This is a genomic window from Acidobacteriota bacterium, from assembly GCA_020853395.1.
GTDB lineage: Bacteria > Acidobacteriota > Vicinamibacteria > Vicinamibacterales > SCN-69-37 > JADYYY01.
In genome coordinates this window covers 1-57,671 of sequence record JADYYY010000008.1, presented here as the reverse complement: position 1 = coordinate 57,671, position 57,671 = coordinate 1, and the positions used below count along the sequence as shown (strand labels likewise).

Below are 57,671 nucleotides of genomic sequence, written 5' to 3'. Positions count from 1 at the left end.
CTGCGGCGCCGGTCGAGGCGCCGAAAGAGATCAAGCCCGAGCCGCCGCCCAGGATCGTGTCGCAGGTCGGCGGTATTCCGAGCAACCTGCCGGCGCCCACCGCCGCGGTCTCGGTCGCACCACCGCCGCCCCCGGCGGCGCCCGTTCGCGTCGGTGGCGACATCAAGCCACCCTCGAAGATCAAAGATGTCAAGCCGATCTATCCGGCCATTGCGCGCGCGGCGCGCTTGTCGGGCATCGTCTTCCTCGAGGCCGTCATCGCCAAGGACGGCAGCGTGAAGGACCTGAGGGTGACCCGCTCGGGGGGAGTCCTCGACCAAGCCGCGATCGACGCCGTGAGCCAGTGGAAGTACAGCCCGACGCTGCTGAACGGCGAGCCCGTGGAGGTCATCATGACCGTCACGGTGAACTTCACGTTCAACTGAGAACGGGCGGAAGACACAGCAAGCTCGGACGCATACGTCCTGCGCCGCGCGCGTGACGGCGCAGGACTTCTGGTAGGGAACGCAGGCTAAAACTCAGAAAGGCTTCGGAGGCAGGAAATGGACTTGATGCATATGTGGGCCCAGATGGGATGGGTCGCCAAAGTGGTGGCCTTCATTCTGGTGTTCATGTCGATGTGGTCGTTTGGCGTGGCAATCGAGCGGTTCTACACCTTTTCCCAGGCACGGAAGCAGTCGAAGCTTTACGCGCCTCAAGTGGCCAAGCACCTCAAGGAGGGCCGGCTGAAGGACGCGCTCACCGTCTCCCAGGCCAAGACCTACCAGTACAGCCATCTCGCGAAGGTGGTGCTCGCCGGCCTCCAGGAATACCAGTTCCAGCACGACGCTGGTGGAGCGATGAGCCGCGACGACATGGTCGACACCGTCCGCCGTGCGATTCAGCGTGCGACGGCTCTCACGGCCAATGACCTGAAGAAGGGCATCCCGGCGCTCGCCACCATCGGCGCGACGGCGCCGTTCGTCGGGCTGCTCGGCACGGTCGTCGGCATCATCTCCGCGTTCCAGGGCATCGCCGCCGCCGGCTCCGGTGGTCTCGGCGCCGTGTCGGCCGGTATCTCCGAAGCGCTCATCGAGACGGCGCTCGGGCTCGTCGTGGCGATCCCGGCGGTCTGGATGTACAACTACTTCACGGGCCGGCTCGAGTACTTCAACGTCGAGATGGACAACTCGTCGTCCGAGCTGGTGGATTACTTCATCAAGAAGGCCGCCTAAGGCGGACTGATCGGGCATCAGGCTCCGGGAGTCTGCGGGCGATGTCCGCCGCAGAGTCCCGGACGCCCGCCCCAATCACGCAAGGAGTTCGATCATGGCCATGGATGTCGGCGGCGCCAAAGGCGGCGTCAAATCCGATATCAACGTGACGCCGCTCGTCGACGTCATGCTGGTGCTCCTGATCATCATGATGATCGTGGCGCCGCTGCTGCAGAAGGGCGTCGAGCTGACGTTGCCTCAGGCCAAGAACACGGCCGAGAAGCCCGACACGTCCGACCAGACGGTCGTCTACATCGACGGGCAGAGCAAGCTCTACATCAACGCCATTCAGCTCTCGGAGGTCGAGCTCATCAACCGCTTGACGAGCAGCCTCGAGAACAAGGCGGAGAAGACGGTGTACCTCAAGGGCGACAAGGACGCGCCATATGGCGCGATCATGAAGATGATGGACGCCTTGCGCGGCGCCAAGATCGACTCGGTCGCGTTGATCACCGAGCTGAAGAAAGACTAGGGGAGAACGCGAATGAGCCACGCTCACATGCACCACGGCGCCGAGACGGTCAAGAAGGCCGAAGCCCCGCAGGCCTCGGCCGACATGAACGTCACGCCGCTCATCGACGTGCTGCTCGTGCTGCTGATCATCTTCATGGCGGCCCTGCCGCTGACCCAGCGCGGCGTCGACATCAACCTGCCGCTCGAGACGAACGCGAACGCCAAGGCCGCCGACGTGCTCGGCCAGGTCGTCGCCGAGTTCACGTCCGATCGCCGGCTGACCATCAACAAGCAGGAAGTCTCGCTGTTGGCCGCCGAGCAGAAGTTCCGGGAGCTCTACGAGACCCGCAAGGACAAGACGCTGTTTCTCATCGGCGCACCCAACGTGCGCTACGGCGAGATCATGCAGGTCATCGACGCCGCCATGGGCGCGGGCGTCGAGAAGGTCGGCGTCGTCACCGAAGGCATGAAGCGTGAAGCGGCCGGCGGCGGCTCGGCCGCACGCTAGACGCCACGTCGCTTTGCCCGTTCGACGGCCTGGGTGGTCAGTCCACCCAGGCCGTTTCTTTTTCCGCCGAGCGCCGTCGCCGCCCACGGGCGCCACTCCACTACCTTCACCCGTCCGTCGTGGAAGGCGAGCACCCGAGAGGCCGGCCCCGAGTCCGTTGCTGGGGACGTGAGCTCGCGGGCTTCCGGGGCGAGGCGAAAAGAAAGGGGCGGGTCGGCTTTCGCGCGACCCGCCCCGGACCTGCCCGAGAGAGCGTTACTTCTTGCCGGCTGCAGTCGACGCCGCGGCGGCGTCCTGCTTCTTCCGGATCTCGATCGCCTTGTCGTAGTAGCTCTTGGCCTCGCCGAGCAGGCGCTTCTTCGTCTCCGGGTTGCTTTCCTTGTTCGCCTGCAGGCTCAGGAGCATGTTCTTGTACGAGATGGCCTCGTAGTACTCCTTGTTGAGCCCGAGCGCCTTGTCCTCGGCCGCAAGGCCGGCGGCCAGGTATTTCTTGGCCGTATCGAGCGAGAGCCTCGTGTCGCGAAGCACCTTCTCGTAGTAGAACGTGCCCATCGTGTGCCAGGCCTCGGGGTTGTTCGGCTCGATGGCGGCCCGCTTCTCGAACGCCGCGAGGGTCTTGTCGAACTCGCCCTGCTGGTTGTAGAAATTCGCCAGCAGTTGATAGCCAACCGGGTCGTTCGACTTGACCTCGGCTCCCTTGATGAACATGGCCTCCGCTTCTTCGTTCCGGCCCTGTTCCTGGTAGAGGCGGGCCAGCGCCTGGTAGTTGCCTGGCTCGTCGGGGGTCGTGGCGATGAGCTCCTTGGCAGCCTCTTCGGCCTTGCCGAAGTCGTTCAACCGGTCCGAGCCGTAGGCGGCGATCAGATACTGGTAGGACAGGTTCAGGAACTGGGCGGCCTGAGGTTCGGTCGAGGTCTTCAGGTGCTCGATCGACTGGCGGTAGTTCTCCACCGCCTTCGTCAAGTAGGTATCGTTCTCGGGCTCCCCCTTGCGGGAGGGCCGATACATCTTGTCGTAGCTGTTGCCCAGGAAGAAATACGAGAACCCGAAATCCGGATTCAGCCGCACGGCTTCTTCGAAGTTCTTGGCTGCGCTCGTGAAGTTGCCGCCCGTATAGTCGCCGAGACCGTCCTGGAACGCTTTGGCGGACCGGATGCTGCCGATCGAATACCGACCGCAACCGGCCGCTGCGAGCGACAGCCCGGCAACGAGCACGACGGTGCGGGTGAATCTCAACTGCATGTAATTCCCCTTTCGAGATGCCGAGGGCGGTCCTGGGCAGTCTGGCGGAATGGCTAGAACCGCGTCAGTATATGGACCCGAAAAAACGTCGTCAAGCGCGGCAGGCCGGCGCCGGCTGACGATCGGCCCGACCCGGTTTCTCCCGGGTTTCCAGTATCATGAGTCGGCGGCCTCCCGGGTCCGCCGTCCTCCCAGGACTGCTACCACTTAGACACCGGAAGCCGATGATTCGGTTCGACGATCTCATCGACAGGGTACGCGCCTACGCGCCCGACGCCGACATCGACCTGTTGCGGCGGGCCTACGAGTTCTCGGCCAGAGAGCACAAAGGGCAGGTGCGCCGGTCCGGCGAGCCGTACCTCGTCCACCCGCTCGGCGTGGCCGAGATCCTCGTCGAGCTGAAGATGGACGTCGTCGCGATTGCCGCGGGCCTGCTTCACGACGTCGTCGAGGACACCCCCACGTCGATCGAGCGTGTCCGAGAGCTGTTCGGAGAGCCGGTCGCCCATGTCGTCGCGGGCGTGACGAAGCTGTCCGGGCTCCAGTTCGCCTCGAGCGAAGAGCGGCAGGCCGAGAGCTTCCGCAAGATGCTGATGGCCATGGTGGACGACATCCGGGTCATCCTCGTGAAGCTGGCGGATCGGCTCCACAACATGCGGACGCTGCACCATCTGCCCGAGCAGCGTCGCACGCGGATCGCGCAGGAGACACGCGACATCTACGCGCCGATCGCCAACCGGCTGGGCATGAGCAAGCTCAAGAACGAGCTCGAGGACCTGGCGTTCCAGCATCTGGAGCCGGCCGCCTACGACGCCCTCCGCCGGGACGTGGAAGCGACGCGCCCGGCGACCCAGGGGCTCATCGAGAGCCTGATCAAGCAGCTCAGGGCGCGGCTCGAGGACTCGCAGATCGAGGTCGTCGCCATCGACGGGCGCATCAAGCGCCTCTGGTCCATCCACCAGAAGCTGCACCGGCAGAAGATCCCGCTCGATCAGGTCTACGACTTCATCGCCCTGCGCGTGATCACCAGGACGGTCAAGGACTGCTACGGCGTGCTGGGCATCATCCACCAGATGTGGTCGCCGGTCGCCGGCCGATTCAAGGACTTCATCGCGATGCCGCGGCCGAACGGCTATCAGGCGCTGCACACGTCGGTCGTCAGCGAGCGCGGGATGCCCTTCGAGGTGCAGATCCGGACCGAGGAGATGCACCGCGTGGCCGAAGAGGGCATCGCCGCGCACTGGAAGTACAAGGAGGGCCGGGTCGGTGCGCAGCGTGACGAGCAGTACTTCAACTGGCTCCGCCGCTTGCTGGAGCTCCAGCAGGAGGTGCACGACCCGCAGGAGTTCATGCAGAACCTCCGGATCGAGCTGTATCCGGAGGACGTCTATGTCTTCACCCCGAAAGGGGAAGTGAAAGCCCTGCCGCGCGGTGCGACGCCGGTCGATTTCGCCTACATGATTCACTCGGACGTCGGCCATCAGTGCGTCGGCGCTCGCGTGAACGGCCGGATGGTGCCGCTGCGCACGCGGCTGTCGAACGGCGACATCGTTCAGATCATCACGCAGGCCGGCCACACGCCGAGCCGCGACTGGCTGAACTTCGCCACGACCTCGCGGGCCCGCACCAAGATCAAGCACTTCATCCACGCCCAGGAGAAGGCGCGAAGCGTGGACCTCGGTCGCCGGCTGTTCGAGAAGGAGCTGCGGCAGCACGCCATCGATCGCGCGCTCCTGACCGACGAGGCCCTGGCCAAGCTTCTTCCCGAGTTCAACCTTCCTCGCGTGGACGATCTCTATGCCGCCATCGGCTACGGAAAGCTCACCGCCCGCGCGCTGCTGTCGCGCGCCGTCGGTCAGGAGCGCCTGAAGGAACGTACCGAAGCGGCTCCACCGGTGCCGGCGCTGAAACGGAGCGCGGCTGCCGGCGCTGGGGGAGACGACCACAAGATCAAGGTCCGCGGCGTCGACGATCTCCTGGTTTTTCGGGCCCGTTGCTGTAACCCGATTCGGGGCGAGAGCATCGTCGGCTACATCACGAGAGGCAAGGGCGTGTCGGTGCACGCCGCCTCCTGCCCGAACGTCGTCAACCTGCTCTACGACCCGGAGCGCCGGATTGACGTCGAGTGGGACACGGGCCAGGACGTGCTGTCCTATACGGTCAGGCTGAAGATCAGCGTCGAGGACCGCCGCGGCATCCTCGCGGACGTCAGCTCACGGATCGCCGACATCGACACGAACATCAAGGACGTCGAAGCCGCGGTCGGCACGGACCATCGCGGCTCGATCCGGATGACGGTCGAGATCAGCGACCTCAAGCACCTCGAACGGGTGATGAAGTCGATTCAGAATGTCGAAGGGGTGCTGGCCGTCGAACGGGCCAGCCGCTGAGCTCACGCTGTGACGGTCGTCGCCCGACTGACGTCGCCAGCCTGGCGGCTACGCCGCTTTGGTGACCCGATTGGAGCGCAGGCAGCGCGTGCAGACGCGAAGGCGCCGGATGCCGCCGTTGACCACCGCCCTCACCCGCTGAAGATTCGGCTCGAACCGCCGCGCGCGGACGTTGTGCGCATGGCTGACCACTCGGCCCATGACGGGCCCCTTGCCGCAGACTTCACACTGTTTCGCCATCGTCGTCCCCTGGCGACTCCCCGCCGCCCTTAGAAACATCTAAGTATAGCCGAGCCTCTGTGCCCTGGTGCATCGTCGCGCCAGCGAACCGAATGATGGGGTTCGAACGTCTAAGACGAAACAGACTTCACGGCCGCCGCCCGCGACGGCCGCCAGCATCGTGACGGCGTCGCGGAATCGGCGTCATCCCTCGATGAAACATTGACAGTCTGTTGGACAGTCTGAGTGCTTGGCGGACGGGCGCCGTTGGATCTCGATAGGCGTCGATGTGGTACCTGAATTGCTTGGCTGGTATCAAAACGCTGGGGAAGAGCACCAGACGGCACCCGGAACGGAGGTTGAGCAGATGAGCCCACGGATGAACCGCACGGAGATGGCGACGGCGCGTTATGCGGAGCTGAAGCGCATTTTGGAAGAGCGCCGCCGAGAGATCCTGAATGAAGTGCAGGAGAAGATGCGCGACGTCAGGGCCGTCGGCGCCTCCAGCGAGGGCGTGCTCGACGCCGCCGAGTCGTCCGAAGCCGATATCCAGGACGACATCGAGCTGGCGCTGATTCAGATGAAGTCCGAGACGCTTCACAAGATCGAGGAAGCGCTGGCCCGGCTCGACGAGCAGACCTACGGTTACTGCTTCGAGTGCGGCGACGAGATTTCCGAACGCCGGCTGCGGGCCCTGCCGTTCGCCGTCCGCTGCAAGGACTGCGAGGAGGCCCGAGAGATCGCCGAGCAGCGCGAACGGCAGCACTCTCAGCGTCGTTCGGCTGGCTTCCTGATCGATTTGAACTAGCTCGGCGACCTCTGCACCTCACGTCGTGCGGGTCGCCGAATGGCGGACCTGCGCGACGCTCGCTCAGTCCCGCCTTCGTCTACGATCGTCAGTACCGTACACGGCTGGCACGGCAGTGCGCGTGGCCAGCCTGCCGGGAAGCGTGAGCTTCCCGAAGGAGTGGTCATGAGCGACCAGATCCCCCGCATCGGTGAGCCGGGCGCCGGCGAACGTTCGTACAGCGTGCCGGGAGAGCTGCCCGTGTTGCCGTTGCGCGACACCGTGCTGTTCCCCAGTTCCTTCATGCCGCTCGCCGTGGCGCGCGAGTCGTCCGTCAAGCTCATCGACGAGGCGATTGCGGGCGCCAAGGTGATCGGCGTGTTCACCCAGAAAGATCCTGCCCAGGAGGATCCGGGGGAAGCCGATCTCCATCCGATCGGCACCCTGACCCACATCCACAAGATGTTCAAGCTGCCGGACGGCAGCTTGCGGCTCATCGTCCAGGGCCTCGCGAGAATCGAGCTCAAGCAGGTGATCGGCACCCGTCCGTACCTCAGGGCCGAAGTGTCGGCGTTGAACGACGTCCTGCGGGAAACCGATGCGCTGGAGATCGACGCCCTCGAACGCAACATCCGCGCGAACTTCACGCAGGTCGTGCAGCTCTCGCCGGTGCTGTCCGAGGATCTGACCGCCCTCGCGGCGAACATCACGGACGTGGCCAGGCTCGCCGACTTCATCGCCTCGAGCCTGAGCACGATCGGCACGGTGGCGAAGCAGGAGCTGCTCGCCACGGCGGACGTCCGGAGCCGCATGGATCAGCTCAACCGGATCCTGACCAAGGAGCTCGAGGTTCTCGAGCTCGGGTCGAAGATCCAGTCGCAGGTGCAGTCCGAGGTCGGCAAGGGCCAGCGCGAGTACTTCCTCCGCGAGCAGATGAAGGCGATCCAGAAGGAGCTCGGCGAAGGCGACGATCAGGCGCGAGAGACCGAAGAACTCCGCCAGAAGATCGAAGCAGCCGGCATGCCCGACGAGGTGAAGCGCGAGGCGCTTCGGGAGCTCGATCGGCTGTCGAAGATGCCGGCGGCCGCCGCGGAGTACACCGTGGCGCGCACCTACATCGATTGGCTCGTCGCGCTGCCCTGGAACAAGCGCACCGAGGAGGTCATCGACCTCGCGCGCACGAAGGCCGTCCTCAACGCCGATCACTCCGGTCTCGACAAGCTGAAGGACCGGATCCTCGAATACCTGGCGGTCCGCAAGCTGAAGCCTGATGTGAAGGGCCCGATCCTGTGTTTCGTCGGCCCTCCAGGCGTCGGCAAGACGTCGCTCGCCAAGTCGATCGCCAACTCGCTCGACCGGAAGTTCGTGCGCGTCTCGCTGGGAGGCATGCGCGATGAGGCCGAGATTCGGGGGCATCGGCGCACGTACATCGGCGCGCTGCCCGGCCAGATCATCCAGGGACTTCGCCGCGCCGAATCGAAGAACCCGGTGTTCATCCTGGACGAAATCGACAAGCTGGGGTCCGACTTCCGGGGCGATCCGGCGTCGGCGCTGCTCGAGGTGCTCGATCCCGAGCAGAACAACGCGTTTCGTGACCACTACCTCGACGTGCCGTTCGATCTGTCGGAGGTGCTCTTCATCACGACGGCCAACGTGCTCGATACGATTCCGCCCCCGCTCCGCGACCGCATGGAGGTTTTGGAGCTGTCGGGCTACATCGAGGACGAGAAGCTGCGGATCGCGCAAGATCACCTGGTGGCCCGGCAGATCGCCAACCACGGGCTGCAGCCCGGCCAGGTGACCTTCACCGACGCCGCCGTGTCGGCGATCATCCGCGGGTACACGCGCGAAGCGGGCGTGCGCAATCTGGAACGCGAGATCGGCGCCATCTGCCGCAAGATCGCCCGGCGTCAGGCCGAGGGCGACCTCAGCGCGGTGGTCGTGACGCCCGAACTCGTGACGGAGTTTCTCGGCGCCCCTCGTCACCTCGACGAGGAGATGAAAGATCGCACGAAGGAGCCCGGCGTCTCGGTCGGGCTCGCCTGGACTCCGGTCGGTGGAGACGTGCTCTTCGTCGAAGCTTCCCGGATGGCCGGCAGCAGCCACCTGACGATCACCGGCCAGCTCGGTGACGTCATGAAGGAGTCGGCGCGCATCGCCGTCTCGTGGTTCCGGGCGAACGCAGCCCGGTACGGCGTGGATCCGGCGTTCTATCGCGACGCGGAGCTCCACATCCACGTGCCCGCCGGCGCGATTCCGAAGGACGGGCCGTCGGCCGGCGTGACGATGGTGACGGCACTCGCATCCGCGCTGTCGGGCCGCCCGGTCCGCGCCGGCCTGGCGATGACCGGCGAGATCACCCTCTCCGGGCGCGTGCTGCCGGTGGGCGGCATCAAGGAGAAGGTCCTGGCCGCACGGCGGATGGGAATCACGGAAGTCATTCTGCCGGCGCAGAACGAGAAGAACATCCGCGAGGATCTGACGGAAGATCAGCGCCGCGATCTCACCGTCCACTACGTGACGACGATGGACGAGGTGCTGAAGCTGGCGTTGTCGGCGCCTGTGCGCAAGCCGGACGCCCCGGCCAAACCCGAAGAGCTCCCGCGGCCGAGATTCTCTCTCGCGTGACGAGCCAATGAGTTGTGAGGTGGCACCATCACCTCACGACTCATCGGTCCTCTCGCTACCCCACGTGCGATCGGCCGTTCGTCGGCAGAGCCGCGAGCCGCGGCCGTACCGAGACAGCCGCGCGCCGACCGGCCAGCAGGTCGGCCAACGCTTCCATGTACAGGTAGAAGACCGGCGTGATGAACAGGGTGAGCGTCTGTGAGACCACGAGGCCGCCGACGACCGCCAAGCCGAGCGGCTGCCGCGCCTCGGCGCCGGCTCCGACGCCCAGGGCGATTGGCAGCGTGCCGACGAGCGCTGCCATCGTCGTCATCATGATCGGCCGGAACCGCACGAGACACGCTTCGTACATCGCTTCGGCGGGCGACTTGCCCTGCGTCCGCTGCGCCTCGATGGCGAAGTCGATCATCATGATGCCGTTCTTCTTGACCAGGCCGACGAGCATGATGACGCCGACGAACGCGTACAGATTGAGATCCACGCCGAAGACGAGCAGCGTCAGCAGCGCGCCGAGACCCGCCGCCGGCAGGCCCGAGAGGATGGTCAGCGGGTGGATGAAGCTCTCGTACAGGATGCCGAGGACGACGTAGATCACGAAGATCGCCATCAGCAGGATGATGCCGAGCCCGCGGGTGGACTCCTGAAACGCCTGCGCGGTGCCCTGGAACGACGTCGCCACGGTAGACGGCAGCTCTTCCAAGGCGGCCTGCTGCACCTGCGCGACCGCCTCGCCGAGCGAGATGCTCGGGCGGATATTGAACGACAGCGTCACCGACGGGAGCTGGCTCGTGTGGTTCACCGAGAGCGGACCGACGGCCGTCTCGACCCTCGTCAGGCTCGAGAGCGGGACGCGGTCACCCTGGCCCGTCCTCACGAACAGCAGGTCGAGCGCCGACGCGTCGCGCTGGAACTCCGGCGCGACCCGGAGCAGCACCTGATAGGCGTTGTTCGGGGCGTAGATCTGGCCGATCTGCCGCGAGCCGAACGCGCTGTACATCGCGCCCTCGACCTGGTCGGCGCTGACGCCGAGCGCGGCCATGCGATCGCGGTCGAGCGCGACGTTCACCTGCGGGTTCGTGAGCAGCAGGTCGCTCGAGACGTCCTGGAGCGCCTGCATCTCCCGCATCCTCGCCTCGAGCTTCGTGCCCGCTTCGTACAGCGCCGCCGTGTCGGTGCCGGTCAGCGTGAACTGGTACGGCGCGCGCGTCGCGCGGCCGCCGATGTTGATCACCGGCGGGTTCGTGAGAAAGACCCGCACACCCGGAATGCCGGCGAGCTTCGGGCGCAGCGCCTCGATGATCTGGTCGGCGGTGAGGAGGCGCTCGTGGCGCGGCTTCAGCTCGATCTGCAGGCGGCCGCCGTTGGCCGACTGCGCCAGGCCGCCCGTGCTCCCGATCGACGAGGTCACGGACTTCACGTTCGGATCGGACTGGATGACCCGCATGACCTGGAGCTGGTGCTCCACCATCGCCGGAAAACCGAGCCCCTGGGCCATCTCGGTCTGCGCGTTGATCTGGCCGATGTCCTGGCTGGGGATGAAGCCCATCGGGATGATGCGGAAGCAGTACACCGTGGCGACCAGCAGCAGGGCCGAGATGCCCATCGTGACGCCATGGTGCGTCATCGCACGCTGGAGCAGCCACGCATAGCCGCTGCGCGTCGCCTCGAACAGGCGCTCGATGCCCATGTACAGCTTGCCGTGGCGCTGCTCGGCCGGCGGCCGCAGGAAGCGCGCGCCGAGCATCGGCGTGAGGCTCAGCGACACGAAGCCCGAGATCAGGATGGCGACCCCCATCGTGACCGCGAACTCGTGCAGCAGCCGGCCCACGATCCCTCCCATGAACAGCACCGGGATGAAGACCGCGGCCAGCGAGACGGTCATCGAGATGATCGTGAAGCCGATCTCCTTGGAGCCGCGCAGCGCGGCCGTCATCGCGTTCTCGCCGTGCTCCATGTGGCGCACGATGTTCTCGAGCATGACGATCGCGTCGTCCACGACGAAGCCCACCGAGAGGGTCAGCGCCATGAGCGACAGGTTGTTCATGCTGTAGCCGAGCAGCGACATGGCGGCGAACGTGCCGATGATCGACGCGGGCAGCGCCAGGCTGGGGATGATCGTCGCGGACAGATTCCGCAGGAAGAGGAAGATCACCAGCACGACGAGCACGACGGTGAGCGCGAGGGTCAGCTTGATGTCGTGGATCGACTCGCGGATCGACTCGGACCGATCCTGGCGGATGGCCAGCGAGACGGACGCCGGCAGTTGGCTCTGGATCTGCGGCAGCAGCGCGCGGATGGCGTCGACGATTTCCACCGTGTTCGTGCCGGGCTGCCGGTTGATCGACAGATAGATCGTCCGGTCGCCGTTGAACCAGCTCGCCACTTTGTCGTTCTCGACGCCGTCGTACACGTTCGCGACCTCGTCGAGCCTGACGGGCCGGCCGTCGCGGTAGCTGACGATGAGCCGCCGGAACATCAGCGCGTTCATCATCTGGCCGTCGGTCTTCACGGCGAACGTGCGCTCGTCCCCGTAGAGCGTGCCGGTCGGCCGGTTCACGCTGTTCCGGCTCACGGCGCTGGCGATCTGCTCGATGTCGAGGTCGCGCGCGGCGAGCTGCCGCGGGTCGACGTCGATCTGCACGGCGAACTTCTGCGCGCCGAAGATGTTGACCTGCGCGACGCCCCGCAGCATCGAAATGCGCTGCGCGACGTTGATCTCCGCGTACTCGTTGATCTGCGAGAGCGGCAGGGTGCTCGAGCTGAGCGTGAGGAACATGATCGGGAAGTCCGCCGGGTTCACCTTCTGGAACGACGGCGGCTGCGGCATGTCGGGCGGCAGGTTGCGCGTGCGCGAGATCGCGAGCTGCACGTCCTGCGCGGCGGCGTCGATGTCGCGGTCCAGATCGAACTGCAGCGTGATCGAGGTGCTCCCGGTCGAATTGGTCGAGCTGATCGACGAGATGCCCTGGATCGCGGAGAACTGCTTCTCGAGCGGCGTCGCGATGGCCGACGCCATCGTCTCCGGATTGGCGCCCGGCAGGTTGGCCGAGACCGCGATCGTCGGGAAGTCCACGGCCGGCAGGTCGCTCACCGGCAGCGAGCGGTAGCCGATGATGCCGAACAGGACGATCGACAGTTGCAGCAGCGTGGTGGTGACCGGACGCTTGATGAACAGTTCCGAGAGATTCATGGCGCTGATCCTGCTATTCGCCAGCCGGCTTGACGCTGACCTTGGCTCCGGGCGTCAGGCGAAGCTGACCGTCGGTGACGACGGTATCGCCCGCGTTCACGCCCTCCTCGATGACGCTGACTTCGCCTTCCACCCGTGCCACCGTGACGGGACGGATCTCGACCGTGGCGTCGGGCTTCACGAGATACACGTACTGTCCCTGTTGACCTGCCTGAACCGCGGCATTCGGCACGACGCGCGCGCGGGGGTCGATCGAGAGCTGGAGCGTCACGTCCACGAAGGCCCCGGCCCACAGCCGGCGATCGCGGTTCGGGAACATGGCCTTGAGGCGCACGGTGTCGGTCGTCTGGTCCACCGTGTTGTCCACGAACGTCACCGCTCCGCTCGACGGCGTCGCCTTCGTGCCGGCAGGCGCCGCGTCGACCTTGAGCCCGGCGTTGGGACGCAGTTGCGGCAGCAGGCGCGCCGGCACGGCGAACGTGACGTACGCCGGCGTGATCTGGTTGATCACGACGAGCGGCGACGCGTCAGTCGGCCGGACGAGCGACCCTGGATGCACCAGCAGGGCGCCCGTGCGCCCGGAGACGGGCGCCGTGATCGTCGTGTACTCGAGCTGCAGCTTCGCGTCGTCCACGCGCGCGGCGTCGGAGGCGGCCGTGGCCTGGAGCATGGCGTATTGCGTGGCGAGCGCTTCACGATCGGCGCGCGACGCCAGCCCCTGCTTGAAGAGCTCCTCCGAGCGCGCGACCTGGATGCTCATGCCCTTCGCCTGCGCGGCGCTGCGCGCAAGCGCCGCCTCGGCCTGCTTGAGCGCCAGCTCGAAGGCCTGAGGTTCGATCTTGAACAGCACCTGCCCGGCGGTGACGTCGTCGCCCTCCTTGAAGCCGACGCTGACGAGCTGCCCGGTGACGCGCGGCCGGATCTCCACCGAGGACGACGCCTCGACGTTCCCGACCGTGCGGACGTTGACTGCCATCGGGCGCTCGACGACCTGGCCCGTCGTGACGGGCACCGGAGCAGATCCGCCAGCGCGGCCGCCCCGTCCCGCGCCGCCGGCGCGCCCTGACTCGGTGGCCGCCGCCCCTTCGCCTGCCGCGCCTCCGGTACAGCCGGTCCCGAGAAGCCATGAGGTGATGAGCAGAAAAGCCAGGACGCGAGTGTGGTTCATAACGTCAGCCGGGGCTTGTAGATGTTACGCCACGGCGGGGGCAACGTGTATTACAACCGATCGAGGAGCGTGAGGCCGACGATGGTCTTCATGTCGGCGATTTCCCCGCGTTCGACGAGCGTCCACGCCTCCCGCACTGACAGTGTCCTGGGCTCGATCTGCTCGTCCGGATCCTTCGGCAGCGGCCGGGCGGGCGTGACCAGGCCCGAACACAGGTAGAAGATCATCCGCTCGTCGCAGAAACCGGGCGAGGGATAGAAGGTGCCAAGGCGTCGCAGCCGGGTGGGCCGCAGACCGATTTCCTCCTGGCATTCGCGGCGAGCCGCCCGGGCAGGCGGTTCGCCTTCCTCCAGCGACCCTGCCGGCAGTTCCCAGAGCCACCGGCCCACGACGTAGCGGAACTGGCGGATCAGCACGATCTCGCCGCGTGCCGGCTGCGCAATCAGCACGACCGACCCCCGGTGCCTGACGGCTTCCATCGTGAGCGTCCGTCCGTTGGCCAAAGGCACGCGATCGCGTTCGATCCGGAAGATGCGTCCTTGGTAGATCACTTCATGCCCGGTCGCCCGGGCGCGTCGTCGATTCGTCATGGTGTCGGTCCCGCGCCGCCGGCCCGCCCGATCGCGCGGCGGAGCACGGTCAGCACCTCGCTCAGATCGTCCGGCAGCGGCGCTTCGAAAGAAAGGGGCGTCTGCGAGATCGGGTGCGCGAAGGCCAGACGCGATGCATGCAGGAAGGGACGACGGAGACGGGTCGTCGCCGCCGCACCGGCCACCATCCTTCGGCGCACGCCTCCGTAGAGCGGGTCGCCGACCACTGGACGGCCGGCCTCGCTGAGGTGTACGCGAATCTGGTGCGTGCGGCCGGTGCCGATCCGCACGCGCACGAGCGTCACGTCGCCGAGCGGCTCGGCGTCGACCACGGTGGTCGACGCGGATCGGCCTCGCGCCGTACGGCTCGACATCCTCAGCCGCTGTCGGGAATCGCGGCCAATGGCCGACTCGATCGTCCGTCCCGGCGCGAGGTGACCCCAGACGAGCGCCACGTACTCCTTGGTGACGAGGCGATCGTGGAACTGTCGCGCGAGCGCGCGATGGGCGGCGTCGTGCTTCGCCACGACCATCACGCCCGACGTGCCGCGATCGAGGCGATGGACGATCCCGGGACGTTGCTCACCGCCGATCCCGCTCAGGCCGCGCACGTGATGGAGCAGCGCGTTGACCAGCGTGCCGCTGGAATGGCCCGGGGCCGGATGGACCACGAGCCCGGCGGGCTTGTCGACGACGACGATGTCGGCATCCTCGTAGAGGATGGTGAGGGGAATCGGCTCGGCCGCCGGCGTCGAGGGTGCGGGCGGAGGCACGGTGACGAGCACTTCGGCGCCGGCCGGCACGGGCGAGCTCGGCTTGGCCGGCTGCCCGGCCAGGGTCACGTGCCCGGCGTCGATCAACCGCCGGACTTGCGAGCGGGACAGCGCAGGCACGTGACGCGCCACGAACACGTCCAGCCGGCAGCCGGCATCTGGCGGAGCCGCCACGAGCTGCGCATGCCGGCTGGACGCAGGCGCATCAGGCACGGGCGCGCGCCCGCAGGCGCTGCAGCATGACCAGCGCCAGCGGCACCATGATCAGCGACACGATCTGCGACGTCGAGACGCCGTAGAACATGCCCCGATCGTCTCCGCGAAAGAACTCGATGACGAATCGCGAGACGCCGTAGAGCAGCACGTAGAGCCAGAACGTGCGGCCGGCGAAGACGCGCCCTCGGCGTTCCGTGGCGAGGAGCGCGACGAGAACGATCAGCTCGGCCGCGGCCTCGTAGATCTGCGTCGGGTGCAGCGGGATGCCGAGCGGCGTCCCGACGTTCGCGAGCGCGAGCGGGTTCGTGAAGGTGATGGCCCACGGGACGGTGGTCGGTTTGCCGTAGCAGCAGCCGGCCAAGAGGCAGCCCAGACGGCCGATGACGTGTCCGAGCGCGATGCCCGGCGCGAACATGTCCGCCGTGGTCCAGAGGGGCAGCCGGTAGCGGCGGGTCAGCACGATCGCCGTCACGAGCGCCGCCAGCAGGCCGCCGTAGAACACGCCGCCCGCGCGCACGAGCGTCAGGAGCTCGCGCGGCTGGGCGACGAAGTACCGGAAATCGACGACCACCAGCATCAGCTTCGCGCCGACGAGCGCGGCGATGATGAGGTAGATGCCCACGTCCATGATGCGCGCCCCGTCGAGACCTCGTCGGCGGGCGCGAACGACGGCGAGCTGCAGCGCGACGAGATAGGCGACGGCGAGCAGCACGCCGTAGGCGTAGACGGGCCAGCCGCCGACCTCAAACAGAATCGGGTGCATGTCGATTCACGAAGAGGATGTCGACGCACACGAGGATCGCGCCGATCGTGATCGCGGCGTCCGCCACGTTGAACGCCCAGAAATGCCAGCTCCGGAAGTACACGTCGACGAAATCCACGACGTAGCCGTGGCGGAGCCGGTCGATCAGATTGCCGATCGCTCCGCCCAGGATGAGCGACAGGCCAAGACGCGCGAGCCGCTCGTGCGCCTGCACGTAGCGCGAGTAGAACACGATGCTCGCGAGCGCGACGAAGGCGAGCCCGCTCGTGAACAACCCGCGCTGCGGATGGTCGAGCGTGTTCATCAGCCCGAACGCGACGCCGGCGTTGCGGACGTGGACGAGGTCGAGCAGCCGCGGGACGATCGTCTTCGCGGAGTACAGTGGAATCCACGTGACGATCAGCGCCTTGATCGTCTGGTCCGCGATGACCGTGGCCGCAATCACCCACCAGACGAGCCCGCCGCGTGCGTCGGCGGGCCGATCCACCGTGGCGGTCGCCGGCGGTGCCGGGGCATCGAGTGGCGGCGTCGGCGTCGGCTCGCTCAAGCCGACACTCCGACGGCTTCGGCGCAGCGCTCGCACAGGCCCGCGAGCTCGCCGTCTTCGACCTGCACGCCGACGATGCGCCAGCATCGGGGACACTTGTCGCCAGCCGCTCGCGAGACCTCGACGGCCAGCGCCCCCGAGTCCTGACGAATGAGATCCACGGCCGAGGTGATGCACAGCATCGGCAGATCGTCGCGGCTCTGCTCGAGCAGGTCGGCGTCGGTGCCGCTGGCGCGAATCGTCACGTGGGCGGCGAGCGAGCTGCCGATTTCCTTGCGCTGCCGGGCCCCCTCGAGCGCCGCGTTCACCTGGCGGCGGATCTCGAGCAGCCGCTCCCAGCGCGCCTCGAGTGCGGCGTCTCGCCAGCGCTCGAGGTCGGGCGCGAAGTCGGCGAGGTGCACCGAGGCTTCCCGCGGGCCGGGCAGGTGCCGCCACACCTCGTCGGCGGTCATCGACAGGATTGGCGCGAGCAGGCGGCACAGGCCGTCGGCGATGACGTACTGCGCCGTCTGCGCCGACCGGCGCGCAGCGGAGTCCGCGCGCAGCGTGTACAGACGGTCTTTCGAGACGTCGAGGTAGAACGCGCTCAGGTCCACCGTGACGAACTCGTTCAGGATCTGGAAGATGGCCTGGAAGTCATAGGCGTCGTAGTGCCGCTGCACGTCCGCGGCCACGTGCGCCATGCGCGCAAGCATGTAGCGGTCGACCTCGAGCAGCCGATCCGCTGCGCTCACGCGGTCGCGCGCCGGATCGAAGTCGTAGAGATTGCCCAGCAGGTACCGCAGCGTGTTGCGAACCTTTCGATACGCCTCGACGACCCGCGACAGGATCTCCTGGCTGATCCGGATTTCGTCGCGGTAATCGCTCATCGCCACCCACAGCCGCAGGATGTCGGCGCCGTTCTGGTCGATCACGGTGTGCGGCGCGATCGACGTGCCGAGCGACTTCGACATCTTCCGTCCCTCGAGGTCGATGAGGAACCCGTGGGTCAGCACCTGGCGGTACGGCGCGCGCCCACGTGTGCCGAGCCCGACGAGGAGCGAGCTCTGGAACCATCCGCGATGCTGGTCGCTGCCCTCGAGGTACAGATCGGCCGGCCATGTGAGCTCCGGGCGAACGGACAGGACGGCTTCGTGGCTCGATCCGGAGTCGAACCACACGTCGAGGATGTTCATCTCCTTCTCGAAGTCCTGCGCGCCGCATGCCGGGCACGCGAGGCCGTCTGGCACGAACGCCGCCGTCGCATGGCTGTACCACGCGTCGGCGCCGTGGGCTTCGAAGACTCGCGCGGCCTGCTCGACGATGGCGGCCGACGTCAGCGCCTCGCCGCAGCGGGTGCAGTCGAGCGCCGGAATCGGCACGCCCCAGACCCGCTGCCGCGAGACGCACCAGTCGGGGCGATGCGCGACCATGTTGAAGATGCGGTCGTGCCCCCACGACGGAATCCACTGCACGTCGCGATCGATGGCGTCGGTGGCCGCGCGCCGAAGCGTCCGATCCGACGCGCCGGCCGATGCGTCGCCGAGCGGCGCGTCCATCCTGATGAACCACTGCGACGTCGCGAGGAAGATCACCGGATGGTGGCAGCGCCAGCAGTGCGGGTACTGATGCGAGAAGAGCTCGCGATGCCACAGCCGGGCGCGCTCGTGGAGTGCCTGTTCGACGCTGGTGTTGGCGTCGAAGACGCGCTGGCCGGCGAAGATGTCGACCGAGTCGAGGAAGTGGCCGCCCGGGCCGACCGGCGCGTAGATGTCGAGGCCGTACTTCATGCCCGTGGCGAAGTCGTCGGCGCCGTGGCCGGGCGCCGTGTGGACCGCGCCCGTGCCGGCGTCGAGCGTCACGTACTCCGCGAGCACGCCGACCGAGTCGCGCGCGTACAGCGGGTGCTGAAAGCGCACCCCCTCCAGCGCGGTGCCTTTGAACGTCGCGATCGGAGGGCCGAAACGGCGTCCGACGGCGGCGCCCACCCGATCGGCCAGCGCCTCGGCGACGATGACGAGCCGCCCGTCCACGTCGTACGCCCCGTAATCGAACTCCGGATGGAACGCGACCGCGAGGTTCGACGGGATGGTCCACGGGGTCGTCGTCCAGATCAACACCGCGACGTCGCGGTTGGCCAGAGCAGGGACGCGCGCGGCCAGGTCGGCGGCGCCCGCCGGCGATGCCGGGAACTCGACGTAGATCGACGGCGACGTGTGCTCCTCGTACTCGACCTCGGCCTCGGCGAGCGCGGTGCGGCAGTGGATGCACCAGTGGACCGGCTTCTTGCCTTTGTAGACCAGGCCGCGCTCGACGAAGCGGCCGAAGGCGCGCGCGATCGCCGCCTGATACTTGAAGTTCATCGTCAGGTACGGCGCGTCCCACGTGCCGAGCACGCCGAGCCGCTGGAACTGCGCGGTCATCGTGTCGATGAAGCGCTCGGCGTACGCGCGGCACGCCTGGCAGAACTCGGCGACGGCCATGTCCCGCTTCTTCGCGCCGAGCTCTCGATCGACCTTCAGCTCGATCGGCAGGCCATGACAGTCGTATCCGACGACGAACGGCGCATCGAAGCCGGCCATCGAGCGCGACTTCACGACCATGTCCTTGAGGATCTTGTTCAGCGCCGTGCCGAGATGGATGTTGCCGTTCGCGTACGGAGGACCGTCGTGCAGCACGAACTTCGGGCGGCCCTGTCGCCGCGCCCGAATCTGTCCGTAGAGGTCCATGTCCTGCCAGCGGGCGAGCGTCTCCGGCTCGGTGGCGGGCAGGTTCGCCTTCATCGGGAAACCGGTTCGCGGAAGGTTGAGCGTCTCTTTCCAGTCGCGCATGAGGGGTCGAAACTGACATTCTATAATCGGACCCGGTGGCTCGCACCGCGGCCGTCTTCTTCGACGTCGACTTCACCCTGATCCATCCCGGCCCGCGATTCGACGGCTCCGGCTATCAGGCGAGCTGCGCCCGGCGGGGCATCGTGGTCGATCCGGCGCGGTTCGAGACGGCCGTCGCCGGCGCAGCGTCAGCCCTCGAGTCGGCCGACGGCCTCTACGACCATCGAATCTTCGTCAACTACGCGCGGCGCGTGATCGAGCTGATGGGCGGCGATGCGCCGGGCGTCGACGACGTGGCGCGCGAGCTGTTCGAGGAGTGGGCCGAACATCGCCATTTCTCGCTCTACGACGACGTGGTCGAGACGCTGCAGGTGCTGCGCGATCGAGGCATCCGCGTAGGGCTGATTTCGAACTCGCACCGGTGCCTCGCGTCGTTCCAGGCGCACTTCGCGCTCGACGACCTGGTGAGCGTGGCGGTCTCGTCGGCCGAGCTCGGCTACATGAAGCCGCATCCGAACATCTTCCGCGCGGCCCTGGATCTCATGGGCGTGCGGTCCACAGAGGCCGCGATGGTGGGTGACAGCCTGCAACACGACGTGAACGGCGCGCGGAGCGTGGGCATGCAGGGCGTCCTGCTCGCTCGTGGCGGCGTGCCGGCCGTGAGCCAGGACGTCACCGTGATCCGCTCGCTCATCGAGCTGCCGGCGAGACTCTAGTCCAAGTCGATCATCCCGGCGGCCAACTGAAATGCCTGCCGCCGAGCACGTGCAGATGGATGTGGAACACGGTCTGGCCGGCCGCGGCGTTGCAGTTGAACACCGTGCGGTATCCCAGGCTGTCGTAGCCGCGCTCGGCGGCGATCGCGGCGGCGCGGCGCACCATCGATCCGATCAGCTCGTCCTGAGACGCGCTGAGATCGTTCAACGTCTCGATGTGCTGGCGGGGCACGATGAGCACGTGCATCGGGGCTTGCGGGTTCACGTCGTTGAACGCCACCAGCACGTCGTCTTCGAACACCGTGGACGCCGGGATCTCACCGGCGACGATTCGGCAGAAGAGGCAGCTCATCGGCCGATTATACGGAGCCGCGGCGAGGGCGGCGCGCCTCGTCGGGCCACCAGCACGCGGGGATGGCACGCGAGATCCGGCTCGATGCCGATCGGCGAGAGACTCGTCGCCTCGGCGGCCAGCCGGCGGACGCGCTCGTCCTGATCGCTGCCGATCTCGACGACCAGCCAGCCGCCTGGATCCAGCGCGCGTTCGGCCCGAGGCAGCAGCGATCGGAGCACCTCGAGCCCATCCGGTCCACCAAACAGGGCGATCGGCGGCTCGTAGTCGCGGACGTCCGGCATCAATTCCTGACGGCTCTGCTCAGCCACGTAGGGCGGGTTCGAGACCACGAGGTCATAGGCGCCGATCGCGCCACCGACGAGCGGCTCTTCGACGAACCGGACGTCAGCGACACCGAGATCGGCGGCGTTGCGGCGCGCGACCGCGAGCGCCGCGGGCGAGACGTCCGTCGCGACCACCTCGATGCCCGGCCGCTCGAGCGCGAGCGTGACGGCGATGCACCCGCTGCCGGTGCCCACGTCGACGACGCGCACGCGCGCGACGTGCGGTCGGCGCTCGTCGATCGCCCGCAGGGCCTCGTCGACGACGCGCTCGGTTTCGGGACGAGGGATCAGCACGTCCGGCGTGACCCGAAAGGGACGTCCGTAGAACTCCCGGATGCCCGTGATGTACGCCACGGGCTCTCGGCGGGCGCGGCGGGCGACGGCTGCGTCGAAGGCCTCTGTGAACCCGGCGGGCGGCCGCTCGTGCATGTGCGTGAGCCAACCGGCGCGGTCCCAACCGAGAAGATGCCGTGCGAGCACCTCGGCGTCCATGCGGCTCGAGTCCGCGGGCCGGCCCGCCGCACCGAGCGCGCGGGCCGCGCGGTCGACGAGGGCGGCGACGGTCGGCGCCGCGCCGGACGGAGGGCGCCCCCGCACGTCAGCCGGCCGACCGCGTTTCAGCCGGACCGACCGCCGTCGCTTCGCGGAGCCGCTCGGCCATCTCGCGGGCATCGAGCGCCCCCATCAACTCGTCGAGATCGCCGTCGAGGGCATCGGCGAGCTGATGGATCGTGAAGTTAATCCGATGATCGGTGATCCGGTTCTCCTTGAAGTTGTACGTCCGGATCTTCTCCGATCGTTCGCCCGTGCCCACCTGGCCCCGCCGCTCCTTCGCAATCGCTTCCTGCTGTCGCCGCATCTCGATCTCGTACAGGCGCGCGCGCAGGACCTTCAGGGCTTTCTGGCGGTTCTTGATCTGCGACTTCTCGTCCTGCTGAGAGACGACGAGCCCCGTCGGCAGGTGGGTGACCCGCACTGCCGAGTACGTCGTGTTGACGCTCTGGCCGCCGGGTCCGCTCGAGCAGAAGGTGTCGATCCGGAGATCCTTCGGGTCGATCTGGATGTCCACTTCCTCCGCCTCGGGCAGCACCGCGACGGTCGCGGTGGAGGTGTGGATGCGGCCGCTCGCTTCGGTGACCGGGACGCGCTGCACGCGGTGGACGCCGCTCTCGTGCTTCATGAAGCGGTAGGCGCCGCGCCCCTCGATGCTCGCGATGACCTCTTTGATGCCCCCGACGCCGGTGGCATGGCTCGAGATGACGTCGACTTTCCAGTGATGCCGTTCGGCGAAGCGTGTGTACATGCGGAAGAGGTCGGCGGCGAACAACGCGGCCTCGTCTCCGCCGGTGCCGGCCCGGATCTCGAGCATGACGTTGCGGTCGTCGTTCGGGTCCTTCGGGATGAGCAGCCGCTCGATCTCCGCTTCGAGCGCGGTCAGCTTCGCCTGGAGCGGCGTCACTTCCTCGGCCGCGAGCTCGCGCAGATCGGCATCGCCGGAAGCGGCGAGGTCGCGCGCCTCGACGAGAGCGCGCTCGTGATGGCGGTACTCGCGATAGCGGTCGACGATCTCCTGCAGATCGGCGAGCGACTTGGAGTGCGTCCGGTACGTCGACGGATCCGCCTGTATCGAGGCGTCGCTGAGCAGGCGCGTCAGCTCGTCGTAGCGCGCTTCGACCGACTGGAGTTTCTCAAGAACCTGCGGCGTCATCCTGCGTCCGTTCACCCTGACCGCCCGACACGGGCGGCAGAAAAGCCACGTCATCGCCGTCGCGGAGGCGCGTGTCCATTCGCGCGAACTCTTCGTTCACGGCCGGCGAGACGGCGCCGCTGAAGCTCTCGAGGCCGGCGTGCGCGCGCACGAGGGCGCGCCACGCGTCGGCCGCCGACGCGCCCGGTGGAAGATCGCAGGCCCACTCGCTCGTGCCCGCCCGCTCACGCAGCATCGCGAACAGCCGCACCGTCACCCGCACGATCGCTCCAGCGCCTGGCGGCGCGCCGCATCGTCGGTCGGGTCGGCCAGCGCGCCCTCGACCCAGGCGTCGCCGCCCTCGAAGAACTCGTGTTTCCACACCGGGGCGATCTGTTTGACTCGTTCGATCGCATAGCGGCACGCCGCGAAGGCGGCCGCGCGGTGCGCCGACGCCGCGACGATGACGATGCTCGCCTCGCCGATCTCGAGCCGTCCGACCCGGTGCACCAGGCCGAGCACGGTCCTGGGCCATTCCACGTCCGCTTCCGCGACGATCTGGCGGAAGACCTTCTCGGCGAGCGGCGCGAAGGCTTCGTACTCGAGATGTCGCACCCGGCGCCCGCCGTGCACCGCGCGCACGACGCCGACGAAGCTCGCGATCGCGCCGTATCCGTCCGCCAGCCATTCCGCCCGGGCCGACACGTCGGCCGTCAGCCGATCGAGCGACAGCGGCTCGCGCACGATGCCGACGAGCGGCGCCGCGGACATCGGTGCAGTGTACAACGGCGGCCAGGCACGGGACGTGCGGCGCGGCCCGTCGTGCGCGCCGCGCCGTTCCACTCTCGCGCGGCGCACTCGAGAAGCCGGCGCGCGTCCGGCCGTTGCGTCAGGTGTGGGTGCCGGACGCGGCCGACGGCGCGCCGCGGGTGAGCTCACGCGCGAGCGTCTCGCGGTCGAGCTCGCCTTCCCAGCGCGAGACGACGATCGTGGCCACGCCGTTGCCGACGAAGTTCGTGAGCGCCCGCGCTTCCGACATGAAGCGGTCGATTCCGAGAATCAGCGCCAGGCCGGCGATCGGGATCGATGGCACCACGGCCAGCGTCGCCGCCAACGTGACGAAGCCGGCGCCGGTCACGCCCGAGGCGCCCTTCGACGTCAGCATCGCCACGGCGAGCAGCGTGAGCTGTTCGGTGATCGTCAGGTCGATGTTCAGGGCCTGCGCGACGAACATCGCCGCCATCGTGATGTAGATGTTCGTGCCATCGAGATTGAACGAGTAGCCAGACGGCACGACGAGACCGACAACGGACTTGGAACACCCGAGGCGTTCGAGCTTGTGCATCAGCGGGAGCAGCCCCGCCTCGGACGATGACGTCCCGAGCACGATGAGCAGCTCGTCGCGGATGTAGCTGACGAAGCGCACGATGCTGAACCCGGTGAACGCCGCGATGGCACCGAGCCCGAGAAGGACGAACAGCAGGCACGTCAGATAGAACGCGCCCATCAGCTTGACCAGCGGGCCCAGCGCGGCCACGCCGTAGCGTCCGATCGTGAAGGCCATGGCGCCCGCGGCGCCGAGCGGCGCCAGGCGCATGATGACGTTCATCATCCCGAAGAAGATGCGGGAGGCGGCCTCGATCACATGGAGGATCGGCTCGGCGGCATCGCCCAGGCGCAGCATCGCGTAGCCGAAGAGCACCGCGAGCAGCAGGACCTGCAGCAGGTTGCCCGATCCGGTGAAGGCGTCGATGAACGTCACCGGGATCATGTGCAGCAGGAACTCCGCCGTGCTCTGTTCGCTGGCGGCCTTGGCGTACGTCGCCACGGCCGACGCATCCAGCGTCGCGGGGTCGACGTTGAAGCCGGCACCCGGCCGGAGGACGTTGACGACGATGAGGCCGATCACGAGCGCGATGGTGGACACGACCTCGAAGTACAGGATGGCCTTGCCGCCGACGCGGCCGACCTTCTTCATCTCGCCCGCCCCGGCAATCCCCAGCACGACCGTGCAGAAGATCACCGGGCTGATCAGCATCTTGACCAGCGCGATGAAGCCGTCGCCGAGCGGCTTCAGCGCGACGGCGGTGGCGGGATCGTAGTGGCCCAGCAAACCGCCGAGAACGATGGCGACGAGCACCTGGGCGTAGAGCAGCCGGCTGAGCCGGCGGAGGCGCGACGATAGCGATGCGGTCACTGTGGGAAATGGGCGAGCGGGCCGTGACCGCTGCCGAGATGGGGCGCCTGTGCGAGCGCACGCGTCACGTAAGCCTTGGCAGCCTGGATCGCCGGCGCCAGCGGATGACCGAGGGCCAGGCGCGCCGCGATGGCCGCCGCGAACGTGCAGCCTGTCCCGTGCGTGTGCCGCGTCGCGATCCGCTCGCCGGCGAACTCGGTGAACGTCCGCCCGTCGTACAGCACGTCGACAGGCGGCCCGTCGAGATGACCGCCCTTGACGATCGCGGCTCGTGCACCGAGATCGTGGAGACGGCTGGCGGCCGTCCGGGCCGTGGGCACGTCCACGACGATGATGCCGGTCAACACGTGCGCCTCCCGGGTGTTCATCGTCACGACCTCCGCCAGCGGCATCAGTTCGTCCTGCAGTACGCGCACGCCGCCTTCCTCCAGCAACGGGACGCCGGTGCTCGACGCGAGCACCGTGTCGAGGACGACGTGCGGCAGACGCCAGCGGCGCAGCGCTTCCGCTACCGCCGACGCGTTCCCGGTAGAGCCGAGCATGCCGATCTTCACCGCGTCGGCGCCGAAGTCCTCGACGACCATCCGGATCTGCGCCGCGACGATGTCAGGAGGCACGAGGAACACGCTGCCGACGGCGCGCGTGTTCTGGGCGGTCACCGCCGTGACGGCCGACGTGCCGTAGACCCCGTGCGCGGCAAACGTCTTGAGGTCCGCCTGGATGCCGGCACCGCCTCCCGAATCGCTTCCGGCGATTGTCAGTGCCGTGCGCATTGACTAGAATCCTCTCGTGTCTGCTCCTGTCACGTCGCGTGCTCTGATCGCATCGTCCATCGCGGGCTCGGCGCTCGTCACGCCGCTCCGCATCGCGGTGGTCGCGCTCGCGGCCGCCTTCACGGCGGCGGCGGCCCAGTTTACGACGACCGTTCCGTTTACGGCCGTCCCGTTCACGTTGACGCCCATCGCGGTGCTGCTCACCGGGGCCGCGCTGGGCTCACGGCTCGGTGCGATGTCGCAAGTCGTCTACGTGGTCAGCGGGGTCGCGGGGCTCGCCGTGTTCGCGCCTTCAGCGACGCTGCCGCCCGGAGTGCTCCGTGTCCTCGGGCCGACGGGCGGGTATCTCATGGCCTACCCGGTCGCGGCGTTCGTCACGGGCTGGCTGGCCGAGCAGGGATGGGATCGGCGCTACGTCAGCGCGTTTCTCGCGATGCTCGCCGGCTTGGGCGTGATCTACGCAGGGGGCGTGAGCTGGCTGGCGCTCGCGCACGTTGGCGCCGTTGGTTCCGCGCTGACGATCGGTCTCGCCCCGTTCGTGCTGCTCGACGTGCTCAAGCTCGCCGCCGCGGCGATGCTTCTGCCGAAAACCTGGCGGCTAGCGGGCCGCCGGCTTGGGTGATCGGCTCGTCGCCGGACCTTTTCCGAAGACCAGAAGGTACTGGTAGCGAAGAAACGTCTCGTGGGACTTGAAGACGAGTCCCGCGGCCGCCGCATCCCGCCGCACGACGTCTGGATCGACGCGCTCCTCGGGCGCCGGTCCCGGACCACCCGCGCCGTCGTTCTTGAAGTCCACGACACCGAGCAGGCCGTTCGGCGCCAGCGCCTCGTTGATGTGTTCCAGCAGATTGACGGCGTTGCGCAACTGCGAGTACGTGTCCACCATCAGCACGGCGTCGAGCCCCGTCGGCAGCCGCGGATCGTCCATCGTGCCCAGGACCGTGGTCACGTTGCGCAGGCCTTCGCCCTCCGAGACGCGCCGCTGAATCGAATCGATCATCTGCGGCTGTACGTCCTCGGCGTACACCCGGCCATTCGGACCGACGCGACGGGCCAGGCGGATCGTGAACCATCCGCCGCCCGCGCCGATGTCCGCCACGTGGAAGCCGTCGGCGATCCGAAGGGCGTCCATGATCCGTTCGGGCTGCTGCCAGGCTTCCCGGTCGGGGCTTTCGAGGATGACGAGGTCCTCCGGCGGGAAGAGCCGGCCGTGCGGCGGCGTCTGCGCGGCCGGGAGAACCGTCAGCAAGCTGCAGGCTGCGGCGGCGACGAACGGCCGAGGCAAGGTCACGTGAGATCCGAGACGACCCGTTCGAACACGCGGGGGAGATCGGCAGTTGAATCGTCAAGGTGATAGTGCACGACGTGCCGTCCTGCGGCGACGAGAGCCTCGAAGTCGCCGAGCGCCTGCGCCTGCTTGAGGACGCTGAACGTGTAGCCGGCGCCTGGCACGGCCGTCGCCGTGCGGTCCGCCCCCGTCAACAGCACGAAGGTGCCGGTGTTCGGCCCTCCCTTGTGGTACTGCCCTGTCGAATGAAGGTATCTCGGCCCGACGCCGTAGGTCGTGGCCGCACCCGTGCGGTGCCGGATCGTCTCGCGGATTCTGGCGACGGCGCCGCCACGCGCTGCGTCCTGCGGCAGATAGTCGAGCAGCGCCACGTAGCGCCCGGCGTGGGTGGACGGGATGTCGCCGTGCTGACGCCTCGCGATGCCTGATCCGACGGGCACGAGCGGCGGATCGAGCGTGAACGCGCCGCTCTTCGCACGGACGTCGAGCTGCTGCTGCGTCCGGACCTTCGCATCGCGCACGTTCGGTTCGTCGAACGGATTGACGCCCAGCACATGGCCGGCGACGGCCGTGGCGAACTCCCAGCGGTAGAACTCGGCGCCCAGATCGGCAGGCTCGGTCTCGATGATGAACACCGGGTGGCCGGCGGCCTCGAGCGCGTGGGCGCGCTCGCGCGTCTCGCGATCCTCGCGCGTGACGATGGCCACGAACGCGCGATCGGATCCGTACTTCGCCGGCGGGGCCGGCGGCTCGTCGGCGATGGGCAGGATGCCCGTGCCGAGCTTGCCGGTGCTCTCGGCGACGAGCTGCTCGATCCAGGCGGCGATCGGCGCGAGCGGCGGCGCCGCGATCAGGGTGAGCTTGTCTCTGCCGGCCGCCGCCTGGTTGCCCATGAATGCCCCGAGCGCGAGGCCCGGATTCGCCACGTCGTCGTGCGCGCAGTGCGTGGCGAGACGTGCCGCCGACGCGAGCAGGCCCTCGATGTCGATGCCGAGCAGGGCCGCCGGCACCAGGCCGAAGAGCGACAGGGCAGAGTACCGTCCGCCGATGTCGGACGGGTTGACGAACGTGTGTCGGTAGCGTTCGGCTCGGGCCTGCGCGACGAGCGACGTTCCGGGATCGGTGATGGCGACGAAGTGCGCGCCCGTCCGCTCGCCCGTCGTCGCGTGCATCACGGTCCAGAAGTGCCGTTCGAGCGACGTCACCTCGATCGTCGAGCCGCTCTTGCTCGCGACGAGGAACAGCGATCGATCGGGCACGAGCGAACGCGTGACGTCCGACACGGCGCGCTCGTCCGTCGTATCGAGGACCGCCAGGCGGGCCGAGGCCCGCCGCGGGCCGGGCACGTCGCGCAGCACCTCCGCGCAGAGGCTGCTGCCGCCCATGCCGAGCAGGTACACGTCCGTCAGGCCGTCGCTGGCCGCGGCTCTGACGACCCGAGCGACTTCTTCGACGCGCGCCGTCATGGCGCGCGGAGCGTCGAGCCATCCCAGGCGGTTCCGCACGCTGGCATGGACGTCGGCCACCTCGGGCGGCGCGTAGATCAGCGAATCACGGGCGACGAGGCGCGTGGCGATGCGACGCGCGACGAGATCCTGGAGGGACGCACGGTCGGTCATGGGGTCCACAGCATAGCGAATGCGGAGACGACGTTCGTGCCGGTCACCGGTCCTGGTTGATGACGAGCAGCCGCAGGTCCGTCATCTCCTCGATCGCGAATCGCGGACCTTCGCGTCCGATGCCGGAGTCCTTGACGCCGCCGTACGGCATCTGGTCCATGCGATACGACGGCGTATCGTTGAGAATGACGCCGCCGACTTCCAGCTCGTCGAAGGCGAGCAGCGCGTGCTGCAAGGTGTTCGTGAAGACGCCGGCCTGCAGGCCGTAGCGGGAACGGTTGATCTCCTCGATCACCGATCGGAATGCCGAGAAACGGTAGAGCCCCACGAGCGGGGCGAACGCCTCTTCGGCGCAGACCTTGGACGTCGCGGGCACGTCGCTCAGCACCGTGGGCGCGAAGCCGGCGCGGCCGAGCCGGCGGCCGCCCGTCAGGATGCGCGCGCCGGCCGCGACCGCGTCGTCCACCCAGGCCTGCACGCGCGCGGCCTCGCGTTCGTCGATGAGCGAGCTCAGATCGCTCGTCGGATCGAGGGGAGGGCCGACGCTGAGCCGTTCGACGGCGGCGACGAGACGGCTCGCGAACTGGTCGTAGATCGCGTCGTGCACGTAGATGCGCTGCACGGACACGCAGCTCTGGCCTGCATAGGCGAATCCGCCGGCGACCATCTTGGCCACGGCGGCATCGAGGTCGGCGTCGCGATCGACGATGACGCCAGCGTTTCCGCCGAGCTCGAGGACGACGCGCTTGCGCCCGGCCCTGGCCTTCATCTGCCAGCCGACGTCGGCCGAGCCGGTGAAGCTCAGCAGCGCGAAACGCGCGTCGGTCACGAGCTGGTCGCCGACTTCGCGTGCCATCGGCATCACGCTCAACGCACCCTTCGGGACGCCGGCTTCGTCGAGCAGCCGCGCAAGCGCAAGCGCGGAGAGGGGCGTGCGCGTCGCCGGCTTCAGCACGATGGGGTTGCCTGCCGCGATCGCCGGCGCCAGCTTGTGCGCGACGAGGTTCATCGGGAAGTTGAACGGCGAGATGCCGGCGATCGGGCCGACCGGTACCCGGCGCGTGATCGCCAGGCGGCGGCGGCCGCGCGACACGACGTCGAGCGGCATCAGCTCGCCGCCGATCCGCTGCGCTTCCTCGGCCGAGACCCGAAAGGTCAGCACGGCGCGATCGACTTCCCCCAGGGCGTCTCGAATCGGTTTGCCCGCCTCGGCGGCGAGCGTTGCGGCGACAGCCTCGCGCTCCCGGCCGAGCACGCCGGCGACCCGCAGCAGGATCTCGGCGCGCTCGTAGGCTGGCAGCGCAGCCATGGCCCGGCGGGTGCGCACCGCAGCGTCGGCGGCCGTCTCGAACTCCGCCTCGCCCGCGAGGAAGGTGGATCCGACCAGGCTGTCGTCGTAGGGATTGCGCACCGGGAGCGCGTGGGCTGTCGTGGTCCATGCGCCGGCGACCAGGATGGGCGACTCCATGTGTCAGCGGGCTCCTTGCTATAATCAAACCATGATCCACGTGACCGAAACCGCGGCGGAGAAGATCAACGAGCTGCTCGTCGAGGAGAACAAGGTCGGGTCCGGGCTGCGCGTGTTCGTGCAAGGCGGCGGCTGCTCCGGATTTCAGTACGGCCTGATGATCGACGAGGCCGGCGGGGACACGGACTCGGACCAGATCTTCGAAGTCAACGGTGTCCGGCTCGTCGTCGATCCGATCAGTCTGCGGTATCTGAAGAACGCCGAAGTGGATTTCGTGGACAACCAAATGGGCGGCGGCTTCACGATCAAGAATCCGAACGCCAAGTCCACCTGCGGCTGCGGATCCTCGTTCAGCGCCTAGCCGCCGGACCGTCTCTGCCATCGGCGAGGAGGCCGACCATGGCGCGGCTGCGGGTCTTCGCTCGGCGCTCGACGTCCGAGCGCGAATGTGGTGAGTCCCGACCCGCCGCCGTTCCGACGCTCCATGCTGTCTCCCGCTGAATTCGTCGAGCGGCATCGTCCTTCCGGCGGCCGGCGTTCCGGCAAACGGGACGTCATCGTCTCGGTGTTCCTCGAGCAGCAGGGGCATCTCAGCGCCGAACAGCTCGCCGATCTCGTCCGCGCGCGCGACCCGCGCATCAGCCGGGCGACGATCTACCGCACGCTGCAGTGGATGATCGACGCCGGCATCGCGCGGCGCGTGGACTTCGGCGGCGGCAACTTCCGGTTCGAACACGCCTACCGGCATCCCCGGCACTTCCATCTGATTTGCAAGCAGTGCCGGCAGTCGATCGAGTTCCTGAGCTCCGACATCGAGGCGCTCATCGAGGAGGTTGCCGTCGTCCGGCGGTTCCGGCCCGACGAGAGCGTGATTCAGATCTACGGCACGTGCGAGCACTGCGCAGCCGGGCGGCCCGCCGAGCCTCCCGCCGTGCCGCTCGACGCCGTGTTCGCGCGCGATGCGCTCCGCGTGGCGATTGCGACCGAGCGCAGCGGCCTGACGTTCTATGCCCGGGCTGCGAGGCTCGCGCGAGACTCGCGCGGGCGTGACGTGTTTCGTCGGCTGGCGGACGAGGAGAAGGAGCATCTCGCCAAGCTCGAGGCGCGCTACCGCGAACTGATCGCCCAGGATCCCAGGCTCGAGTCGCAGCCGGCCTTTCTCTTCTTCAAGGGCGCGTCCGAAGGGTTGTTCGCGGCCGGGGCCGAGGAGCTGACCCGCAAGGGCGTCACGGACCGCGAGGCGCTGCTCATCGGGATTCGCTGCGAACGCGCGTCGCACCGGTTCTTCCAGCGCTACGGGGAGCGGTTCGAGGAGTCCGAGGGCAAGCGGGTGTTTCTCGAGTTCGCGGCGGAGGAGCGCGAGCACCGCGACCTGCTCGTTCGTGAGTACCGGGATCTCATGGCTCGCCAGCGTCAACGTGCGCCCCGCGGCCGGCGCCCGGCGGACCGGGCCCGTTCCGGACCGCGCGGAAAACGTCCCGCGTGATCGATCTCCACCTCCACACCACCGCGTCCGACGGACGGTCGTCTCCAGAGGAGCTCGCCCGCGAAGCGCACGCGGTGGGCATCACGATCATGGCCGTCACCGATCACGACACGACGGCCGCGATCCGACGGACACAGGCTGCCGCGGCAGACGCCGGCATGGTGTGCATTGCCGGCATCGAAGTCACGGCGGTGTACCGGTCGAAGGACGTCCACATCCTGGGTTACTTCATCGATCCCGAAGCGACGGCGCTGCTCGACTTCCTGTCCGTGCAGCAGCAGCAGCGCCGGCGTCGCCTGCTCGAGATGCTCGAGCGGCTCGAAGGGCTCGGGGTCGCGATCGACGCCGGCCCGCTCGTCGCCGCGACGGCACAGGACGGGCGAAGCGTCGGCCGGCCGCTCGTGGCCGCCGCCCTCGTCGCCGCCGGTCATGCCGCCGACATCGGCGACGCCTTCGAACGTTTCCTCGCCGATGGGCGTCCGGCGTTCGTCGCGCGCCGCGGCAGTCCGCCCGAGGAGGTCGTGGCTCGCATCCACGAGGCGGGCGGCCTCGTGTCGCTGGCGCATCCCGGCAAGATGGGGCTCGACGCGATGATCCCGGGGCTCATCGACCACGGGCTCGATGGCATCGAGGCGTTCCATCCCGACCACACCGCCGACGATCAGGCGCGGTACATCGCCTTGGCCGATGCGCACGGCCTGTGTGTGACGGGCGGGTCGGACTACCACGGGCACGGCAGCGGGCGGGTCGAGGGATTCGGTCGTGTGGCGCTTCCCCGGGAGCGGTACGACGATCTCGTGGCCCGCCGCGGGCGGCTCTGAATGCCGAACGGAACCGGCGCGCCTGCGCTCGTCGAGATCGATCGCGTGGCCAAGTTCTATGGCGCGCCGGCGCCGCTGCGCCTCAGGCGGCTCCACGTGCGCGAGGGCGAGACGCTCGTGTTGCGCGGGCTCGACGCCGCCGCGGCGGAGATCTTCGTCAACCTCGTGACCGGTGCCTCCGTGCCAGACGAAGGGCATGTCCGGATCGCCGGCCGCGACACGCGCGAGATCGCGACGGACACCGAGTGGCTCGCCTCGCTCGATCGGTTCGGCCTCGTGACGCTGCGGGCCGTGCTGATCGGGGCGCTGCCGATCGCGCAGAACCTGGCGCTGCCGATGACGCTCGCTATCGATCCGATGGCCGACGAGGTGCGCGCCGCAGTGGAGCGGCTCGCCGACGAGGTCGAGCTGCCCCGGGCGCGGCTGAGCGCCCCGGCGGGGACGCTGTCGGCTACCGAGCTCGTTCGCGTGCACCTCGCCCGCGCGCTCGCCGTGCAGCCGGCGCTCCTGTTGCTCGAGCATCCCACGGTTGCGCTCGACGACCCGGGCGAGCGCGAGACGTTTGGCGCCATTGTCGCGTCCGCGGCGCGCGCGCGATCGATCGGATGGCTCGCGCTGAGCGACGACGAGGCGTTCGTTCTCGGAACGGGGGCGGAGGCGGCCACCGTCGCGCCTGACAGCGGCGAGCTGCGGCGCGACGGCTGGTGGCGCCGGTTCCTGGGAAAGCGACGGTCGTCGTGACGTCCTGGCTGGTGCTGTTCGACATCGACGGCACGCTCGTCCAGACGCTCGGCGCCGGCGTCCGTGCCATGGCGGACGCCTTCGGCGCGCTGCATGGCCGGCCGGATGCGCTGCACGGCATTCGGGTCGCCGGCCGGACGGACCAGTCGATCGTGATCGACGCGTTCACGCGGATCGGCGTCGAGCCGAGCGATCCGCGCGTGCGGGCGCTGTCGGCCGCCTACTTCGCGCGCCTGCCCGCCGAGCTCCACCGCGCCGAGGGCGCCGGCTTCGGCGTCCTGCCCGGTGTGCGCGGCCTCTTGGATGCGATGACGGCCCGCCGCGACGTGGGCGTCGGCCTGCTCACCGGGAACTTCGAGGCCGGGGCCGCCATCAAGCTCAGGCACTTCGATCTCTGGGATCGGTTCGCCTTCGGCGCGTTTGGCGATCGGCACCTCGACCGGCGGGACCTCGTGCCGGTTGCGCTCGAGCGCGCCCGGCGGGCCGGCATCGACGTGCCGATCTCACGCGTCGTGGTGATTGGCGATACGCCGCTGGACGTGGACTGTGCCCGCGCGCATGGGGCCGTAGCGGTCGGCGTGGCGACGGGGACTTACACGCGGGACGATCTCGGGCAGGCAGGCGCCGATGTCGTGCTGGGCAGTCTGGAGGAGTGCGACCCGGCGGGTGCCTGGCTGGCCGGCCTCGGGTGAGCGCCGGCTGTGCGGTCGAGCCGCCGTCAGCTGTCGAGCAGCCGGACGTCGGCCGCGCGAGGGCCCTTGGGGGAATCCTCGTTGGCGAACTCGACGCGCTGGCCTTCCCGAAGCAGCTCGAACACCGCGCCGCGGACCGCAGACCGGTGGAAGAAGTGCTCGACGCCGCTTTCGTCCCGGATGAAGCCAAAACCCTTATCGATCAACAGACGTGCAATCGTGCCGCTGGGCATGATTGTTCCTTTGCCAGTGGAGGCGCGGCCTCCATTGTCTGAGTGAATAGTTCCGGGCCCAGTCTAGGCATGGAGCGTACGGCAAGTCAAGGCGAGGGCCTTTTGGCGCCGCAAGCCGCCTGCGTTCGTTTTGCATGTCGAGCGGCCGGCCGCTATAATCGGGAGTTCGAAGTCTCCGTGGGCCAGTGGCGCAGCTGGGAGCGCGCATGAATGGCATTCATGAGGTCACCGGTTCGATCCCGGTCTGGTCCACCAAATTTTCATTTCCCGTCCCAACTCCCCGCAAGTAGCTGAAAGCCGTGACGGTTGTGGCGATTCAAACGAGTGCCGAACCGTCGAACGCGATTCCCTCGGGAAGAAACAACCGTTGGAACCGCTGTCGCTGGTCGAGTGACGACTGCACCCAGGGGTCGGCCGCGCGCGGCAGGATGCGCTGCGCGAAGGCCAGGACGCCCTCCACGTCGAGATCCTCGACCTCGGAGGCATGACGGTCCATGCGCAGCAGCGTGAGCTCCTCGCGCGGCGACTCGGCGTGACGGTCGTAGACGTCGATGTCGTTCGTTCGAACGCCTCGTCCAGCCGGTCGAGCTTCTTCTGAATGGCCTGAGCGCGGCGCTCGGCGTCGGCCAGTTCGGTCGCGATGGCTTCCTTGCGCGCCTTCCAGAGCTGCAGGACTTCCTCCTTGAGCGCGCGCATGTAGACGGCGGTCGGCCGGAGCCGTGCGAGTTCTTCGGTGAACGCGGTCTCCAGCCTCGCCTTCGTCACGTTCACGCCGCGGCAGCCGGGCCGACAGTGGTAGTAGGCGTAGTAGGCGCTGCGCCCCTTCGACCAGCTTCCGGTAAGCCCGCGATTGCAGGACGCGCAGCGGACGAAGTTGCGGAGTGGAAAGTCTGGATGTGCCTGGAGCCGCGGCGCGCTGCTCGGGATGCGACCCGACAGCACCGCCTGGGCGCGCTGGAACAGGTCTTCGGTGATGATCGGCTCGAAGTCGCCACGCTTGCGGCGCACGCCGTACTCGGGCGCGTCGATGATGCCGGCGTAGAGCTGATTGCGCAGCAGCATGCCGATGGCCTGCGAGCTGAGCCGCTGGTTCCGTCGATTCAGTAGGCCGTCGGCCGTTACGCGTTCGAGCATTCGCTGCTTGTTGAAGCGCCCCGTAGAGTAGTCCTCGAACGCCTTGCGGATGATCGGCGCGCGCTCCGCGTCTTGGCAGCAAGCTCCGGCCGGCCGAGCGCGGCGCGTTCGTGTAGCCAATCGGTGCCAGGAACACCCATCGGCCGAGTTCGAGCGCGGCCTTCATACCGGCGCGCGTGCGGTCCGAACGCACGTCGTTGTCGAACTGCGCGAACGCGGCGAGGACACCTTCCATCAACTTGCCGGTGGAGGTGTCGTCGATCGGCTCGGTCGCCGAGCGCAGCGAGATGCCAAGCGGCTGCAAGTGTGAGCGCAGCGCAAAGTGGTCGTACTTGTCACGCGCGAAGCGCGTCAGGTTGAACACGACGACGAAGTGCACGCGGCCCTTGTTCAACCGGCAGAAGGTGAGGAGATTCTGGGCGATGCTCAGCGGCGACGCGTTCAACCACGATTGCCGTTCGGTGTCGGTCTGGCCCTGAATCGACCGGCGCACGAACCCGTTGATCAGGGCCGGCGCCGCCGTCTTCAGGCGCAAGCAGAGCTACTTCACCTCGCCCCAGATCGCCAGGCCATACTTGGGATCAATTCGCGGAGGCCTCGGCGGGGCCGCCCAGACGACGAATCCTTTGTCGAACGTCTGCAGTTTGGCGGTGCCGACGCGCTGGGCCGATTCCACCTTGGTGCCGACTTCCTTGATGCCTTCGCTGTCGAAGGTGACATACACGCCGTCTTTCACGGTGCCAGTCGTCGCCCCCACGTTACCGGTGAGCTTTGGCCCACTGAAGATCGTGATGTCGCCACCGCGGTTCTGCGACGCTTCGGCGAATCCGCCAGCGGCAATGCGGGCGACGCCGTCAAGCCCGACGCCAACGGTGCCGTCCATTTCGACGGCGATCTTGTCGCAATTCGCTTCCACGCTGATGCCGATCTCCGGCCGCGTGATTGGAAGAGATCGAATGGGCACCTTCACGAGATCCACTTCGATCGAGCCCTTTTGAGTCGTTGGATTGCAGAGCGCCATCTGCGAAGCGTTCGGATCGGGAAGTAACTGACCGGAATCCGCTGCATCTTCAGTGACAACGGGCAGGTAGGATCCGTAATTGTGCACGAGTCCGACGTAGAGGCCCATCCACTCGGCTTTGGCGCGGCCGTCGATGGTTTCCTTGGCATACTCCTGCCATTCGGGATCTGTCATGAGCGCGGCGATTCCCGTCGAGTACTTGTGCCAGGACTTGAATCGGATGCGCACGGCCGTTTCCCATCTCTGAATCGCCCCTCGCCGGAACATGATGCCGTCGTTCGCGATCTGGCGAGATGCCGCTCGCGATGCCGGGATTAGACGAATTGCGGCACTCTCCAGAATGCGCGGTGCCGCCAGTTCGGCGCTCCGCTGAATGGTTTGGGTCAGTTCCTCTGTCACGGTGTCCACCTGTGCCTTCATGCGGTGCAGCGGCTTCAGGCAGACATTGGCTTCATCGATGCGATCCATGAGCTCTTCGTCGGTCAGATCCGTCGGCTTCGGGTTCGGACCGGTCAGCCGGGCGAGCAGCTTCTTGTGAAGAGCATCTGCCCGCTTGACGTGAGCCTGGAATTCGTCGTCGATCTTCTTTCGATTCCTTTCGACCTCCAGCACCATCACCGCAAGCTGGTCGTTGTTCGCCGGATGCGGCAGCTGCGGCAGCACGCCATCGGTCCCCTTCGACAGGTCGAAGATCTCGTCTGTGGGGGGGGCCACGTTCTGGTCTTCCTCCGTTGTCAGCGGATCTTTCTCGTATTCCTCGGCGCCGCAATACATGAAGGGGCGGCCGCCATACGCCATCAGAAAGCCTTCGATGAACGCCTTGCGAGGGTCCCCGCCCAGCGCCTCCTGGGCCACGGCGAGCGCGTAGCTCGCGTCGGCGATCGAACGGTCGGCATTGAACGATCGCTGGAGCAACGACTGCGCCACCTGCAGCTCACCGCGCAAAAGCGCCGTATAGCCGCGCATGTAGTCCAGCATAGCGGGTGGCGAGTAGCCAAACGCTGCTTCCGGCGTGCTCTTACTGGCGCCCAGCCGATCCAGCATGGCAACCGCTTCGTTGACGAGACCTCGCTGCGTCAGAAGGCTGGCCAGATTGAAGAGGATCGTCGGGTCCTGCGGAGACGCCTGGTGACGGGCGAGCGTGATCGCGAGCATCGTGTCGACGCGTCCCGGCATCCCTGCCGCCACGCTATAGTTCTCCAGGTGGTTCGACCCGATGACCGACATCGATTCAGCCTTGAGTTGCTCGATCATCTCGAGACCAGGGCCTGGGATCAGCCCATTGATGTTGAACAAGGCCTGCTGGTACGTGAGGTCCTGGCGCCTGACGCTGCCGGGAAGATGCGCGGTGGCGGCCCGAAACTCATCGAGCAGAATGTCGACCGGGAACGGATCGAAGATCAGGGGCGAGTTCGGCACGACGTCCGGGCCGTTCCAGTCGATATCGGCATAACCATCGTAGAGGGCTCCGCCGCCCCCGCCTCCACCGCCGCCGGCTGGGCCGCCTGTTCCCCCTCCCGCGCCACCTCCGGCACTACTACCTCCCCCTCCGCTGCCCCCAGTGGTGACGACGGGTGGCGGCGGCTGCTGCGGGCTCTGTTGATCGTCTGCAAGCAGCGACGGTGCAAGACAGACCGCCACGAGCGCGGTGCTTGTCCAGCGAACCACGTACTTGATCAAGGGTTCACCATCTTCTTGAGCGCGGCCAAGTCGAACTGCTTATAGAGCTGTTCCTGCTGGGGCCGCAGCTCCTGTAGCCGCCCGGCATCGACACGAGGATGGCGCGTGCTCCGACCGGAGAACCTCTGGCTCGATAGAACGCAGGGTTCTTACGCCCGTACGTATAAGCGTCCGGGGTGCCCTGCGGCACGAGGTCGTCGCCCACCAGAAAAGCTTGAGAGGCACGTTCCTGAGGCCTCATCGCCGAAAGCTGCGCACGGTATCCGTCGCCAACGGCCTTATACCCGGCCAGGTCTTTCGCCTGCTTCTCCCGATCGAAGGCGTCTGATCTCTTGAGCTTCTCTGCTTGAGCCTGTTCGAGCTTCTCCATCTGGGCCCGCGTCTTCGCGGCCTGCTCGGTGCTGGTCCTGGCAATGAGGGCAAAGAGCTCTTCGTTGCGTTTCTTGCGCTCGGGAGCGTCTTCGACCCCGCCCTCGTACGGAGTCTTCGAGAAGTCCGCTGTGAGAAGGCGGAGGTGTTCGTGTTCGCCTCAAGGGAAGCCACCGAACGTCGCGGTCGCGCCGAGGATTGCCATCGACAACCGGCCGATCGCCGAGCTCCAGGCGACCGTTTGATGAACTCGACGCGGCGGTTCTTGGCCTTATCGGCCGGCGTGTCGTTCCCGATCGTCCATGCGGGCCTCTGCAATCGTCCATGAGCGATCGGCCTTCGAGGCGGCGCAGCAGGCCGCGCACGCGGTGGTGCTGAAAGTCACGAGACGGCGCCAGTTAAGCACAGCGGTACAGTACCGTCAATGGACGGGCGCAGTGTTGGAATGGCCCACATGGCTCACCAGTCTGGACACCTTTCAACCCTGCTGACCCCACGGGGCTGATCCGCGATTGTGCCCGTCCTACCGGCACTGTACGGCACGCCGTAGGCCATCGACGACGTTCAGCCAGCTCGCGAATAGGTTCCAACTGGCGATGCTCAGGTCCACCACACCTTCATTTTCGGTCTCGATTTCCCGCAAGTAGCCGAACGCCAGGACGCCGAACGCTCCGTGGCTCGTGGCGCGGCCTTCCGCTTCCGGTTGGCGGTCCGCTGGCGCGCGAGGCGCGCCTTCTCCTCGAACCGGACGAAGTCATCGGGGAACCCAGAGGACACCGACAGCCACGGCGGAGACGGCCAGTCCAACAAGCGTGACCAGCGCCACGCCTCGGCGAACATCTGCGGACGTGGACAACGGCGGATCGCTGGCGTCGCCGACCCACTCGATGTCGCCGAAGTTGTAGGCGACGCTCACGCGGTTGTTGCCATCGATGGAGTAGCCCGCGTCGACGTTGACGTTGGTGTTGTGGTCGACGCCCGTGTGGTACCACCGCCGTCCGCCAGAGGCCGTGATGTCACTTCGTTCGTAGTTGCCCACGCCGAGCGCCAGATCGAGGCCCTTCGCCGCGCCGCTGAAGGCGAACGGCTCGCGGGTGAGGCTGTCGCTGCCGCCGCCGAACTCGAACGACGCACTCGGCGTCGTGGTGCCGCGCTTCGTGATGATGTTGATGACGCCGCCCATGGCACGTGGTTCTGTCGGGTAGTGGGCCTCCGGGCAGAAGCCAGAACGGTGAGCGTGTGATCACGGCAGCCAAGCGAACGATTCGACGAGCTCCCGGCGGAACGTGTGTCGACCACTGGCCTCTGGAGCGCCGAGAAGGTGCGGACGGCCGAATCGAACGCGAGGCCGTTGGCGCGGCGAATGCCGGCGACGTCGTGCGGCAGTTCGGGCCTGATGCTGGGCACGAAGTCAGGAGCTCTTCCTCGTCCCCCCCACGCGCGCGAGCCATCCCATGAGCTGTCGCGCGGCATCATCCGGTGTCTGGCCATAGAACGGCATCAGCGCCGTCGTCGCTCCGCGGCGCGCCAGACACGCGCGCCAGCGATCGCGGCCGACCGGATGGACCTCGATCTTGTAGGTGCGCCCGTTGATGGTTTCGTTGAAGAGGACTGCGTTCACGAGTGCGCGCCAGCGGCCAAGGGAAGCCGTCGACGCGAAGCACGATTCTAGCGAGCGATTCGCCGCGCGCAAGCGAAGCCGGGTGCGAAGCTGCACCAGGTGCGGGCGATCGCCGCGATTTGCTGAGGGCGCGCCCGAAAAAGATGTCCCGCGCAACAGGTTTCGCACAGCCGATCCGCGCATCGTCCACAGCTTTTCCACAGACGGCTTCGATGTCGCACAATGCGAGGGTGCGGCGACGCTGGTTGCTCGGGATCCTGGCGATGTTGTGGGCCTCCGGCGGCGCCGCAGCCCAATCCCCGCTGTCGCCGACGGCGTTCCATCGCGTCTTTCTCACGACAGGCGAGGCGCTGCCGACCTACGGCGGGGCGGCGACCGTCGGCGACCGTCTGATCTTCACCCTCGCCATCGTCCACGCAGACGGCACGTTCGCGCTGCAGCTCATGAGCCTGCCGGTGTCTCGCGTCGATCTCGGACGTACGACGCGCTACGCGCGGGCGTTGCGTGAGCGCGCCTATGCCGTGACGCGCGGGGACGCGGAGTACGCCGCGTTCGTCGCCGACGTCGGGCAGGAGCTGTCCGCGATGGCGGCCCTCGACGATCGCGCCCTGCAGGTCGCGCGAGCGCTCATCGTGCGGCAGCGGCTGCTCGCGTGGCCGCGGGACCACTTCAACTACCGCGCGAGCGACGTGGCGCAGCTCGTCGCGCGGCTGGATGCGGTGCTTCGCGAGCAGCCGTCGTCGGACGGGCCCGCGTCGATCGCGTTCGAGCTGACGTCCGACGCCGGCATGGCGGTGCTGCCGCCTCCTGCGGCGAGCGACTCGATCGATGCGGCGGCGGTTGCCGCGGATGCGGCCGACATCGGCGAAGAGCGGGTGGCGATTCTTCGGGCGGCGCTGGCAGCCGCGTCCGACGAGAGCGTGAGGCGGCGGCTGGCGTTGCGACTGGAACGGGAGCTCGAGGCCGAGCTTCGATATGCGGCGCTCGTCGGGGATCTCCGCGCCCGGGCCGCGGCCGCGCGTCGGTCCGGTGACGCCGGCGCGGTCGAGACGCTTCGAGACGAACTCCCCGCACGCGATGCGGCGCTCGGGCATCGGCGCCCGCAGATCGTCGAGCGGCTGGCCGTCGAGCTCGGCCTTGCGGCCGACGCCGCGAGGGCGCGGCGAGCCGCGCTCGACCGGTATCGCGCCACGATCGGCGCGCTCGTGGAGTACGAACGCCGGATCCGGCCGGCGTTCAGCGGTCTCAGCGGTCTCGAGACGCTCCTGGCGCGGCTGCGTGACGTCGAGCGCGTGCCGTACGAGCGGACGCTCGCCGCGGAGCGGCGCGTGCAGCGATGGCGAGACCTGGTGGATGCCGTCGCGCCTCCGGCCGATCTCGCCGGCGTGCACGCGACGCTCGCGAGCGCGCTGCGCATGGCGCAGGAGGCGTGCGTGCGGCGCCGGCTGGCGGACGTGACCGCCCGCGACGCGCCAGCGCGCGAGGCGGCCAGCGCGGCCGCGGGCGCGCTGCTGCTCGGCGATCGTGCGCGCGGCGATCTGGTCGCCGCCCTGTTGCCGCCGCGCGACTGATGACCGAGACTGAAGCATCGATGCAGCGGCGGGTTCTCGTTCGCGTCAAGGGGCTCGCGGCGTTCCGCCGCGCGCTCGTCGATCTCGCCCTCGCCGGTACGCCGATCGATGCGCGGCGCCGCGTCGTGATCGTGCCGACACGCGCGGCGGGCGAGCTGCTGCGCCAGACCGGGGAACGCCGCCGGCTCTCGGCGGCGTCCCCCGCGGTGGTGCTGCCCGATTTCCTCACGCGGGACGAGTGGGTGCGCCGCTGCCACGAGGCGCTCGGCGCGGCGCGGCGTTTGCTCTCGCGGACCGAGCGCGAGGTGCTGCTCGAGCGGGCCTGGCGCGAAACCGCGCGCGCGCACCCGCTGGCGGCGCCGCTGTTCGACCTGCGGCCCGGGCTGGTCGGCGCGATGCTGGACTTCTACGACGAGCTTCGCCGGCGGCGACGCTCGGTGCCGCGTGCCGTGCGCGCCCTGTTCGACGAGCTGCGCGTCGAGCGCGGGATGGATCGCGGCAGCGACGATCTCATCCAACAGACCCGTTGCCTGGGGTACGCGTTCCTCGCCTACGAGCGCGCCGCCGGGCAGTCGTCCGGCATGGACGAGCACGAGCTACGGCTCCGGCTGATCGCCGAGCAGCCGCCGCTGCCGTTCACGCACGTGGTCGTCGCCGTCGCCGATCATCCGTCCGACCCGCGCGGGCTGTGGCCCGTCGACTTCGATCTGCTGGGACGGCTTCCCGAGCTTCGGCGTCTCGAGATCGTCGTCACCGACGAAGCGCACGACGCCGGATTCCGGGAGCGGATCGAGCTCGAGCTGCCTGGGCTCGAGGAGCGCCGTGGCCTCGACGAGCCGCGCGCGCCCGTCCTCGTGCGGCCGGCCGGGGCCGGCGAGACGCCGGCCGTCGTCTGCCGCGACCGTGAGGATGAACTGCGGCACGTCGTGCGCACGATCCGCCAGGACGCCGGCGGCGCGCTCGACGCGTCGGTCGCGGTCGTCTTCCAGCGCCCGCTTCCGTACCTCTACCTCGCGCAGCAGGTCCTCGGCGAGGCGCGCGTGCCGTACCAGGCGTTCGACGCGCTGCCGCTGGCGGCCGAGCCGTACACCGCGGTGCTGGATCTCGTGCTGAGCGTGGCGCGCACGGGCGGCACGCGCTCGTCCGTGATCGCGCTGCTCGGCGCGACGCTCCTCGCCTTCGAGGTCGACGGCCGCTTGCTCGATGCGAGGGATGTCGGCGCTCTGGACGCCGTGCTGGCGGCTCGCCGCGAGACAGGGGACGCGGCCTCGTACGTCGAGGCGGCGGACGGGTACTTTCGATCGGCCGCCGCCGATCGGCGCCTCCCGGAAGCGGGCGTCAGGCGCGCCGCCGCGGCCGCCGCCGATCTGCACCGTGAGCTCGAACCGTTTCGGACGGCATCGAGCGGGTCGATGCAGGTGGGGGCGATCGGCGACTTCCTTCGTCGCCACGAACGCGGCTCGTACGGAGACGATCGGTGGCGCGATCGATGGCTCCGCGCCCGGGGCGCCGTGCTCGGGGTGCTCGACGAGCTGGCTGAGGCCTGCCGCGAACACGACGATCGCCGCCGCGACCCGGACGCTCTCGTTTCGGCCGTGCGTCACGCGATCGAGGCGCGCACCTTCACGCCACGTCGTGGCACGGCCGGCGTTCACCTGGTGGATGCCGTCGCCGCGCGCTTCGGCGACTTCGACCACGTGCACCTCGTCGGTCTGGTCGAGACGGACTGGCCGGATCGGCTCAAACGGGGCATCTTCTACGGCGCCGAGCTGCTGAAGCGCCTGGGCTGGCCGCAGCCAAGCGATCACGCGCGCGCCGAGCAGGCGGCCTTCAACGATCTGCTCGCGCTGCCCGATCGATCGCTCAGGCTCTCCGCGTTTCAATTCGAGGGCGACGCCGTCGTCACGCTCTCGCCGCTCCTCGAGCGCGTCCGCGGCCAGGGCCTGGAGGCGGCTGCGCCGCCGCCCGCGTCGCCCCTCTTCGCCGACGAGGTGCTCATGCGAGCCGTCGATCCGGCGTCGCTCGAGGAGGAGCCGGGCGCGTGGCTGCGGCTGCGGCGGCGCCGTCCGCCCCTGACCGACGCGCGGTACAGCGGCCTCGTGGACCCGCGATCGCCGCAGGTCTATCGCGTGAGCCGTGTCGATCAGTACGTCAGTTGCCCGTTCCGCTACTTCGCCGACAGCGTGCTGAAGCTGCCGGAGGAGCGCGAGGAACTGGCGGGCCTCACGCCGCTCGAGCGGGGCTTGCTGCTCCACGGCCTCTTCGAAGCGTTCTACCGCGAGTGGCAGGCGCGCGCGCAAGGAGGCATCACGCCCGAGAACCTGCCGGACGCCATGACGCTCTTCGCGGATCTCGCGCGCCAGGCGATCGGCCGGCTGCCGGAGGCCGATCGCGCGCTGGAAGAAGTTCGGCTGCTGGGATCGCTCGTGGGGCTTGGCGTGGCCGAACGCGTCTTCGAGCTCGAGGCGGACAGCGGCGCGACGGTCGAGGAGCGGCTGCTGGAGTGCGACCTGCGCGGCCCGTTCCGGTTTCCCGTGCTCCACGGTCTCACCGAGCGAACGATCGAGATCCACGGCAAGGCGGACCGCATCGATGTCCTCGGCGACGGAAGCCTGCGGGTCGTCGACTACAAGCTCGGCCGCATGCCGGACCTCAAGTCGTCGATTCAGATCGCCGTGTACGCGTACGCGGCGAGCCAGCAGCTCGCCGCGCTGCACGGCCAGCCGCACCCGGTGTCGTCGGCGATGTACTTGGCGTTCGGCGACGATCGGCGGGTCGACGGCGCGCTCGGCGGTCCGCCGGATCCGGTGGATCTCGCCGTCAGGGCGCGCGCGAGCACGTTTGCGGCGGCCGTCGAGGACATCGAGGCCGGACGGTTTCCGCCGAGACCGCGCCGGCCGGCGGACTGCCAGTGGTGCGGCTATGCGGGCGTCTGCCGCAAGGAATACCGCGGGGAGAGCGATGAAGCAGCCGACGCTGTTTGACGCGCTCGACGCCCAGCCGGCACCGCCCGACGCGCCCGCCCGGATCTTCGCCGTCGATCCGGCGAACGACGTTGTCCTCGAAGCCTCGGCCGGCACCGGCAAGACGCGCGTGCTCGTCGATCGCTACGTGCGTCTGATTCTCGCCGGCGTCGATCCGCGGAACATCCTGGCGATGACGTTCACGCGCAAAGCGGCCGCCGAGATGCGCGGACGGGTGCTCGACGAGCTGCGCCGGCGCGCGGAGCGGGGTGAGCTGGCGGCGGCCGACTGGCGCGCGCTGTCGGCGCGCATCGGCGACATCCAGATCTCGACGATCGACGCGTTCTGCTTCGGGCTACTGCGCGAGTTCCCGCTCGAAGCACGCGTCGACCCGGCCTTCGACGTCGCCGACGAGACGGAGATGGCGCGCTTCGCGCACGACGCGATCGATCTGACGCTGCGCGCCGCGCGCGGCCTCATCGCCGACGACGAGTGCGTGCGCCTGCTGTGCGCGCGGGTGCGGACGCCCGTGTTGGCCGGCGCCCTCGCCTCTCTGCTCGATCGGCGGCAGGTCGCCGTGCCGGCCGTGGCCGCATTCGTCGGTCGGGCCGGTCACGTCGGATCGGTCGCGAACGTGACCGAGGCGTTCGTCAGACGGCTCGGCGACGTCTTCGACCGCGCCGATCGGGCGGCGCTCGTCGGCGACGGCCCGCAACCGGCGCCGGGGTTTCAACGGCTGGTGTCGGACCTGGCGAGCCTTGACGCGCTGCGCCAGGCCGGCCCGGCGCGCGTCCAGCAGTTGCGCCGTCGTCTGGAACGTTATTTCCTCACGCGGGCCGGCGAGCCGAGGCAGCGGACGAGCCGGCCGGTGCTCGCGGAGCACTTCGCGTCGGCCGATGCCAGGAAACGGCACGAGCGCGCCCTCGCCGCGACTTCGCCGCTCGTGGCGAGCTGTCTCGAACGGCTCGACCGCGATCTCGACGTGCTGCTCGCGCGTGGTCTGCTCCGGCTGCTCCAGATCGCGGCGAGCCACTACGAGCGGCTGCTCGAGGATCATGCGCTGCTCGATTTCGCCGGCATGCTCAGCCGGTCCGTCGTGCTGCTACGACGGCAGGAGGAGTTCGCCCGCAGCCGGTTGAAGCTGCAGTCGCGGTTCCACCATCTGCTCATCGACGAGTTCCAGGACACGAGCCGGCTGCAGTGGCAGCTCATCGAGCTGCTGATCGATGCCTGGGGCGAAGGGGAGGGCACCGCCGATGCGCCGACGTCGATCTTCCTCGTCGGCGATCGCAAGCAGTCGATCTACCGGTTCCGGCAGGCGGAAGTCACGTTGCTCGACGAAGCGGCCCAACGGATCGGCGGTCTTCGGCCTGGCCGTCGCGTGCGCCAGGCCATCACGACGAGCTTCCGCGCCGTTCCGGAGCTCTTGGCATTCGTCAATGCGCTCTCCGCGGAGATCGAGGGCGATCCGACGCTGGACGAGCGCTTCCGCTACGGCGAACAGGATCGGTTCCCGGTGCCGCCCGTGAGCGCCGGCGCGCGGCGGGACGGCCATCCCGTGCTCGGCGTGATCGGGCAGCCGTCGATGGCGGCGTGCGCCGCGGCCGTGGCCGAGGAAGTCGCCGGTCTCATCGGCCGGGCGGTCGTGAGGGATCGCTCCGGGCCGCCCCGGCTGGCGCGCGCGGACGACATCGCCATCCTGTTTCGCGTGCGCGCGGGCCATCAGTACTTCGAGGACGCGCTGGAGGCGCGCGGGGTCCGCACTTACGTGTACAAAGGCCTCGGGTTCTTCGACGCGCCCGAGGTCCAGGATCTCCAGGCGCTTCTGCGCGTGCTCGCGCGGCCGCACTCCGACTTGCGCGCCGCGGAATTCCTCCGGTCGCGCGTCGTGCGGCTGTCGGACGCCGGGCTGGCCGCCCTTGCGCCGGCGTTCGCCGCGGCGCTGCGCGGTCCGGTCGCCGGCGAGTCGGCCCTCGGCGACCTCGACCGCGACCTGCTCGCGGCCGCGCGCGCGAGCCTCCAGCGCTGGCTGCAGCTCGCCGATCGGCTGCCGCCGAGCGAGCTCGTGGATCGCGCGCTCGCCGAGTCTGCCTACGCGTTCGAGCTGCGCGGCCGACGGCTCGGCCAGGCGCGTGAGAACGTCAAGAAGGTGCGCGCCCTCATCCGCCGGGTCGAGAACCGCGGTTACGCCACGCTCGAACGGCTGGCCACGTACTTCGACACGCTCAGCGCCGGCGAGGAAGCGAACGCGGTCGTCGACGCGACCGGCGCAGTCAACCTGATGACCATCCACGCCGCGAAGGGGCTCGAGTTCCCGATCGTGTTCCTCGTCAACCTGCATCTCGCCGGCCGCGGCCGGTCCGGCGGCTTCTCGGTGATCGAGCGCGGTCCCGGTGGCGAGCCGCACGTGGCCTTCTCGGCGACCCACGCCACGAAGCTCGAGGACCGGCGCGAAGAAGAAGAGCTGCGCCGGCTGTTGTACGTCGCGGTGACCCGCGCGCGCGATCGGCTCTACCTTGCCGCGGAGGTGGACGATCAAGGGCGGCTGCGGCGCGGAGCGCGCAGCCTTGGAGCCCTGCTGCCGTCTCGTCTCGCCGAGCTCTTCGGCGCGGCCGCGTCGCCCGGGCAGCTCGACGAGGCGACGTGGGAGAGCGCGCACGGCACGTTCGCGTTTCGCATCTGCCGGGACGCCGGCGCGGCGCCGCCCGCGGCTCCCGACGGCGCCGGTGCCGAGGAGGCGCCGTTCGACGCCGTGGCGCCGTTGGCCACGACGTTCGCGCCGATCGTGCCGGCCACGAGCATCACGTCGCTGGCAGCGCCGGGCGCCGGCACGCCGCCGCGACTCTCGGCGGCGGTGGTGCGCCGCGCGCACGGCGACGAGCGCCTGACCGGCCGGCTCGTGCACCGCCTGTTCCAGGCGTCGGCCGACCCGGCGCAGCCGGACGGCACGCTCGCCGCCGCCGTGCGTCGCATGGTGACGTCCGACGAACGCATCGAGGCTGCCGATCTCGACGCGGCCGTCGGCGACGCCCTGCGGCTGTACCGCGCGATCCGGCTGCGCGCCGATATCGCGCCGCTCTTCGACGCTGGCACCCGCGTCTACGAAGTGCCATTCTCGTATGAGTCCCCGGATCATCCCGGCCTGTGCGTACGGGGCGTCGTCGACTGCCTCGTCATCACGCCGGACGGCGCCGCTGCTACGGTGCTGGAGTTCAAGACCGGGGAGCCGTCCGCCGAGCACGATGCGCAGGCCAGGCTCTACGCCCGCGCGATGAGCGCCGCGCTCGGCATCCCGGTCGAGCCGCGCGTGTTGTACGCGTAGCCGTCGTTTTCAGGGGTCCCTTTCGGCCTTCTGGGATACACTCTCGTGGGCCTGGTGGACCCGGAACGGAGTCGAGCGTTGTCATTGACGTGTCCGAATTGCGGTAATTCCGAGAATTTCCTCGTCAAGACGCTGCAGATGCACCTGCTGCGCGTGGTGGACGAGCAGATGCAGCCGCCACAGGAAGAGGGCCGTCCGGCCCTGGTCGAAGTGCTCTGCGACGAGTGCGACAGCAGTGTCGACCTCGACGCGGTGGACGAAGCGACGCGCCGCGAGCTGCACGTCACGCTCGGCGCCCGGTAGCGAAGGGGGTCCCGAGGAAGGCTCCCCGTGCACGATTTCTTCGAGGTCCTCGGCATTCCCGACAGCGCGCGCGCCAGTGAGGTCCGGCGGGCCTACGCACGTCGGGTGCGCCGCTCGCATCCTGATTTCTGCCTGGCCGGCATGCCGCCGGACGCGCAGGCGCTGTCGTCCACCCCGGCATCCCCGCCGGCGCGCGAGGTTGCGGTGGACTTCGTGGATGCCTCGACGTTCGTCGGGCGCATGCAGGCCGCCTTCTTCTCCCGTCTGAACTGATCGGCTCGTCCGGTGCGCATCCATCTCGATGTGCTCGGCTGGCTCTATGTGCTCGTCGGGCTCTGCGGCGGTCTCGCCGGCCTGTCGCTGGCGGTGCTCGCCTTCGGCTCCGTTGCCGCGCTGGCGACGTTGGGCGCCGCGCCGCCGCCGACGCCGCCGGCCGTCTGGCTCATGATCATCGGGGCCGTGTTCTTCGGCGTCGGAGGCGGCCTCATGATCGTTGTCGGCCGCGCGCTTGCACGGCGCGGTCCGGCCGGCCGTCGCACCGCGCTCGTGCTCGCTCTGCCGAATCTGCTCGTCGTGCCGTTCGGGACGGCGCTCGGCATCTACACGTTCTGGGCGCTGCTCAACGACGAGGCGCGCCGCGAATTCGGTCAGCCGCTCCGTTCGGGACGATAGAGCACAACGCCGGCCCGCACGGTACAATTCCACGATGACCGTGCTCAACGAGGCTGCCGTGCTCCAGGCGCTGCGCGCCGTGCAGGATCCGGATCTGCACCGCGACATCGTGTCGCTTGGCTTCGTCAAAGGGCTCCGCATCGACGGCGGACGCGTCGCCTTCACCATCGAGCTGACGACGCCGGCCTGTCCGGTCAAGGACCTGATGCGCGAGCAGGCGCGCGCGGCGGTCGACGCGCTGCCAGGCGTGGCCGCCGTCGACATCGAGATGACGGCCAGCGTCCGCGCGGCCGGCGCCGCCGATGGCGCCCGCGCGCCGGTGGAGGGCGTCAAGAACATCATCGCGGTCGGCGCCGGCAAGGGTGGCGTCGGGAAGACGACCGTCGCCGTCAACCTGGCCGTCGCCCTCGCCGCACGCGGCAGCCGCGTGGCGATGATCGACGGCGACATCTACGGTCCGAACGTGCCGATCATGCTGGGCCTGAACACGCGGCTGGAAGCCGCCGACGGCAAGATGGTGCCGGCCGAGCGGTACGGCCTGCAGGTCGTCTCGATGGGCATGCTGACCGACGACGACTCGGCCGTGATCTGGCGCGGGCCGATGCTCCACAGCGCCATTCAGCAGTTCTTCCGCAACGCCCGCTGGCGCGACATCGACTACCTGATCATCGACATGCCGCCGGGCACCGGCGACGTGGCGCTCAGCCTCAGCCAGTCCGTGCCGGTCGCGGGCGCCGTGCTCGTGACGACGCCGCAATCGGTGTCGGTCGCCGACACGCGGCGCGCCGTGCAGATGTACCGCAAGCTCAACATCCCGGCGCTCGGCCTCATCGAGAACATGAGCTACTTCGTCTGCCCCGGCTGCGGGCAGGAGAGCGACATCTTCGGCAAGGGCGGCGGCGAAGCGCTCGCCGCCGACATGATGGTGCCGTTTCTCGGCGCCGTCCCGCTCTACGAGCCCGTGCGCGCCGGTAGCGATCAAGGGGTGCCGATCGTGATCGGCGATCCCGCGTCGCCGCCGGCGCAGGCCTTCCGCGCGACGGCCGAGCGCGTCGCCCAACAGGTGTCGATCGCGTCGTTCGCGCAGCGCGCCATTCCGCTGGCCCAGGTGCGGTAACGGCGGCGGCTCGTCGCATGCACGTGCCCTTCGTCAAGACGACGCTGGCCAACGGGCTGGACGTCATCGTGCACCAGGACCGGCGCGCGCCGCTCGCCGCGGTGAACGTCTGGTACCACGTCGGCTCGAAGAACGAGCGGCCCGGGCTGACCGGCCTCGCGCACCTCTTCGAGCACCTGATGTTCGAGGGATCCGAGCACCAGCCCGGCGGCTACTTTCCGCCGCTGCAGGAGGCCGGCGCGTCCCTCAACGGTTCCACGAGCACCGACCGCACCAACTACTGGGAGCTCGTGCCGTCGAACGCGCTGACGCTCGCGCTCTGGATGGAAGCCGACCGCATGGGATGGCTGCTGCCCGCGCTGTCGCAGGAACGGTTCGAGACGCAGCGGGCGGTCGTGCTCAACGAGCGCCGGCAGAGCTACGAGAACCGTCCGTACGGCCTGGCCCAGTTCGTCGTCATGGAGACGATGTTTCCGCCGGAGCATCCGTACCACTGGCCGACGATCGGCCGGCCGGCCGATCTCGAGGCCGCCACGCTCGACGACGTGAAGGCGTTCTTCGCGCGCTACTACCACCCCGGCAACGCGTCGCTGACGATTGCGGGCGACGTGGACGTCGACGCCGGCATCGCGCTCGCCGATCGCCTCTTCGGCGCCATCCCGCGCGGCGACCACGTGCCGCCGCCCATCACGCCGGCTCTCGAGCCGCTGGCCGCGCGACGGCTCTGGATGCCGGACCGCGTCGACGTGCCCAGGCTCTACGTGTCCTGGCGATCGCCGGGCTTGTTCGCGCGAGGCGATGCCGAGCTGGACCTGATTGGCGACGTGCTCGGGAACGCGCGCACGTCGCGGCTGTACCGGCGCCTCGTGCACGATCGGCGGATCGCCGTGGAGCTCGCGGCGGGGCAGATGTCGCGCGAGCTGATCGGGACGTTCCAGATCGTGGCCTCCGCGGCGCCCGGGCATTCGCTCGACGAGCTGGAAGCGGCAATTCTCGAGGAAGTCGACCGCTTCGCCGCGGACGGCCCGACGGACGACGAGCTCGACCGTGGGCGCGCGCAGGCGGAAGCGGCGTTCGTCTTCCGGCTGCAGTCGCTCGGCGGGTTCGGAGGCAAGGCCGATCAGTTGAACGCGTACAACGTGTACTGCGATTCGCCGGACGGCTTCGCCCAGGATCTTGCGAGGTACGTCGACGCCAGCGCGGACGATCTTCGATCGGCGGCGGCATGGCTCCGCCCCGATCGCGCCATCACGCTCAGCGTCGTTCCGGCCGGCCGGCCGGACCTGGCCGCCTCGGGCTCGGAGCCCGTGGCGGAGGGCGCCGGACGATGAGCGGCCGGTTCGTCGTCCCGGTGCCTGGCAGCTCCACGCCGGTACGGTTTCCGCCGATCGCGCGGCACGAGTTGTCCAACGGGATGTCCGTCTGGACGATCGTGCAGCCGGACATCCCCGCGTTCACGGCCATGCTGGTCATTCGCTGCGGCACGGCCGGCGACCCGCCGGATCGTCCGGGGCTGGCGAGCGTGACGAGCGATCTGCTCGACGAAGCCGCGGGCGACCGCGACGCGATCCAGATCGCGGATGCGCTCGCGCGCATGGGCGCCGAGCTGGAGGTCGACACCGGACCGGACGCGACGTCGATCACGGTTCGCGCGCTCACCCGGTCGCTCGAGCCGGCGCTCGCGCTCGTCGCCGACCTGGTGCTCCGGCCGCGGTTCGACGACGCCGATTTTCGGCGCGTCCGCGAGCTGCGCGTCAACCGGCTCAAGCAGTTGAGCCGATCGGCCGGCGCGATGGCGGACCGCACGTTCATGACCGCGCTGTTCCGCCAGCATCCGTACGGGCACGGCGCGCTCGGCACGACTGCCGCGCTCGAGCGCACGACGGTGGACGACGCGCGCCGCTTCTGGGAGGCGAACTACAGCCCGCAGGCGGCCACGCTCGTCGTCGGCGGCGACGTGCGCCTGCCGGACGTGATTTCCGCGGCGCAACGCACGCTCGGCGAGTGGCGCGGCAGCATGCCGCCGGCCACTGCCGGACCGGTCGCGACGATGCGATCGGAGCCGGGCCCGGTGCTGTTCGTCGAGCGCCATGGCGCTCCCCAGGCCGAAGTGCGGATCGGCCACGCCGGCCCCTCCCGACGGACCGACGCGTACCACGCGCTCGTGACGCTCAATGCCGTGCTCGGCGGGCAGTTCACGAGCCGGATCAACCAGCGGCTCCGGCAGGAGAAAGGCTTCACGTACGGCGCGCGGACGTCGTTCGAGTTCCGAGTGCACGGCGGCGTGTTCTCGTGCGAGACGAGCGTGCAGGCGGATGCGAGCGCCGAGGCCGTGGCCGACGTGCTCGGCGAGTTCGCCCAAGTGCGCGTGCCCGGCGCGATGACGCCCGAAGAGCTGGCCCGCGCCAAGGCCTCGCTGACGCGCGGGTACGTGCGCCACTTCGAGACGGCCGGTCAGCTCGTTCGCGCGGCCTCGCAGCTCGCGCTGCACGGGCTGCCGGACGACACGTTCGATCGCTTCGTGGCGTCGGTGGACGCGCTGTCGGCCGAGGCCGTCCGCGAGGCGGCCGAGCGGTTCATCCGCCCAGACCTCGCGTCCATCGTCGTGGTCGGCGATTCCGACGTGAGCGGCCGGACGCTCGAAGACGTGGGGCGGCCGGTGGTGGTGACGTCGCCGGAGTTCTGAACGTGCCGGCACGCGGCCGCGCGACGGCCGCGCTGGACGTCCTGTCATAGACTGGCTGGTCCGATGAGCCTGGCCCGCTGGAGCATCAGTCTGATTGCCACCGTCGGCGTCGTGGCGGCGACGCTGGCGGCGGCCACGATCTGGCTGCTGTTCACCGATCCGGTCGGTGGCGCCGAGGCCGTGTCGCAAGCGGTGGCGACCGGCGACGTCACGCCGTTCATGCGGGCGATCGGCTCGGTCATCCTCGACGCGCTGCGCGATTTGTTCAAGTTCTTGTAAGGCTCAGGGCGTACGGCTTGCGGGCGTACGGCTCGGGGCCGGCGTGCGCGCCTACTTCATCCAGGCGCGAATGGCGTCCTTGTCGAGCGTCTCGACCAGCGCCCGGTTCGCGCGGCAGCCGGCCGGGCCCGGGTTGTTCGCGCATGAGCTGCCTGGGGTACTGCGACGCGGCCACACCGGCGCCGACCATGACGACCGCCGCGACGCTGAACGTGCGAGTCGCGCCAGCCATCATCGAGCACCGCCCGAGCCGCGCATCATCGTCGTCCCGCCTTCCTTCATTGCCGTACCAGCGCGGCGATCTTCGTCCAATCGACTTCCTGCCACATTCGGGCGTGCTGCACGCAGCCCTGCGGCGGTGCGTCGAACCGCGTCACCGGCAGCGCACTGAGCCTCCCGCCAGTGACCGCCACACAACGGCCCACGTCGACGGTGAGGATCTGCGGCGTCGTGCGCGGCAAGGTGAGATCGAAGTACGCCGGATTGTCCGTCACGAGCGGCCGGCACAGGTCGCCCGGCCCCGCCACCTCGATGGCGCCTCCGAGCGAATAGTGGCCCTGCTTCTCCTGCGACTCGGTGAACGCGCGGTAGCAGGCCGGCTTCGCAGCCTCGGCGGGCGTGAGTGCGGCGATGCGTCGGGTGAGCGCGACTGCCGTGTCGACGGGATTCCAGTACCAGGCGCCCGCCGCATCGCGCGCGGGGTTCGCCTCAGCGGTTGCCTGCGTACGTGTCGTCGCGATCTCGTGTTCGAGCGAGCGCAGGCGCGCCTCGTAGTTGGACGGACGCTCGGTGCGGAGCGCGCCGTTGGTCTTCTCGAACCGATCGCGCATCCCCTGCTCCCAGGCGGGCGACAGCACCTCCTCGGCTTTCTTCTTCAGGCCGGCCAGCCGATCCTCGGCGGTCTTGCGATCCTTTTCGATGGCTGGCCGCAGCGCCGCCAGCGCGCGGCCGAGCGCGACGGGAGCCCAGGGGTCGCGGCCGGCGCGCGAGACGACCAGCGTGGCCATCTCGTAAATCGGCCAGCCGCTGAACCGGGCGGTCTCACGGGGCCGCAGGTACAGCTCGATCGGCGAGCGATCACCCGTGGACGGCTCGGCGGCAATCGGCGCCTGGTCGCCGCGCATCGCGGCCCCCGCGAGCCCCTGTGGAAGTCCGGTGATGGCGTGGGGCAGCTGGTTGAACTTGAAGTACAGGCCCTCGGTTTCGCCGCGCACGCTCGTGCGCCACGTGCCGTTGGCGTTCTGGATGTCCTCGTGGTGGAACGGGTACAGGCCCGCCGAAAACTGCAGGGGATAGCTGGCGAGCGGCGTGCCGGCCGGCAGCGCGAAGACGTCGAAGTAGTCCAGCGTGCGCGCGTCGAGCACCCAGAAGCCCTCGCCGGCAGACCCGGTTGGCGTGGCCTTCAGCAGCGCCGTGAGCGCGTCGAGCGGCGCCATCATCTGCTGCCGCTCGGCCGCGGTGTGCGCGGAAACCCGTGGGGATCGCATGACCGGCGGCTCGACCGTCGTTTGCCAGAACGTCTTCCGCTTCCACGCGTACCGAATCCTGGGATTGCGTGTGACGACAAGGCCTTCGGTATCGGCCGGGTCGAACGTGGGCGGGCCCGCCGGCATCTGGGCGTACAGGGCGAGCGCCGAGGAAACGGCGACGAGAACCGGGAGCACGCGGCGCATGCGCAGAACGTAGCACGGGATCGTGCGGCGGGGACGCTTCGCGCCGAGGTCGATCCGCCGATCCAGTCACGCGCCGCTCGGATGCGTGTGCCTGATATCGGCATGGGCCAGGTCAACGCGGAGCGTCGCGCGTTGGCCAGCCCTGCCGTAAGCCGTACGCCAGCTCCAAGCCTTCAGAGCCTCTTCACGAAGAACTTCGTCAGCGCGTAGCCGTCCAGGTACTTGAACGGAGCTTTGCCGGTCGTGTAGTGCCCGCACGGCAGCACCGTCGTCGCATGCGCGACGCGGCGGCGGCGGAACTCCTCGACGAACGCGCGCGAGAGATCGACCGGGAAGCTCAGATCGTAGCGCGCATAGACGAGCAGCACGGGCCGCTCGCGGACGCGCTCGATGTAAGGAAACGGGCTGATCGGCATCCAGCAGTCGCGCAGCGTGTCGAGATCGATATGGCCGTCGAGGCCGGCGCGCACGTGCCGCGTCGAGAGACCGCGCCAGACGACGTCCGCGAAGTACGGCGAGATGTGGTTGAACGCCCCGGCCGCCACGCGAGGATCGTGCGCCATCGTCAGCATCGACAGGCAGGAGCCCAGGCTCGTGCCCATGAGGCCGATCCGTTCGTACCCGCGCGCGGTCAACCAGTCGATCGCCCGCCGCGCGTCGAGCACCGCCTGGCGGTTGATCTGCGCCGTACGGCCGACGTTCGGGCTGACGATGTAGTCGGCGCGCTCCAGGTCCGCGGGCTTGCGGAGATCGTGATACGGCAGCGTGAGCCGCACGGCGGTCAGACCGAAGCGAGCGAACAGCCGGCAGAGACCGACGTGCCCCTCCGCGTCGGCGTTCCACTGCGGCAGCACGAGCACCGCGCGCCGGCGGGCGCCGCGCCGGTGTTCCGCCGGGTGGAACACACGGGCGACGACGGTGTTGTTGACCGCGTTGGGCGTGACGACGGCGCTCGGGAAGCGAAGCCATTCACCGTCGTAGTCGTAGTCGGCCGTTGCCGTCGCCGTGAAGAACGACGGCGACTCGGCGACGGCCTGTGTCGACCAGGCGACGACGTCTCGCCGCGGATCCGCCGACCGGTCGAGGCCGAGCCAGTCGAGCCCCCACTCGAACGGCCGCACACGGCGGTTCGTGTCGACGTTGGCGAGGCGGCGCTCCCACGCGTGCAGGAAATGCCGAACTACGGGCATGTCACGATCCGCTCGAGCCCGGCGGCAATCTCGAGCAACCGGCGCGTCTGGCCGCGGTGGCCGACCAGTTGCAGACCGACCGGCAGCGGCGAGGCAGCCACTGGCAGCGAGAGCGCCGGGTGGCCCGTGAGATTGAACGGCTGCGTGTGCTTGAGCATCGCGGTGCGAACCGGAACGGGTGCCGCGTCGGGCTCGAGCGCGACCGTCTCGGCGCCGAGCAGCGGCGCGACGAGCGGCAGCGTCGGGAGCACGAGCGCGTCGACCTGCTCGAGCAACGCGTCGACGGCGGCGCGCAGCGTCGACCGTGCGGCCTGCGCCTGGAGGTAGTTGACGGCTGCGATCGTCCGGCCCTGAAGCAGCCGCTGGCGAACGGGCGCCGTGTACTCGTCGGCCTGGCGATCGAGGCGAGCGCCATGCCAGTGTGCGGCTTCGGGCAACACGATGTCGACGTAGGCCGGGGCGATCGCGTCCGTGCCGGGAAGCTCGCCGCGGCGGAGCGAGACACCCGCTCTCGTGAGCCTCGCGGCGGCGGCATCGGTGGCCGCGCGGACCGCCGGCTCGAGCGGGTGCGCGAAGTAGCCGTCGAGCCACAGCAGGCGCACGTCGGACGGCGGTGCCGACGTCAACGGCCGCGGCTCGATCCCCGCCATGACGTCGAAGAGGATGGCCGCGTCCTGGACGGTCCGCGCGATTGGGCCGACGTGATCGAGCGATGCGCTCAGCGGCACCACGCCGTCGAGCGGAAGCTCGCCGGCGCCAGGCTTCAGACCGACGATGCCGCACGCCGCCGCAGGGATGCGCACCGAGCCGCCCGTATCGGTGCCGACCGAGGCGAGCCCCATGCCGAGCGCCACGGCCGCTGCGGAGCCGCCGCTCGATCCTCCGGCGGATCGCCTGGCGTCGGCCGGATGCCGAACCGGCCCGTACGCCGAATCCTCGCTCGTCGTCCCGAGGGCGAACTCGTGGAGGTTCGTGCGGCCGATCACGATCGCGCCGGCCCGGCGCAGCCGCGCCACGACCGTCGCATCCGTCGCCGCTACGCGATCGCCCAAGACGCGCGAGCCCGCGGTCGTGACCGCCCCGGCCTCGTCGATGAGATCCTTCAGCGAGATCGGAATTCCATGGAGCGGGCCAAGGTCCTGACCCGCGGCCCGGGTCCGATCGGCAGCATCCGCGGCCTGCCGGGCGCCTGCGGCGTCCACGTGAACGAAGGCGTTCGTCGCCGGGCCGTGGATCGAGATCGCCTGGAGGCTCGCTTCGACGAGGGCGCGCGAGGAGACGGTGCCCGCGGCGAGCGCGCGGGCGGCCGCCGCGATGGTGTCGTGAGCGAAAGACGGCGTCATCGTTTCTGCCTGGACCCACACGCGACGCCGCAGGGATCCCGGAAGCCTTCCGATCGTAGCAGCTACGAAACCGGAACGCTGCCGAGGCTCGGCGCGCGCTGGACTCGTGCGCACGGCGGGCGGTTCTCGAGGCGCGGGTGATGCGCGGGCGCGCTATCTCCCTTCCGCGTAGCGCTTGAGCGCGATGAGCGAGACCTGCCAGCCGCGGGAGACCACTGCGTAGTACCGCTCCCATCGAGGGGACGGCGCGTAGCCGTCCTGTCGCACGTGGAGGCGGCAGCCCGCCGGATCGGGCGCGCAGTCGATCTCGAAGGCCATGGGACCGAGCGCATCGCCTTCGGGCGGAATCCAGTAGGCGTCGGCGACGAGAAACGATCGGCCGGGCTTGACGTCCACGACCGTGCCATGGAAAACGCCGCCGAGTGGACCGAGCACATCGTCGCGAAACGGCGTCGTCTTCCACTCGATGGCGTAGACGCCGAACGGTACGGGCGTCGTGACCGAGCGTACGGCCTGCCACCACGCCCTGAGCGCCTCTGGCGCGAAGAAGCAGGCGAAGACGTCGGCAGGCGGCGCACCGATCGCCAGGTGCTGCTCGAAGCGCTCGTTGAGGTTGGCGGGATGGCGCACGGCTCGGCCAGTAGTCTACTTTCCGGTGAAGAAATGACCTCTGGCGATGCGCGTTCGCGGCCTCGGTGGGTCCGGGAATGTGGCAGGGCGCTTCAATTCTGTTTGTTCACGGGTTCCGACTACGCGGCGGCTCGCCGGTCCAGGTACCTCGCAATGTTGAT

At 68.9% G+C, this 57,671-nt stretch carries 53 protein-coding genes and 1 tRNA gene (1 of these 54 running past the window's edge); 25 read left to right on the top strand and 29 right to left on the bottom strand.

What is annotated here, in order from left to right:
* The 4 genes from IT184_07615 to IT184_07600 form a co-directional block, all read left to right on the top strand.
* A protein-coding gene (locus IT184_07615) for a TonB family protein (GenBank protein ID MCC7008668.1) crosses the window boundary here: on the top strand, positions 1-425 show its 3' portion. Its footprint begins 277 nt before the window's first position; the window shows 425 of its 702 coding nt (coding positions 278-702); its start codon lies beyond the left edge, outside the window; its stop codon occupies positions 423-425.
* 117 nt (positions 426-542) lie between these two features.
* The gene (locus IT184_07610; GenBank protein MCC7008667.1) at positions 543-1,214 is read left to right on the top strand and encodes a MotA/TolQ/ExbB proton channel family protein; all 672 of its coding nucleotides are present in this window, start codon (positions 543-545) and stop codon (positions 1,212-1,214) included.
* A 94-nt stretch (positions 1,215-1,308) separates the two neighbouring features.
* Complete coding sequence (locus tag IT184_07605; GenBank protein ID MCC7008666.1) at positions 1,309-1,725, top strand: biopolymer transporter ExbD; 417 nt, start codon at positions 1,309-1,311, stop codon at positions 1,723-1,725.
* Between the two features lie 12 nt (positions 1,726-1,737).
* Positions 1,738-2,214 (top strand): biopolymer transporter ExbD, encoded by a 477-nt coding sequence (locus tag IT184_07600; GenBank protein MCC7008665.1) that lies wholly within the window; start codon positions 1,738-1,740, stop codon positions 2,212-2,214.
* 255 nt (positions 2,215-2,469) lie between these two features.
* Here IT184_07600 and IT184_07595 read toward each other — a convergent pair whose 3' ends face one another.
* Entirely contained in the window at positions 2,470-3,456 is a 987-nt protein-coding gene (locus IT184_07595) for a tetratricopeptide repeat protein (GenBank protein ID MCC7008664.1), read from the bottom strand.
* Between the two features lie 224 nt (positions 3,457-3,680).
* Between IT184_07595 and IT184_07590 the strand changes: the two genes are divergently transcribed.
* Positions 3,681-5,846 carry a bifunctional (p)ppGpp synthetase/guanosine-3',5'-bis(diphosphate) 3'-pyrophosphohydrolase gene (locus tag IT184_07590; GenBank protein MCC7008663.1) on the top strand — a complete coding sequence of 722 codons (2,166 nt, stop codon included), beginning with the start codon at positions 3,681-3,683 and terminating at the stop codon, positions 5,844-5,846.
* Positions 5,847-5,894: 48 nt separating this feature from the next.
* On the opposite strand, the gene IT184_07585 is transcribed toward IT184_07590, so the two are convergent.
* Positions 5,895-6,086, bottom strand: coding sequence for a 50S ribosomal protein L28 (locus IT184_07585; protein MCC7008662.1), 192 nt, complete (start codon positions 6,084-6,086; stop codon positions 5,895-5,897).
* A gap of 229 nt (positions 6,087-6,315) precedes the next feature.
* On the opposite strand from IT184_07585, the gene IT184_07580 reads away from it, so the two are divergent.
* Entirely contained in the window at positions 6,316-6,873 is a 558-nt protein-coding gene (locus IT184_07580) for a TraR/DksA family transcriptional regulator (GenBank protein MCC7008661.1), read from the top strand.
* A 165-nt stretch (positions 6,874-7,038) separates the two neighbouring features.
* The gene (gene lon, locus IT184_07575; GenBank protein MCC7008660.1) at positions 7,039-9,480 is read left to right on the top strand and encodes an endopeptidase La; all 2,442 of its coding nucleotides are present in this window, start codon (positions 7,039-7,041) and stop codon (positions 9,478-9,480) included.
* A gap of 55 nt (positions 9,481-9,535) precedes the next feature.
* Here lon and IT184_07570 read toward each other — a convergent pair whose 3' ends face one another.
* From IT184_07570 to ileS, 7 genes are all read right to left on the bottom strand, one after another.
* Entirely contained in the window at positions 9,536-12,670 is a 3,135-nt protein-coding gene (locus tag IT184_07570; protein ID MCC7008659.1) for an efflux RND transporter permease subunit, read from the bottom strand.
* Positions 12,671-12,683: 13 nt separating this feature from the next.
* Positions 12,684-13,682, bottom strand: a complete 999-nt coding sequence (locus IT184_07565; GenBank protein ID MCC7008658.1) for an efflux RND transporter periplasmic adaptor subunit — start codon at positions 13,680-13,682, stop codon at positions 12,684-12,686.
* 206 nt (positions 13,683-13,888) lie between these two features.
* Positions 13,889-14,428: an NUDIX hydrolase gene (locus IT184_07560; protein ID MCC7008657.1), complete on the bottom strand. Its 540-nt coding sequence runs from the start codon at positions 14,426-14,428 to the stop codon at positions 13,889-13,891.
* Positions 14,425-15,375, bottom strand: a complete 951-nt coding sequence (locus tag IT184_07555; protein ID MCC7008656.1) for an RluA family pseudouridine synthase — start codon at positions 15,373-15,375, stop codon at positions 14,425-14,427. Before IT184_07555 ends, IT184_07560 begins: the two co-directional genes overlap by 4 nt.
* 31 nt (positions 15,376-15,406) lie before the next feature.
* Positions 15,407-16,180, bottom strand: a complete 774-nt coding sequence (gene lgt, locus IT184_07550; protein MCC7008655.1) for a prolipoprotein diacylglyceryl transferase — start codon at positions 16,178-16,180, stop codon at positions 15,407-15,409.
* Entirely contained in the window at positions 16,161-16,814 is a 654-nt protein-coding gene (lspA, locus tag IT184_07545; GenBank protein ID MCC7008654.1) for a signal peptidase II, read from the bottom strand. The genes lgt and lspA overlap by 20 nt, the downstream gene beginning before the upstream one ends.
* Entirely contained in the window at positions 16,724-19,537 is a 2,814-nt protein-coding gene (gene ileS, locus IT184_07540) for an isoleucine--tRNA ligase (GenBank protein MCC7008653.1), read from the bottom strand. The genes lspA and ileS overlap by 91 nt, the downstream gene beginning before the upstream one ends.
* A 35-nt stretch (positions 19,538-19,572) precedes the next feature.
* On the opposite strand from ileS, the gene IT184_07535 reads away from it, so the two are divergent.
* Complete coding sequence (locus tag IT184_07535) at positions 19,573-20,253, top strand: HAD family hydrolase (protein MCC7008652.1); 681 nt, start codon at positions 19,573-19,575, stop codon at positions 20,251-20,253.
* 10 nt (positions 20,254-20,263) lie between these two features.
* Here IT184_07535 and IT184_07530 read toward each other — a convergent pair whose 3' ends face one another.
* From IT184_07530 to thiD, 7 genes are all read right to left on the bottom strand, one after another.
* On the bottom strand, positions 20,264-20,605 hold the full coding sequence (locus IT184_07530) for a histidine triad nucleotide-binding protein (protein ID MCC7008651.1): 342 nt from the start codon (positions 20,603-20,605) through the stop codon (positions 20,264-20,266).
* Positions 20,602-21,528 (bottom strand): peptide chain release factor N(5)-glutamine methyltransferase, encoded by a 927-nt coding sequence (prmC, locus tag IT184_07525; GenBank protein ID MCC7008650.1) that lies wholly within the window; start codon positions 21,526-21,528, stop codon positions 20,602-20,604. Before prmC ends, IT184_07530 begins: the two co-directional genes overlap by 4 nt.
* Before the next feature lies 1 nt (position 21,529).
* Positions 21,530-22,639 (bottom strand): peptide chain release factor 1, encoded by a 1,110-nt coding sequence (gene prfA / locus IT184_07520; protein ID MCC7008649.1) that lies wholly within the window; start codon positions 22,637-22,639, stop codon positions 21,530-21,532.
* Entirely contained in the window at positions 22,620-22,901 is a 282-nt protein-coding gene (moaD, locus tag IT184_07515; GenBank protein ID MCC7008648.1) for a molybdopterin converting factor subunit 1, read from the bottom strand. Before moaD ends, prfA begins: the two co-directional genes overlap by 20 nt.
* Positions 22,892-23,389: a molybdenum cofactor biosynthesis protein MoaE gene (locus IT184_07510; protein ID MCC7008647.1), complete on the bottom strand. Its 498-nt coding sequence runs from the start codon at positions 23,387-23,389 to the stop codon at positions 22,892-22,894. The genes moaD and IT184_07510 overlap by 10 nt, the downstream gene beginning before the upstream one ends.
* 118 nt (positions 23,390-23,507) lie before the next feature.
* Positions 23,508-24,815 (bottom strand): dicarboxylate/amino acid:cation symporter, encoded by a 1,308-nt coding sequence (locus tag IT184_07505; protein MCC7008646.1) that lies wholly within the window; start codon positions 24,813-24,815, stop codon positions 23,508-23,510.
* Complete coding sequence (gene thiD / locus IT184_07500) at positions 24,812-25,588, bottom strand: bifunctional hydroxymethylpyrimidine kinase/phosphomethylpyrimidine kinase (GenBank protein ID MCC7008645.1); 777 nt, start codon at positions 25,586-25,588, stop codon at positions 24,812-24,814. Before thiD ends, IT184_07505 begins: the two co-directional genes overlap by 4 nt.
* A gap of 16 nt (positions 25,589-25,604) precedes the next feature.
* On the opposite strand from thiD, the gene IT184_07495 reads away from it, so the two are divergent.
* Positions 25,605-26,210, top strand: a complete 606-nt coding sequence (locus IT184_07495) for a biotin transporter BioY (protein ID MCC7008644.1) — start codon at positions 25,605-25,607, stop codon at positions 26,208-26,210.
* Here the strand turns inward: IT184_07495 and IT184_07490 are convergent.
* From IT184_07490 to IT184_07480, 3 genes are read right to left on the bottom strand one after another with little or no spacing between them, the layout of a single operon-like run.
* Positions 26,187-26,879, bottom strand: a complete 693-nt coding sequence (locus IT184_07490) for a class I SAM-dependent methyltransferase (protein ID MCC7008643.1) — start codon at positions 26,877-26,879, stop codon at positions 26,187-26,189. The two genes, IT184_07495 and IT184_07490, sit on opposite strands and share 24 nt — an antisense overlap.
* The gene (locus IT184_07485; GenBank protein ID MCC7008642.1) at positions 26,876-28,495 is read right to left on the bottom strand and encodes a glucose-6-phosphate isomerase; all 1,620 of its coding nucleotides are present in this window, start codon (positions 28,493-28,495) and stop codon (positions 26,876-26,878) included. The genes IT184_07490 and IT184_07485 overlap by 4 nt, the downstream gene beginning before the upstream one ends.
* A 43-nt stretch (positions 28,496-28,538) precedes the next feature.
* Complete coding sequence (locus tag IT184_07480; GenBank protein MCC7008641.1) at positions 28,539-29,963, bottom strand: aldehyde dehydrogenase family protein; 1,425 nt, start codon at positions 29,961-29,963, stop codon at positions 28,539-28,541.
* Positions 29,964-29,994: 31 nt separating this feature from the next.
* On the opposite strand from IT184_07480, the gene erpA reads away from it, so the two are divergent.
* From erpA to IT184_07455, 5 genes are all read left to right on the top strand, one after another.
* On the top strand, positions 29,995-30,324 hold the full coding sequence (erpA, locus tag IT184_07475) for an iron-sulfur cluster insertion protein ErpA (protein ID MCC7008640.1): 330 nt from the start codon (positions 29,995-29,997) through the stop codon (positions 30,322-30,324).
* A gap of 123 nt (positions 30,325-30,447) precedes the next feature.
* On the top strand, positions 30,448-31,449 hold the full coding sequence (locus tag IT184_07470; GenBank protein MCC7008639.1) for a transcriptional repressor: 1,002 nt from the start codon (positions 30,448-30,450) through the stop codon (positions 31,447-31,449).
* Entirely contained in the window at positions 31,446-32,270 is an 825-nt protein-coding gene (locus IT184_07465; GenBank protein ID MCC7008638.1) for a PHP domain-containing protein, read from the top strand. Before IT184_07470 ends, IT184_07465 begins: the two co-directional genes overlap by 4 nt.
* Positions 32,271-33,011: an ATP-binding cassette domain-containing protein gene (locus IT184_07460; protein MCC7008637.1), complete on the top strand. Its 741-nt coding sequence runs from the start codon at positions 32,271-32,273 to the stop codon at positions 33,009-33,011.
* Positions 33,008-33,703, top strand: coding sequence for a haloacid dehalogenase-like hydrolase (locus IT184_07455; GenBank protein MCC7008636.1), 696 nt, complete (start codon positions 33,008-33,010; stop codon positions 33,701-33,703). The genes IT184_07460 and IT184_07455 overlap by 4 nt, the downstream gene beginning before the upstream one ends.
* 26 nt (positions 33,704-33,729) lie before the next feature.
* Here IT184_07455 and IT184_07450 read toward each other — a convergent pair whose 3' ends face one another.
* Positions 33,730-33,936 carry a cold shock domain-containing protein gene (locus IT184_07450; protein MCC7008635.1) on the bottom strand — a complete coding sequence of 69 codons (207 nt, stop codon included), beginning with the start codon at positions 33,934-33,936 and terminating at the stop codon, positions 33,730-33,732.
* Between the two features lie 179 nt (positions 33,937-34,115).
* Between IT184_07450 and IT184_07445 the strand changes: the two genes are divergently transcribed.
* Positions 34,116-34,191: transfer RNA gene (locus IT184_07445), tRNA-Ala, on the top strand.
* Positions 34,192-34,252: 61 nt separating this feature from the next.
* Here the strand turns inward: IT184_07445 and IT184_07440 are convergent.
* From IT184_07440 to IT184_07420, 5 genes are all read right to left on the bottom strand, one after another.
* Positions 34,253-35,605, bottom strand: a complete 1,353-nt coding sequence (locus tag IT184_07440; GenBank protein MCC7008634.1) for a recombinase family protein — start codon at positions 35,603-35,605, stop codon at positions 34,253-34,255.
* Between the two features lie 6 nt (positions 35,606-35,611).
* A complete protein-coding gene (locus IT184_07435) occupies positions 35,612-37,771 on the bottom strand; it encodes a hypothetical protein (protein MCC7008633.1) in 2,160 nt (719 codons plus the stop codon).
* A gap of 4 nt (positions 37,772-37,775) precedes the next feature.
* Positions 37,776-38,141: a hypothetical protein gene (locus IT184_07430; protein MCC7008632.1), complete on the bottom strand. Its 366-nt coding sequence runs from the start codon at positions 38,139-38,141 to the stop codon at positions 37,776-37,778.
* Positions 38,142-38,894: 753 nt separating this feature from the next.
* Entirely contained in the window at positions 38,895-39,323 is a 429-nt protein-coding gene (locus tag IT184_07425) for a hypothetical protein (GenBank protein ID MCC7008631.1), read from the bottom strand.
* Positions 39,324-39,551: 228 nt separating this feature from the next.
* Entirely contained in the window at positions 39,552-39,761 is a 210-nt protein-coding gene (locus tag IT184_07420) for a hypothetical protein (protein MCC7008630.1), read from the bottom strand.
* Between the two features lie 230 nt (positions 39,762-39,991).
* Between IT184_07420 and IT184_07415 the strand changes: the two genes are divergently transcribed.
* The 10 genes from IT184_07415 to IT184_07370 all read left to right on the top strand — a co-directional run bounded on the left by IT184_07415 (position 39,992) and on the right by IT184_07370 (position 52,674).
* Positions 39,992-41,332 (top strand): hypothetical protein, encoded by a 1,341-nt coding sequence (locus IT184_07415; GenBank protein MCC7008629.1) that lies wholly within the window; start codon positions 39,992-39,994, stop codon positions 41,330-41,332.
* Complete coding sequence (locus tag IT184_07410; protein MCC7008628.1) at positions 41,332-44,316, top strand: PD-(D/E)XK nuclease family protein; 2,985 nt, start codon at positions 41,332-41,334, stop codon at positions 44,314-44,316. Before IT184_07415 ends, IT184_07410 begins: the two co-directional genes overlap by 1 nt.
* Positions 44,294-47,617, top strand: coding sequence for a UvrD-helicase domain-containing protein (locus tag IT184_07405; protein ID MCC7008627.1), 3,324 nt, complete (start codon positions 44,294-44,296; stop codon positions 47,615-47,617). Before IT184_07410 ends, IT184_07405 begins: the two co-directional genes overlap by 23 nt.
* A 138-nt stretch (positions 47,618-47,755) precedes the next feature.
* Positions 47,756-47,920 carry a hypothetical protein gene (locus tag IT184_07400; protein ID MCC7008626.1) on the top strand — a complete coding sequence of 55 codons (165 nt, stop codon included), beginning with the start codon at positions 47,756-47,758 and terminating at the stop codon, positions 47,918-47,920.
* Between the two features lie 27 nt (positions 47,921-47,947).
* Positions 47,948-48,193 carry a DnaJ domain-containing protein gene (locus tag IT184_07395; GenBank protein MCC7008625.1) on the top strand — a complete coding sequence of 82 codons (246 nt, stop codon included), beginning with the start codon at positions 47,948-47,950 and terminating at the stop codon, positions 48,191-48,193.
* A gap of 12 nt (positions 48,194-48,205) precedes the next feature.
* Positions 48,206-48,592: a hypothetical protein gene (locus IT184_07390; protein ID MCC7008624.1), complete on the top strand. Its 387-nt coding sequence runs from the start codon at positions 48,206-48,208 to the stop codon at positions 48,590-48,592.
* 34 nt (positions 48,593-48,626) lie between these two features.
* Positions 48,627-49,709 (top strand): Mrp/NBP35 family ATP-binding protein, encoded by a 1,083-nt coding sequence (locus IT184_07385; GenBank protein MCC7008623.1) that lies wholly within the window; start codon positions 48,627-48,629, stop codon positions 49,707-49,709.
* 17 nt (positions 49,710-49,726) lie between these two features.
* Complete coding sequence (locus IT184_07380) at positions 49,727-51,040, top strand: insulinase family protein (GenBank protein MCC7008622.1); 1,314 nt, start codon at positions 49,727-49,729, stop codon at positions 51,038-51,040.
* Positions 51,037-52,395: an insulinase family protein gene (locus tag IT184_07375; protein ID MCC7008621.1), complete on the top strand. Its 1,359-nt coding sequence runs from the start codon at positions 51,037-51,039 to the stop codon at positions 52,393-52,395. The genes IT184_07380 and IT184_07375 overlap by 4 nt, the downstream gene beginning before the upstream one ends.
* A gap of 63 nt (positions 52,396-52,458) precedes the next feature.
* On the top strand, positions 52,459-52,674 hold the full coding sequence (locus IT184_07370) for a hypothetical protein (protein ID MCC7008620.1): 216 nt from the start codon (positions 52,459-52,461) through the stop codon (positions 52,672-52,674).
* A gap of 278 nt (positions 52,675-52,952) precedes the next feature.
* Here IT184_07370 and IT184_07365 read toward each other — a convergent pair whose 3' ends face one another.
* The 4 genes from IT184_07365 to IT184_07350 form a co-directional block, all read right to left on the bottom strand.
* Positions 52,953-54,347 (bottom strand): hypothetical protein, encoded by a 1,395-nt coding sequence (locus IT184_07365; GenBank protein ID MCC7008619.1) that lies wholly within the window; start codon positions 54,345-54,347, stop codon positions 52,953-52,955.
* Positions 54,348-54,520: 173 nt separating this feature from the next.
* On the bottom strand, positions 54,521-55,537 hold the full coding sequence (locus IT184_07360) for an abhydrolase domain-containing 18 (protein ID MCC7008618.1): 1,017 nt from the start codon (positions 55,535-55,537) through the stop codon (positions 54,521-54,523).
* Positions 55,528-56,880 (bottom strand): amidase, encoded by a 1,353-nt coding sequence (locus IT184_07355; protein MCC7008617.1) that lies wholly within the window; start codon positions 56,878-56,880, stop codon positions 55,528-55,530. Before IT184_07355 ends, IT184_07360 begins: the two co-directional genes overlap by 10 nt.
* A 153-nt stretch (positions 56,881-57,033) precedes the next feature.
* On the bottom strand, positions 57,034-57,510 hold the full coding sequence (locus IT184_07350; GenBank protein MCC7008616.1) for an SRPBCC domain-containing protein: 477 nt from the start codon (positions 57,508-57,510) through the stop codon (positions 57,034-57,036).
* Positions 57,511-57,671: the final 161 nt, after the last annotated feature.

Bases quoted from the DNA above. Each gene is read 5' to 3' on its own strand.
- IT184_07590 (MCC7008663.1), top strand. From the start codon at position 3,681: ATGATTCGGTTCGACGATCTCATCGACAGGGTACGCGCCTACGCGCCC.
- lon (MCC7008660.1), top strand. From the start codon at position 7,039: ATGAGCGACCAGATCCCCCGCATCGGTGAGCCGGGCGCCGGCGAACGT.
- IT184_07470 (MCC7008639.1), top strand. From the start codon at position 30,448: ATGCTGTCTCCCGCTGAATTCGTCGAGCGGCATCGTCCTTCCGGCGGC.
- lspA (MCC7008654.1), bottom strand. From the start codon at position 16,814: ATGCTGGCGCATCGTCGGCGTGCAGGTCGAAGACGGCGAGCTCGCGGG.
- IT184_07425 (MCC7008631.1), bottom strand. From the start codon at position 39,323: ATGGGCGGCGTCATCAACATCATCACGAAGCGCGGCACCACGACGCCG.
- IT184_07480 (MCC7008641.1), bottom strand. From the start codon at position 29,963: ATGGAGTCGCCCATCCTGGTCGCCGGCGCATGGACCACGACAGCCCAC.
- IT184_07400 (MCC7008626.1), top strand. From the start codon at position 47,756: ATGCACCTGCTGCGCGTGGTGGACGAGCAGATGCAGCCGCCACAGGAA.
- IT184_07375 (MCC7008621.1), top strand. From the start codon at position 51,037: ATGAGCGGCCGGTTCGTCGTCCCGGTGCCTGGCAGCTCCACGCCGGTA.
- IT184_07530 (MCC7008651.1), bottom strand. From the start codon at position 20,605: ATGAGCTGCCTCTTCTGCCGAATCGTCGCCGGTGAGATCCCGGCGTCC.
- IT184_07405 (MCC7008627.1), top strand. From the start codon at position 44,294: ATGAAGCAGCCGACGCTGTTTGACGCGCTCGACGCCCAGCCGGCACCG.
- lgt (MCC7008655.1), bottom strand. From the start codon at position 16,180: ATGCACCCGATTCTGTTTGAGGTCGGCGGCTGGCCCGTCTACGCCTAC.
- prfA (MCC7008649.1), bottom strand. From the start codon at position 22,639: ATGACGCCGCAGGTTCTTGAGAAACTCCAGTCGGTCGAAGCGCGCTAC.
- thiD (MCC7008645.1), bottom strand. From the start codon at position 25,588: ATGCGCACGGCACTGACAATCGCCGGAAGCGATTCGGGAGGCGGTGCC.
- IT184_07485 (MCC7008642.1), bottom strand. From the start codon at position 28,495: ATGACCGACCGTGCGTCCCTCCAGGATCTCGTCGCGCGTCGCATCGCC.
- IT184_07595 (MCC7008664.1), bottom strand. From the start codon at position 3,456: ATGCAGTTGAGATTCACCCGCACCGTCGTGCTCGTTGCCGGGCTGTCG.
- IT184_07585 (MCC7008662.1), bottom strand. From the start codon at position 6,086: ATGGCGAAACAGTGTGAAGTCTGCGGCAAGGGGCCCGTCATGGGCCGA.
- IT184_07450 (MCC7008635.1), bottom strand. From the start codon at position 33,936: ATGCCCAGCGGCACGATTGCACGTCTGTTGATCGATAAGGGTTTTGGC.
- IT184_07385 (MCC7008623.1), top strand. From the start codon at position 48,627: ATGACCGTGCTCAACGAGGCTGCCGTGCTCCAGGCGCTGCGCGCCGTG.
- IT184_07610 (MCC7008667.1), top strand. From the start codon at position 543: ATGGACTTGATGCATATGTGGGCCCAGATGGGATGGGTCGCCAAAGTG.
- IT184_07605 (MCC7008666.1), top strand. From the start codon at position 1,309: ATGGCCATGGATGTCGGCGGCGCCAAAGGCGGCGTCAAATCCGATATC.
- IT184_07460 (MCC7008637.1), top strand. From the start codon at position 32,271: ATGCCGAACGGAACCGGCGCGCCTGCGCTCGTCGAGATCGATCGCGTG.
- IT184_07570 (MCC7008659.1), bottom strand. From the start codon at position 12,670: ATGAATCTCTCGGAACTGTTCATCAAGCGTCCGGTCACCACCACGCTG.
- IT184_07370 (MCC7008620.1), top strand. From the start codon at position 52,459: ATGAGCCTGGCCCGCTGGAGCATCAGTCTGATTGCCACCGTCGGCGTC.
- IT184_07355 (MCC7008617.1), bottom strand. From the start codon at position 56,880: ATGACGCCGTCTTTCGCTCACGACACCATCGCGGCGGCCGCCCGCGCG.
- IT184_07600 (MCC7008665.1), top strand. From the start codon at position 1,738: ATGAGCCACGCTCACATGCACCACGGCGCCGAGACGGTCAAGAAGGCC.
- IT184_07360 (MCC7008618.1), bottom strand. From the start codon at position 55,537: ATGCCCGTAGTTCGGCATTTCCTGCACGCGTGGGAGCGCCGCCTCGCC.
- IT184_07560 (MCC7008657.1), bottom strand. From the start codon at position 14,428: ATGACGAATCGACGACGCGCCCGGGCGACCGGGCATGAAGTGATCTAC.
- ileS (MCC7008653.1), bottom strand. From the start codon at position 19,537: ATGCGCGACTGGAAAGAGACGCTCAACCTTCCGCGAACCGGTTTCCCG.
- IT184_07365 (MCC7008619.1), bottom strand. From the start codon at position 54,347: ATGCGCCGCGTGCTCCCGGTTCTCGTCGCCGTTTCCTCGGCGCTCGCC.
- IT184_07380 (MCC7008622.1), top strand. From the start codon at position 49,727: ATGCACGTGCCCTTCGTCAAGACGACGCTGGCCAACGGGCTGGACGTC.
- erpA (MCC7008640.1), top strand. From the start codon at position 29,995: ATGATCCACGTGACCGAAACCGCGGCGGAGAAGATCAACGAGCTGCTC.
- IT184_07510 (MCC7008647.1), bottom strand. From the start codon at position 23,389: ATGTCCGCGGCGCCGCTCGTCGGCATCGTGCGCGAGCCGCTGTCGCTC.
- IT184_07430 (MCC7008632.1), bottom strand. From the start codon at position 38,141: ATGGAGAAGCTCGAACAGGCTCAAGCAGAGAAGCTCAAGAGATCAGAC.
- IT184_07410 (MCC7008628.1), top strand. From the start codon at position 41,332: ATGACCGAGACTGAAGCATCGATGCAGCGGCGGGTTCTCGTTCGCGTC.